This is a genomic window from Streptomyces sp. NPDC029139 (genome assembly GCF_055564335.1).
On sequence record NZ_JBVHWN010000010.1, the window covers coordinates 54,073 to 108,448 of the forward strand.

Here is a 54,376-nt window from a genome sequence, read left to right on the forward strand (position 1 = left end):
ATCGACATCCTGCGGGCCGAGCTGGCCCGGCGTACGGATCCGGAGGCGCCGGTCCTTGACCGGCTCTCGGAGATCCTGGCGGACGCGCCCTCGCGGCTGCGGACCTCGGCGCGGCACGTGACGCTGTCGACGCCCCGGAGCGAGGAGTACCGGCGGCTGGCGACGGAGATGCTCTCGGAGGTCGAGCTGTCCGACCTCGGGGCGCGGACGGACGACGAGCTGCACACGGCGATGGGGCGGCTCGCGGGGTACGAACAGCAGGTCTCGCGGCTGCGCCAGCGGTTGCAGCGGACGGCGGACGACTGCAGCGCGGAGATCGCCCGCCGCTATCGCGAGGGCGAGGCGCAGGTGGACGATCTGCTCACCTGACGGACGCCGGACGGGTGGTGCGACGGGGGCCCGGGCGGCCTGAGGCCCCGGGGAAACTCGGGTGCGCAGTGCGGTGGACCCGGCTTAGCCTCGGAAGATGAGTCTTGAGGTGCGCGCTGTCGTCGAGTCCGAGTACCCCGACTGGGTCCGCGCCGTCCACACCGGCTTCCTGCGCCCACCGGTCGTGGCGGACGAGGACGTCGCCGACCGGCTTCCGCACATCGATCTCTCCCGTGTGCTGGGTGTCTTCGACCGCGGGCGGGTCGTCGCCACCTTCCGTTCGTTCACGCAGGAGCTGAGCGCGGTCGGGGGCGGCACGCTCGTCGCCGACGCGGTCAGTGGCGTCACCGTCTCCGCGACCCATCGCCGGCAGGGGCTGCTCAGCCGGATGATGGCGCAGGATCTCGCCGCCGCGAAGGAGCGGGGCGACGCCGTCGCCACGCTCATCGCCGCCGAGTACCCGATCTACGGCCGGTTCGGTTACGGCCCCGCGACCTGGACGACCGAGTGGACCGTGGACGTCCGCCGCGCCGGGCTCGACCCGCGTCGTACCGGGCGGCCGGACGACGGCGGACGGATCGACCTCACCGACGGCGAGGAGATCCGCAAGATCGGCCCCGAGCTGCACCGCCGGCTCGCCGCCGTCCGGCCCGGCGTCGTCGGGCGGGACACCCGGGCCTGGGACGTCGCCACCGGCCGCTCCTTCCAGAGCTCCCCGTGGACCGAGCCGTTCTACGTCGTCTACCGCGACGAGGCGGACCAGCCGCAGGGCTTCGCCGCCTACACCTGCGACGACAGGTGGGAGGACGGCAAGCAGCCGCTCAACACGGCCAAGGTGAAGGACCTGATCGCCGTCACACCGGCGGCCGAGCGGGCCCTGTGGCACTTCCTCTGCTCGATCGACTGGGTCACCACGGTCACGTCCGGCCACCGCGCGCCCGACGACCTCCTCCCGTTGCTGCTGCCCGACCCGCGCGCCGCCCGCGTCACGACCCAGGCGGACATGCTGTGGGTGCGGGTGCTGGATGTCGCCAAGGTCCTGGAGGGCCGTACGTACGGAGCGTCCGGCACCCTCGTCCTGGATCTGCGGGACCGAGCGGGTCTGGCGGGCGGCCGCTACCGGATCGACGCCTCCCCGGAGGGCGCCGACTGCGTGCCGTCCACCGCGTCGGCCGATCTCGCCTTCGACATCGGCGAGTTGGGCACGCTGTCGCTCGGTGACGAGTCGGTGGTACGACTCGCCGCGCTCGGCCGGGTCGAGGAGTTCACGCCGGGGGCCGCCGCCCGCGCGGACGTGCTGCTGCGGACCTCGCGCCGGCCCTGGTGCCCGGACATCTTCTGAGCCGGGCGGTTCAGTGGCGCGGCCGGAGGGCGGGCGATCGCCGTCAGGCGGTGCGGCGGCGGAAGAGCGCTCCGGACGCGGCCACCGAGAGCGCCAGCAGCGCGGCGCACCAGCCGAGCGCGATCCACGGGGTGGTGCCGACCGGCTGGTCGAGGAGCAGTCCGCGCAGCGACTCGATGACGGGGGTGACCGGCTGGTGCTCGGCGAAGCCGTGCAGCCAGTCGGGCATGGTCTCGATCGGGACGAACGCGCTGCTCGGGTAGGGCAGGAACATCATGAAGAAGGTGACTCCGCCGGCCGCTTCGGGGGTGCGGGTGAGCAGTCCGACGGCCGCGGACAACCAGGAGATCGCCGTGATGTAGGCGACGAGCAGGCCGAGGGCGGCGAGCCAGCCGAGCGGGGTGGCCGAGGGGCGGAAGCCGATGAGGAAGGCGACGCCGAGGACGAGCGCGGTGGCGATGAGGTTGCGGGCCGCGCTGGCGGCGACATGGCCGGCGAGGATCGGGGTCCCGCCGATGTCGAGCGAGCGGAAGCGGTCGATGATGCCGCCCTTCATGTCCTCGCTGACGGCCACGGCGGTGCCGGCCGAGCCGAAGCCGGAGCAGAGGATGAGGACGCCGGGGACGACGTACGTCACGTACCGGGTCCCGGTGTCGATGGCTCCGCCGAAGAAGTAGACGAAGATCAGCATCAGCATGATCGGCAGCATCATCGAGGTGATGACGGCGTCGACGTTGCGGCGGCTGATGCGGATGCCCCGGCCGGTCAGCGTGCCGGTCACGGTGAGGACGTCAGACATGGGCGTGCTCCTGGTCGGTGAGGGCGAGGAAGACGTCGTCGAGCGTCGCGGTGTGGAGCGAGAAGCGGACGATGTCCGTGCGGTCCGGGTCGAGCGCGTCGAGCAGGGCCCGGACGTGGGCGGCGCTGCCGTCGGTGGGGATGCCGAGGCCGAGTGACTCGGGGGAGTGGTGGCTCGCCCGGTCCGCGAGCCGCAGATAGCTCTCGCGGTCGCGCAGGACGAGGTCGAGGCGGTGGCCGGCGACGCGTGCTTTGAGCGTGTCCGCGCTGCCCTCGGCGACGATCCGGCCGGCGTCCATGACGGCGATGCGGTCGGCGAGCCGGTCGGCCTCCTCCAGGTACTGGGTGGTGAGGAAGACGGTGATGCCGCTGTCGGAGAGGTCGCGGACCACCTGCCAGAGCTCCTGCCGGCTGCGCGGATCGAGGCCGGTGGTCGGTTCGTCGAGGAAGATCACCGCCGTCTCGTCGGGGTCGCGGACGAGACCGGCCGCGAGGTCGAGGCGGCGCCGCATGCCTCCGGAGTACGTGCGGGCGAGGCGGCCGCCGGCCGCGGTGAGGCCGAAGCGCTCCAGGAGTTCGGTGGCGCGCCGGTCGGCGGCGGCGCGGGAGAGGCCCGAGAGGCGGGCCATCATGCGCAGGTTCTCGGCTCCGGTCTGGGTGTCGTCGACGGCGGCGAACTGGCCGGTGAGGCTGATGGCGCGGCGCACCCGGGAGCGTTCGGAGACGACGTCGTGACCGGCCACGCGCGCCTGGCCGGCGTCGGGCGCGGTGAGGGTGGCGAGGATGCGGACGGTGGTGGTCTTGCCGGCGCCGTTGGGCCCGAGCAGGGCGAAGACGGTGCCCTGTTCGACGTGGAGGTCGAGGGAGTCGAGGACGGTGAGGTCTCCGTAGGCCTTGCGCAGGCCGGTGGCTTCGATGGCGGTGGGCATGGATGTCCCCCTGGGATCAGTACTGCGTATGCCATACGCGTTACTGTGTAAGGGTTACGCATTACTAGGATGGCGTCAAGCGAAGAAGGGCGGCCTGGTGATGGCGGACGGCAAGGGCGAGGGCGGCGGGGGCTTTCTGCCCGCGAGTGTCGAGGCCGCCTGGGGGCTGCGAGAGCGCCCCTCCAAGGGCCCCAAGCCCGGGCTCACCCTCGATCGGATCGTGGAGAAGGCCGTAGGCGTCGCCTCGTCGGAGGGGCTCGACGCGGTCTCCATGGGGCGGATCGCCAAGGAACTCGGCGTCTCGACGATGTCCCTCTACCGCTACGTGGACGCCAAGAGCGAGCTGTACATCCTGATGCAGGACGTGGCGATGGGTCCGCCGCCGCCCGGCCCCCCGCCCGGCACCGACTGGCGCACGGCCGTCGAGGAGTGGGCCTGGGACACCCGCGAGGTCTACCACCGCAACCTCTGGATGCTCCGCGTCCCCCTCTCCGGCCCGCCGGCCACGCCGAACGCCGTGGCCTGGTGGGAGCGGGCGATGGTGGCGCTGGAGGGCACCGGGCTCGCCGAGGGCGCCAAGGTCTCGGTGCTGATGCTGGTCGGCGGGTTCGTCCGCAACGAGGCGCTGATGATGGCCGACCTCGGCGCCGTCATCGGTGCGAGCGGGCAGAGCCCTGAGGAGGTGCTCTCCCGGTACGGCCGCACCCTGCGGCGCCTCGCGGATCCGGCCCGCTTCCCGGCGGTGGCGCGGATGCTGGACTCGGGCGTGATGGACCAGGCGGACGAGCCGGAGTACGAGTTCCGCTTCGGTCTGGAACGCATCCTCGACGGGGTCGCGCTGCTGGTGCAGAGGGAGGGCGGCGCCGCTCGGAGCTCCTGAAGGCCGCTCAGACCTCCTGAAGGGCGGTCAGCAGGACCCGTACGGCGGGCAGGGCGAGCGAGGAGTCCCGTACCGCCGCATGGATCGAACGGATCGGCCGCGGACCTTGCGGACGACGACGTTCGGGCGGCGGCTGTCGCGAAAGAGGGCCCGACGAGCGCGGCGACGGTCGGCTGTCTGCTGCCGGTGGTGTCGGTGACGCTCGGGGCCCTCGTGCTCGGCGAACCGCTGACGGTACGGATTGTGGCGGGGATGGCGGTCGTGCTGGTGGGCGTGGCGCTCACACGGCGGGGGCCGCGACCCGTTCCCGCTGCTTCCGCTTCGACTCCTCCCCTTCCGGCAGCTCGGACCGCTTCGGCTGGCGAAGGACGGTGAAGGCCACCGCGAAGGCGGCGAGGAGGAGGCCGGCGCCGACCCCGAAGGCCAGGTGGTAGCCGCTGGTCAGGGCCTCGGCGGCGGGGCGGCCGGCTTCGGTGAGGGACTCGGTGCGGGAGGCGGCCAGGGTGGACAGGACCGCGACGCCGAGGGCCATGCCGATCTGCTGGGTGGTGTTGAACAGGCCGGAGGCGAGGCCCGCGTCCTCCTCCTTCGCGCCGGACATGCCGAGCGAGGTGAGGGCCGGGAGCGCGAGGCCGAAGCCGGCGGCCAGCAGCATCACGGGCAGCAGGTCGGTGGCGTACGAGGCCCGTACGGGCAGGCGGGTCAGCAGCCCGAGGACGCCGACGAGGAGGACGATGCCGGTGAGCAGGACGTTGCGCTCGCCGAAGCGGGCGATCAGACGGGTCGAGACGCCCAGGGACACCGCGCCGATGACGGCCGCGGCCGGCAGCATCGCGAGACCGGTCTCGGCGGCGCCGTAACCGAGGACCTTCTGCAGGTAGAGCGCCACCAGGATCTGGAACGAGAAGAGCGCGGCGACCATCAGCATCTGGACCAGGTTGGCGCCCGAGACGTTGCGTGAGCGGAAGATCCGCAGCGGCATGAGGGGATTGGCGGTCCTGGCCTGGCGGACGACGAAGCCGGCGAGGAGGGCGAGCGAGAGGGCGCCGAGGCCGAGGGTGTGGGCCGACGAGACGCCGTACTCCTCGATCTTGACGACCGCGTAGATGCCGAGCATCAGACCGGCGGTGACGAGCAGCGCGCCCAGGACGTCGGCTCCGCCTCCGGCCTTCAGTCTCGGACCGCGGTCACCCGGCAGGGCGGACAGGGCGACGAGGATCGCCGCGATGCCGATGGGGAGGTTGATGAAGAAGATCCAGTTCCAGGTGAGCGCGTCGGTGAGGACACCGCCGAGGACCTGCCCGATCGAGGCGCCGGCCGCGCCGGTGAAGCTGAACACGGCGATGGCCTTGGCGCGTTCGCGTGGTGCGGTGAAGAGCGTGACGAGGATGCCGAGGCTGACGGCGGAGGCCATCGCGCTGCCGACGCCCTGGAGGAAGCGGGCGGCGATCAGGACGCCGGGCGAGGTGGCGAAGCCGGCGAGGAGCGAGGCGGCGGTGAACACCGCCGTTCCCGCGAGGAACATCCGCTTGCGGCCGATCAGGTCGCCGAGGCGGCCGGCGAGGAGCAGCAGCGAGCCGAAGGCGATGAGGTAGGCGTTGACGACCCAGCTGAGTCCGACCGGGCTGAAGCCGAGGTCGCTCTGGATGGCCGGCATGGCGACGGTCACGATGCTGCCGTCGAGGATCGTCATCAGCATCCCGGTGGCCAGGACGCCGAGGGCGACCCAGCGGGAGCGCGAGGGGGAGGCGGCGGGTGCCGGGGCGGGGGCGGAGGTGGTGGGCATTGCGGTCTCTCCTGTCGTTGGGAGCAACAGGAGAGACCGTAGCAGATAGTTTTGTTGCAGACTATCTTTCACGGATCGAGGTACGGGTTTCTGGGGTCGTCACCCCTTCTGGCGGGCCCGACGCGCCGGCCTCGCGCCCTCCATCGGCGTCTCCAGATGTCCCGTGACCAGGCGGTTCAGCGCCCGCAGCAGCACCTCGCGCTCCTCCTCGGGCAGCGAGGCCAAGGCCCTCTCGTGCACTCGGTCCACGATCTTCTGGCTCTCCGCGGCGACCTTCGCCCCCTCCTCGGTCACCGCGATGATCCGCGCCCGCCGGTCGGTGCTGGACGGCCTGCGCTCGGCGAGGCCGGCCTTCTCCAGGGCGTCGACGGTCACCACCATCGTGGTCTTGTCCATGTCCCCGATCTCGGCGAGCTGCGCCTGGGTGCGCTCCTCCTCGAGGGCGTGGACGAGGACGCAGTGCATCCGCGGGGTGAGCCCGATCTCGCCGAGTCGCGCGCTCATCTGCGTGCGCAGGACGTGGCTGGTGTGGTCCAGGAGGAAGGACAGGTCCGGTTCGGTGCGCGTGGGTGCCATGGCGGTCATGTCTGCCAGGGTAACGAAAGTCGATCCGTCGCGGATTATCAGGAAGTGGACGACGCGGGGGGCGTGTCGGCGCGTCCGCCGGTCAGGTCGTCGACCGTCGGGGCCACGACTCCGAAGACGTCCGCGATGGTGGTCAGGGCGCTTCGCTGGAGGGCGTCGGCGGGCACGGTGCCGCCCCCGGGCGCGGGCAGGGAGCGGGTGGCGGTGGCCTCGGCGACGACGGTGGGGCGGTAGCCGAGGTTGAAGGCGCCCTGGGCGGTGAAGGTGACGCACATGTGGGTCATGAACCCGGCCAGGATCAGGTCGGGTCCGGCGCCCAGGTCGCGCAGCGTCTTCTCCAGGTCGGTGGCGTGGAAGCCGTTCGGGAAGTGCTTGACCACGACCGGTTCGCCGTCCACGGGCGCCACTTCGGGGCTGATCGCGCCGAGCTCGGAGTCGATGTCGTAGCCGGCGTCGATGACGTGCACGACCGGCGTGCCCGCGGCGCGGGCGGCGGCGAGCAGGCGGGCTCCGGCGGCCAGGGCGGACTCGACGCCGTGGAGGGCCATGACGCCGGTGCGGTACGTGTTCTGGCAATCGATCATGACCAGTGTGGCGTCGTCGAGGCGGGGCAGGGTGTTGTCCAGGCCGATGACGTCGCGCAGGGTCGCGGAGGCATTCATGGATGAAGGGGTCCTTTCGGGCGTTGTGGGGCAGGGCAGGGGTACGGCAGGGCAGGGGTGAGGCAGGGCAGGGGTGCGGCAGGGCAGGGCGAGGCTGCCGTGGCGCGACGGCTCACCCGTGAGAAGGACGCGTGAGGGGGTGCGTGAGGGGGGTTTCGGGTGGTCAGGAAGCGGTGCGGAAGCGGCGGCGGTAGGAGGCCGGGGTGGTGTTGATCTGCTTGCGGAACGCGCGGTGCAGCGTCTCCACCGAACCCATCCCGACCGCCGTCGCGATCCGCTCCAGCGGCTGGTCGGTGGTCTCCAGCAGGCGGCGGGCCGCCTCCACCCGGGCCGCCTCCACGTACGAGGCCGGACTGGTGCCGGTCTCCTGCCGGAAGACCCGGGCGAAATGACGCTCGCTCAGGCACATGCGCTCGGCCAGCGCGGGCGCCGACAGGTCACCGTCGAGGTGCTCCGTGATGAACACGCGCAGCTCGTCGATGTCCCTGCGGGCGGCCGCCGGCCGGCTCAGCGGCACGCTGAACTGGCTCTGGCCGCCCTGCCGTCTGAGGTACATCACCAACTGCCGGGCCACCGAGAGCGCGACCTCCTCGCCGTGGTCCTCGGCCACCAGCGCCAGCGCAAGGTCCATGCAGGTACTGATGCCCGCCCCGGTCCACACCCGTCCGGATCTGACGAAGATCGGGTCCGCGTCGACCTTCACCTCCGGGTGCTCGGCCGCCAGCTGGGCCGCGGTCGACCAGTGCGTGGTCGCCCGCCGCCCGTCGAGGAGCCCGGCGGCCGCGAGCACGTGCGCGCCCACGCACACCGAGGCGATCCGCCGGGCGTGCGGCGCCGTGGTCCTCACCCACTCCACCACCGTGTCGTCGACCCGGGCCACCGGGCCGTCCGGGCCCGGGTCCACCGCGCCGGGCACCAGCAGGGTGTCCACCGCGGCCCCCACCTCGGCGAAGGTGAGGTCCGGCACCAGCCGTACGCCGGCCGAGGTGGGGACCGGCTCGGTCCCCGGGCTCGCCAGGCGGACCGCGTAGCCCGCGCGGCCCCCGGTCTCCCGGTTGGCCAGGGCGAAGACCTCGGCCGGGCCGGAGACGTCGAGCAGATCGACGTCGGGGAAGACCGCGATCACGACGCGGTGTGCAGAGGGCATGCGCCCATCGTCGCGACGGCGCCGGGTGACCGCAATGACGACTGTCTGTCAGATCCGGCCATCGGTGAGGCGCGACACTATTGCAAGCACCTGCTTGCAATAGTTAGCAAGCGATGGCATGGTCGGGGCATGGCATCGCTCAACGTCGGCAATCTTGGCGAGTACCTCCGCGAGCAGCGGCGCACCGCGCAGCTCTCGCTGCGGCAGCTCGCGGAGGCCGCCGGGGTGTCCAATCCGTATCTGAGTCAGATCGAGCGGGGACTGCGCAAGCCGAGCGCCGAGGTGCTGCAGCAGGTCGCCAAGGCCCTGCGGATCTCCGCCGAGACTCTCTACGTGCGGGCCGGGATTCTCGACGAGAAGGAGCGGGAGGAGCTGGAGACGCGGGCCGTCATCCTCGCCGATCCCTCGATCAACGAGCGGCAGAAGCAGGTGCTGCTCCAGATCTACGACTCCTTCCGCAAGGAGAACGCCGCCGAGGCGGCCGACGGCGACGGCGCCGGTCCCGATGCCGAACGATCCGTGAGCTAGTACGTACACATCCGGGAGGACCACACCCATGGCCATCATCGAAGAACTGCGTACCCCCCTCTACTTCGCCGCCGGCACCGCCGACCTCGCCGTCCAGCAGGCCAAGAAGGTCCCGGGCCTGATCGAGCAGATCGCCGCCGAGGCGCCCGCGCGGATCGACGCCGTGCGCAAGACCGACCCCAAGGCCGTGCAGGAGAAGGTGACCGACCGGGCCAAGGAGGCCCAGGCCACCGTGCAGTCGAAGCTGGCCGAGGTCGTCGGCAACCTCGACACGGACCTGAAGAAGCTCGGCGAGACCGCCCAGGACCTGGCCCTGCGGAGTGTCGGCGTCGCCGCCGAGTACGCCGTGAAGGCGCGCGAGAAGTACGAGGAGGTCGCCGCGCACGGCGAGGAGGCCGTCAAGGCCTGGCGCGGTGAGGCGGCCGAGGAGATCACCGAGATCGCCATCGTCGTCGAGCCCGACCCGGAGCCGAAGGCGGAGCCCAAGGCCGCGGTCGTGGTGGAGGCGTCGGAGGACTCCAAGTCCGCGCGCAGGACCACTGCCCGCAAGCCGGCCGCCAAGAAGACCGCCGCCGTCGAGAAGTAGGGCGACGGGGCCGAACGGTTCGTACGGGCCGGCAGACGGCCACCGGTTCCAGACCCGATCGGCGAGCGGTAAGGCGGGGACAGGCGGGGCACCAATCAGGGTGGACGGTGCGTTGTACCGGGTACCTTGGCCGCGAGGCGCTCCACTCACTCACGAGGCGGTTCACACATGTTGCGCGCGGGATTCGACTCCATCATCTGGCTGGTGATCGGCCTGGTCTTCATCGGCATGGCCGTCGCCGCGCTCGTCTTCGCGGTCATGGCGCGCGAGGACGCCTATCGCGCGGCCGAGAAGCAGACCAAGAAGTTCTGGCTGATCATTCTGGGCATCAACCTCGCCGTGAACCTGCTGCTGCCGATGCTCTTCCTGCAGATCGCCGGCGTCATCGCGGCCATCGTCTTCATGGTCGACGTCCGGCCGGCGCTCAAGCAGGTGTCCGGTGGAGGAGGCGGCGGCCGCCGTGGCGGCTCCAGCAGCGACGGGCCGTACGGTCCGTACAACGGCGGACGCTGACCGCCGGAGGATGTGGGGCACCGCACGACGGTGCCGACCGCCGCACGGCGCTGACCGGTGCACGCCGGTGCACGCCGGTGCGGGGAACGCGGAAACGGACCCGGGGCTCTCAGCCCCGGGTCCTTTCCAGTGCCAGGACCGCCACGTCGTCCGTCAGCTCCCCGCCGTTCAGCGAGCGCACCTCCGTCACCGCCGCGTCCAGGAGCTCCTCGCCGCGCAGGCCCTCCGCCAGCTGCCGGTTGATCATCTCGACCATGCCGTCCTGGCCGAGCCGCGGCGAGCCGGGGCCGGCCGAGCGGCCCTCGATCAGGCCGTCGGTGTACATCAGCAGGCTCCACGACCCGCCCAGCTCCACCTGGCGCCGCGGCCAGCGGGCGCGCGGCAGCAGGCCGAGGGCCGGTCCGCCGTCCTCGTACGGCAGCAGCCGCGCCGCCCGCCCCTGCCGGGCGATCAGCGGGGAGGGGTGCCCGGCCAGGCAGAGGCCCGCCCGGCGCCCGTCCGGGGCGATGTCGACCGTGCAGAGCGTCGCGAAGATCTCCTCGCTCTCCCGCTCGTGCTCCAGCACCTGCTGCATCGTGGAGAGCAGCTCGTCCCCGCACAGGCCGGCGAAGGTCAGCGCCCGCCACGCGATGCGCAGCTCCACGCCGAGCGCCGCCTCGTCGGGGCCGTGCCCGCAGACGTCGCCGATCATGGCGTGGACCGTGCCGTCGGGCGTGCGGACGGTGTCGTAGAAGTCCCCGCCGAGCAGGGCGCGGGAGCGGCCGGGCCGGTAGCGGGCCGCGAACCGCAGGTCGGAGCCCTCCAGCAGGGGGGTGGGGAGCAGTCCGCGTTCCAGGCGCGCGTTCTCCTGGGCCCGCAGCCGCGACTCGGTCAGCTTCACCTGGACCGCGTCGGCCCGCTTGCGCTCGACCGCGTACCGGATCGCCCGGCTCAGCAGCCTTCCGTCGAGCTCCTCGCGGAAGAGGTGGTCCTGGGCCCCGACCCGTACCGCCTCCGCCGCCAGCTCCGCGTCGGCCGAGGCCGCGAGGGCCAGCACGGCGTGGCGCGGGGCGAGCCGCAGGACGTGCCGCAGCGGCGCGAGGGGGTCGTCGCCGGCCGCCCGGGGTCCGGGCAGGGCCAGGTCGACCAGGACGCAGTGCACGTCGTCGGTGAGCAGCCGCTCGGCCTCGGTGAGGTTCCGGGCGGTGCGGATACGGACGCGCGTGCCGTCGGCGTCGAGCATTTCGGGTACGGCGAGGGCACCCGCCGGGTCGTCCTCGACGACCAGAAGGGTGAGATCGGTGCCGGTGGCGGCCGAAGCAGCCGGGGCAGCCGTGACAGTGCCTGGCGCCGCGGCGGAGTCGCTTCTCTGACGCGGTACGGGTACGGGCATCGGTCCTGTTTCCTTCCCTCCCCCCGAGGGCGCGGCAGGACGACGAACGACGTCCCGCCAGACGGGGACCATAGCGGTACCCCGCCGGGCAGCGGAATGGTGATCACGGTACGAGCACCGACGGGCCATTGGCATATGCCGCGCATAGGGAGGTTGTTGCCGCCGAGGCCATGACGAACATCACGCCGGGCGCTCTCGCGTCGCGGCTCATGGCGACCGTGAGCGGCCTCACTCCGGGCGGACGACTCCGAGGATCTCCATCGAGCCCGCCCCGGCGAGGGTGATGTTCCGCCCCGGCCTCGGCGCGTGCACGATCGCGCCGTTCCCGACATACATCCCGATATGACTCGCGTCCTTGTAGTAGACGATCAGGTCGCCGGGCCGCATGTCCTTGATGTCCACGCGCGGCAGCAGCCGCCACTGCTCCTGCGAGGTGCGGGGGATGGGCCGGCCGGCCGCGCCCCAGGCCCGCTGGGTCAGCCCCGAGCAGTCGAACGACCCCGGACCCTCCGCGCCCCAGACGTACGGCTTGCCGATCTGCGCGGTGGCGTACTCCACCGCGCGCTTGCCCCGCGCGGTCGCCTTGCCGTCCAGGCCCTTGAGGACGCCGGTGTCCAGCCAGGCGGTCTGCGCCCTGTACTGCTCCTGCTCCTCCAGGCGCAGCAGCCGCGCCCGCTCCTCGGCCTCCAGCTCGGACTCCAGCTTCTCGGCCGCGGCGATCTTCGCGTCGATCTCCTTCTTCGCCTCGGCCTGCTTGACGCGGTTGGCCTCCAGCTTGGTCCAGTTGGTGCCCGCGTCCTTGGCGTAGACGGTCAACTGGGCCTGGGTCCGGTTCATCTCGCCGAGCAGGTCCTTGGTGGCCTTCTGGCCCTGCTGCAGCCGGCCGGCGTTGTCGAGGAAGAGCTGCGGGTCGTCGGTGAGGACGAACTGGGCGCCCTCGGGCAGCCCGCCGTTGCGGTACTGCGCGCGGGCCGCCGCGCCCGCCTGTGCCTTGAGCGCCTCGATCTTCTCGCGGCCCGCCACGATCATCCTGGCCAGCTCCACGATCTCGGCCGACTGCTCCTTGGCCTTCTCCTCGGCGAGGTTGTACGCGTCGGTGGCGGCGGCGGCCTGGCGGTACAGGCCGTCGATCTCCTTGCGCACCTCTTCGAGCGACTTCTTCGGGAGGGCGGGCGGCAGCGGGGCCGAGGGCGCGGCGGGCGGGCGTGGCGCGGCGGCGGCCTGGAGGGTCAGCGCGGGTGAGGCCAGCACCGTCAGGGCGCAGACCACGGTGATCGCGGTGGTGGCGCGGCGGCGTCGGTTCACAAGCTCCCCCTCGGACGGCCCTGAGATCCCGTATCTGATTTACCGTCAGTAACTTGGTGGTGACCTTGGCGATAGTGCCATGCGAAACGTGAAAACGACAGGGGATACCGGGGCCTGTCGGTCACCTTCCCCCCGGGTGACGAGCGATCGGCGCGTCGCGTTCCCGACGTACCTCGAATTCACCACGAGTTGGCGCGTCGGGGCCGCCGATGCCGTGCGGTGGGTCAGCGCGGCGCGGGCGCCAGGGCCTCCCAGCGCACCGTCACCTCGCCCTGCCGCCAACGGCGGTGGCCGTCCGTCAGCGGCCAGTCCGCCGCCAGGTCGCGGACGGCCCGGATCCACCGCTGCCGCGCGCCGAGCGAGGCGTACGGAGCGGCCGCCGCCCACGCGCGGTCGAAGTCCCGCAGGAACGCGTGGACCGGCTCGCCCGGCACGTTGCGGTGAATCAGCGCCTTCGGCAGTCGCTCCGCGAGGTCCGAGGGCCGGTCCAGCGAGCCGAGCCGGGTGGCGAAGGTCACCGTGCGCGGCCCCGTCCGGTCGAGCGCCACCCATACATGGCGGCGCCCGATCTCGTCGCAGGTCCCCTCCACCAGCAGGCCCCCGGGCGCGAGCCGGGCGCACAGCCGCTCCCACACGGCGGCCACCTCGCCCTCGTCGTACTGACGCAGCACGTTCGCGGCCCGGATCAGCGCGACCGCGCCCGGCACCGGGACCTCGAAGCCGCCGTGCAGGAAGGACAGCCCCTCGCGGGCGTACGGCTCGGCGGCGGCGACCCGGGCCGGCTCGATCTCGATGCCGACGACCTCGGTGCGCGGGTCGGCGGTGCGCAGGCGGGTGAGCAGCTCGACGGCGGTCCAGGGAGCGGCGCCGTAACCCAGGTCGACGGCGAGGGGCGGCTCGGGGGACCGGCGCAGCGCCGGTCCGTGGACGGCGGCGATCCAGCGGTCCATACGACGCAGCCGGTTCGGGTTGGTGGTCCCGCGGGTGGCCGTGCCGACGGGCGAACCGGGGCGGGGGCGCCCCCGGTCGGAGCTCCGGGGGAGGGTGGTGCGCGGGGCCATGGGACGAGGGTACGCGCCGGGCCCCGGGGCAATGAATTGGCAAAACGGAAATGGATGGCCCCATTCCGGTGTTGTGCCGTTCGGAGGGCGTCACGCGCCGTCCCCCTTGCCGTGCCCGCTACGCCCCCACTCAGCGGAAGGATCGTCGACGTGAGCCAGTACGTGTCCCGGCTCGCCGGCTCCCTGGCGACACCGCCCAGGCTCCGGTTCCCCGGACGTCACAGGACCCCCCGCCGGGTGGCCATGCTCAGCGTCCACACCTCGCCCCTCCACCAGCCGGGCACCGGTGACGCCGGCGGCATGAACGTCTACATCGTGGAGCTGGCCAAGCGGCTGGCCGCGATCAACATCGAGGTCGAGATCTTCACCCGGGCCACCACCGGCGGCCTCGCCCCCGTCGTCGAGCTCGCCCCGGGCGTCCTCGTACGGCACGTGGACGCCGGCCCTTACGAGGGCCTGGCCAAGGAGGAGCTGCCGGCCCAGCTCTGCGCCTTCACCCACGGGGTGATGCAGGCATGGGCGGGCCACCGCCCCGGCCACTACGACCTGGTCCACTCCCACTACTGGCTCTCCGGCCACGTCGGCTGGCTCGCCGCCGAGCGGTGGGGCGTCCCGCTCGTCCACGCCATGCACACGATGGCCAAGGTCAAGAACGCGGCGCTCGCGGAGGGCGACACCCCCGAGCCCGCGGCCCGGGTGATCGGCGAGACCCAGATCGTCCGCGCCGCCGACCGGCTGATCGCCAACACCGCCGAGGAGGCCGACGAGCTCGTCCGCTTCTACGAGTCGGATCCCGGCAAGGTCGCCGTCGTGCACCCGGGGGTCAACCTCGACCACTTCCGCCCGGCCGACGGCCGGGCGGCCGCGAGGGCCCGCCTCGGGCTGCCCGCCGACGCCTTCATCCCCGTCTTCGCGGGCCGCATCCAGCCCCTGAAGGCCCCCGACATCCTGCTGAGGGCCGCGGCCCGCCTCCTGGAGGACGACCCGTCGCTGCGCTCACGCATGGTCGTGCCCGTCGTCGGCGGCCCCAGCGGCAGCGGGCTGGCCAAGCCGGAGGGGCTGCAGAAGCTTGCCGCCCGGCTTGGCATCGCGGACCTCGTCCGCTTCCACCCGCCGGTCGGCCAGGACCGCCTCGCGGACTGGTTCCGGGCGGCATCGGTGCTGGTCATGCCCTCGTACAGCGAGTCCTTCGGGCTCGTCGCCATCGAGGCGCAGGCGGCCGGCACGCCGGTCGTCGCGGCCGCGGTGGGCGGCCTTCCGGTCGCCGTACGGGACGACGTCACCGGCTTCCTGGTCCAGGGGCACGACCCGGCCGACTACGCCCGCGCGCTCGGGCGGTTCGTGGCCGCCCCGGCGCTGTCCGCCCGTATGGGCGCCGCGGCGGCCCGGCACGCGGAGTCCTTCGGCTGGGACACGGCCGCCTCGGGCACGGCGGACGTGTACACGGCCGCGATGCACGATCACCGCCGTCGCGTACGCTCGCACCATGGCTGACGTCACCCGTGCCCAGCAGGTCATCGAGGACACCTTCAAGGACGCCGAACTGGAGTGGGAGTCCCCCGAGCCAGGCTCGTACGTCGTCAAACTCCCCGGCACGCGCAAGCTGTTCACGACGCTGTCCCTCCGGGTCGGGCGCCACTCGCTCTCCCTCAACGCCTTCGTCATCCGCCATCCCGACGAGAACGAGACGGGCGTCCACCGCTGGCTGCTGGAGCGCAATCTCAAGCTGTACGGCGTGAGTTACGCGGTCGACGGCCTCGGCGACATCTACCTGACCGGCAAGCTGCCGCTGGCCGCCGTCAGCCCGGAGGAGCTGGACCGGCTCCTCGGCTCGGTCCTCGAAGCGGCCGACGGTTCCTTCAACACCCTTCTGGAGCTGGGCTTCGCGAGCGCCATCCGGCGCGAGTACGAGTGGCGGGTCTCGCGGGGCGAGTCGACGCGCAACCTCGACGCGTTCACGCATCTGACCCAGAAGCCCACGAACTGACCTTCGGTCACCCGCTGCACGACCCCTTCCGCCCTTGCCGGGGTCGTGCCATGCTCGCGGCCGTCGCACATCTGAATGGCGTTCACATCCATGAAAGGCGGGCTCATGGGAATCAGCCGAAGGCAGTTCGTGGGCGGTGCGGTGGCGGTCGGGGTGGCCGCCACGACGGGCTTCGCACCGGCCCCCGTCACCCCTCTCTGGGAGGAGTACGCGGACTCCCCGTACACCCATCCCCAGATTCCCTACGTCGGCCGCGCGGGAGCCCGCCGGGGCGCGACCCGGCTGCCCCACCCGCCCGTCGTCGCGAACGTCCTCTCCTACGGCGCCACCCCCGACGGATCGGCCGATTCGGCGACCGCGATCAACCGGGCCCTGGCCGAGGCGGGGGAGCGCGGCGGCGGCACGGTGCTCGTCCCGCCCGGCACGTACCGGATCGACGACCTCCTCCACATCGGCCACAGCGGCGTCGTCCTGCGCGGCGCCGGCTCCGCCCGCACGAGACTGCTGGCCACGAAGCACCTCACCGAACTGATCGGCCCCTACGGCTCCCGCTACGGCGGCGACAAGTCCTCCTGGTCCTGGGCCGGCGGTCTCATCTGGCTCGCCCCGCACGCCCGCCACGCCTCGCTCGTCGCAGCGATCCGGCAACGCGCCTGGCCCTTCGAGGGCTGGACCGGCAACCGCCGTGACGAGTGGCGCACGCTGACCACCGTCCGCCCCGCCCGGCGGGGCGACTGGTCCGTGACGGTCGAGGACCCGTCAGCCCTGCGCCGGGGCGCGGTCGTCCTCCTCCGCCTGGCCGACGACGCCGGCCACACGCTCCTGGAGCACATGGCGGGCGGGGGCCCGGGCGCGGAGGCGTACCACTGGGACGACAAGACCAAGCTGACGTCGTACGTCCCCTACGAGTGGCCGGTCCGCGTCACCTCGGTGCGGGGCCGCCGGGTCACCTTCGAACGCCCGCTGCCGCTCGACGCCCGCCCGGAGTGGGACCCGAGGCTCGTCACCCTCACCGAGCCGCTGACGGACGCGGGCGTCGTGGGCCTCACGCTCGAAGCGGTCGAGACCGCGCAGGCCCCGCACCTCCTCGACAAGGGCTACAACGGCGTCACCTTCCAGTGCGCTTACGACTGCTGGGCCGAGGACGTCGTCGTACGCCATGTCGACAACGGCTTCGGTCTCGTCGCCGCCTCCGCCTGCACACTGCGGCGCACCCGGGTGGAGGGGCGCGGTTCGCACCACCCGTACTTCTGCCGCGAGGGCGCGCACGACAACCTCGTGGAGGACTTCCGCATCGCGGCCCGTACGGCCCCGGCCCCGGCGGGCACCCAGCTCCACGGGATCAACGTGGAGGGGCTCTCCAGCCACAACGTCTGGTCGCGGGGCGTGATGGAGATGGGCACGTTCGACACCCACCGCGGGATGCCGTTCGCCAACGTACGGACGGAGATCACGGTCGAGAACAACGGACGGCACGGCGGGGACGCCTCGGCCGGCCCGCTGTACGGAGCCCGCTTCACCCACTGGAACGTGACGGTCACGAACGGGCGGGCGGGCCTGGTCAAGATCGACCGGGTCGCCCCGTACAGCGCGACGGTCGGCATCAGCGAGGTGCGGGAGTTCGACCAGATCGACGTGCCGGACTTCGTCGGCGAGCTCCACGCGCGCGTGGAGGCGTACGGGATTCCGGGGGCGGTCCGCCCCCGGAACCTGTACGAGGCACAGCGGACGCTCAGGCGCTGACGGCGCCGGGTGCCTTGTCGCCGGGTGCGTGGTCGGCGACGGGTGCCTTGCCGACGACGGTCCGGCCCTCGGGCAGGGGGTGGTCCTCGGCGGTCCGGTTCTGGGCGGTCCGGTTCCGGGGGAGGGGGTGGTCCTCGGCGAGGGCCTTGCGGAGGCGGGTGGTGTACCCGAGGGCGGCGACGGCGCCGACGACACCGCAGGCGATCCACAGCACGTCCGGTCCGGGGCCGCCCACGACCCAGCCCGCGAGGATCGGGGCGAGGAAACCGGACAGCGCCCAGGACATGCCCATGACGCCCTGGTAGCGGCCGCGGGCGTGCTCGGGGGCGAGCTTGGCGGTGGCGGCGGCGTTGGTCGGGACGTGGACCATCTCGCCGATGGTCCACACGACGACGGTCGCGGCGAAGACCAGCGGCGTGCCGGCCAGCGCGGTGGCACCCGTGCCGACGGCGAAGAGCAGCGCGGAGACGGTGAGCAGCATCGCCGGCGAGCGCTTCTCGGTCACCTTGTTGACCAGCAGCTGGAAGGCGACGATCAGGACACCGTTGACGGCGATGACGGCGCCGTACGCGGAGGGTTCGAGCCCCGCCGCCGCCATGGAGAGCGGCAGACCGACCCAGGGGGCGGTGAAGACGAGGCAGACGAGGAGGTTGAGGAGCACGAGCGTACGGAAGGGGGCGTCGCGCAGGACGACGAGGACGCTGACGCGGTCCTTCTCGACGAGTCCGCCGGTGGAGTTCGGCTTGGCCTCGGGGCGGGTCTCCGGCAGCCTCAGGAAGACGATCAGCGCGCACAGGGCGACCGCGACGGCCTCGAAGAGGAAGAGCGTGCGGTAGCCGAGGAAGACGGCGGCGCCACCGCCGAAGGCGGCGACGGCGAAGCCGAGGTTGAGGGCCCAGTAGTTGAGGGCGAAGGCCCGGCGGCGGTCGTGCTCGGGGACCATGTCGGCGATGGTGGCCTGGATGGAGGGGCGCACGGCCTGCATGGACAGGCCCATCAGCAGGACGACGGCGGCGATGCCCCAGGCGGTGGTCACCAGGGAGAGGGCGGCGGCGAGGGTGGCCGTCACCAGGTGCATCGTCACCATGGTGGGGCGCCGGCCCCACTTGTCGGCGAGCGTCCCGCCGAGCGGGGATCCGGCGACGCCGCCGAGACCGTGGAGGGCGATGACGAGCCCGGCGTACCAGGCCGAGTAGCCGAGCTCCTGGGTCAGGTACAGGGACAGGAAGGTGAGGACGAAGGCGCCGGTGCGGTTGACGAGCGTGGAGAGCCAGAGCCACCAGAATCCGCTCGGGAGACCGGAGACGGTCGCGCGGGCTGATCGTCTGAGCGAGTCGATGGACATGTGGGCCGGCCCCCTGCTGTGCGTAAGTCCCTCTAGCGGCCCTCGTAACTTACGCATCTCTCATGCTGGACGCCAGCGAATTGCTGGGGAGCGTCAGGCGTCGGGCGTCGATTAGGCTCGGGCGCATGGCCGACGCACCGTACAAGCTGATCCTCCTCCGCCACGGCGAGAGCGAGTGGAACGCGAAGAACCTGTTCACCGGCTGGGTGGACGTGAACCTCACCGAGAAGGGCGAGAAGGAGGCGGTCCGCGGCGGTGAGCTGCTGAAGGACGCCGGCCTGCTGCCCGACGTACTGCACACCTCCCTCCAGAAGCGCGCCATCCGCACGGCGCAGCTGGCGCTGGAGTCCGCCGACCGCCACTGGATCCCGGTCCACCGCTCCTGGCGCCTGAACGAGCGCCACTACGGTGCGCTCCAGGGCAAGGACAAGGCGCAGACGCTCGCGGAGTTCGGCGAGGAGCAGTTCATGCTCTGGCGCCGCTCGTACGACACCCCGCCGCCGGCGCTCGAGGACGGCACCGAGTTCTCGCAGTCCGACGACCCGCGCTACGCGACGATCCCGCCGGAGCTGCGCCCGCGGACGGAGTGCCTGAAGGACGTCGTCGACCGGATGCTGCCGTACTGGTACGACGGCATCGTCCCGGACCTCCTGACCGGCCGCACGGTCCTGATCGCGGCCCACGGCAACAGCCTGCGCGCCCTGGTCAAGCACCTGGACGACATCTCGGACGAGGACATCGCGGGCCTGAACATCCCGACGGGCATCCCGCTGACGTACGAGCTCGACGAGAACTTCAAGCCTCTCAAGCGCGGCGGCACGTACCTGGACCCGGACGCGGCGGCGGCGGCGATCGAGGCCGTGAAGAACCAGGGCAAGAAGTAGCCCTGACGCACGAGTGAGCCCCCTGCCTGCCGGTCTCCGGCGGGGAGGGGGCTTGTGCGTTTCCCCGAGCTCACCGCTTCAGCCGGATGTCCGTCAAAGCGTCGCTCCCCTGCCGTTCAGGGCGTTACTGATCTCCAGAAGGCGGCCCTCGGGCAGCGCGAAGGCGTTGCTGGGGTTTCGGTAGGAGTGCCCTCCGTCGTTGATCGAGACGCCGTCCACCTGGCTCCAGTACGCGCGAGCCCATTGGCCCTGGTTCTCAAGGAGCATGCTCGCCACCTCGGCGGGCTCCTCGATCACCGTGAGAGCGGCGAGCGCGGCGGTGAGGGCAGCGCTTGCGTCGTCGGGAAGCAGCGCGTCGCCGAGTGTGGGGAAGAGCAGCAGGAGACGGGCGTCGGCGTCCTGGACGCCGCTTGTTGCCGGCTGCCGGGCAGCGGACAGCAGTTCCAGCCAGGACATCCCGGGCCCCATGAAATGACCGTCATCCACCGCAACGGTCTCCGCTGCCGTCCACGCAGGGTGATGTATCAGGTAGTCCACCCCGCGTTCTCCGTCGATGTTGCGGTAGACGACGTGGATGGTGTGCCCGGATCCCAGAGGCACGCTGAACACCGGCCACTCCCCCTCGGCGTGCAGCGCGCGACACAACTCCTCGGCCGCGTCCCAGTCGGCACCGAACGCCGCTCGCTGCGCGTCCTCGCCGCGCAGGCAGGTGCCGAGGTGCACGGGCCAGAACAGCGGGTCGTCCAGGTAGGCGGAGCCCTGAACCAGAGGGCCGTCTTCGTATCCGGGGATCTTCAGCACGCGAGGATGATGGCATGAGAGACGGACGCCGCCTTCGGCGTCGGGGGCACCGCCGTCCCGTCTCAGGGGTGTGCGCCTTGCCGCCGCAACTGGCAACCGGTGTGCACTCTGGGGCGCGTGGGGCTGCTGTGACGTTTGGGATCGCCCCAGCGCTTGTACCGGTGAGGCTCGAAAGCCTCCGGACATGCGTCACGCGCAGTCCGCTCGCCCGTCGAGAGCACCGCTTCCGTGCGCTCGGCCGGCGAGACCGACACACTCCCTTGGGGGAAATCTTGGTGAGAAGTGGCATGCCACGTCGCGTCCTGGCCCGGGCCATGGGCGTCGTCGCGGCCATGGCGGTGGCCTTCGCGGCCGCACCGCTCGCAGGCACCGCCCAGGCCCACACGGCCGCGTCCGGGACGATGAGCTTCAGCGGTGAGCCCGGCGAGCCGATATCGGGTGGGCGGTCGTACGCGTACACCGTCGGCGCGGTCGACCTGTTCGACGTCCAGGGCAGCACGGACGGGAACGGCCTCTCCGTCGCGATCGACGCCGAAGAAGGCACCTTCTGGCGTCTCCACGTCGCCGCACCCGACGGCCAGAAGCTGACCGAGGGCACCACGTACACGGGCGCGAAGCAGTGGCCCGACGCCCAGCCCGCAGACGCGGAACTGCAGTTCAGCGGAACCGACCACGGGACCGACAAGTGGTGCGCGACGAACTCCGGCTCCTTCACCATCCAGCACATCGCGTTCGGCCCGTACGGATACGTGCGCGAACTCGACGCGACCTTCGAGCAGTACTGCAACGGATCGACGGTGCCGCTGCGCGGCGAGGTCCACGCGGTCATGGCCGAGCCGCCCGTCGAACTCGCCCTGGGCATGAGCGTCGACCCCACCGGCACCGTAGGCGTCCCTGACGGCACGGTCACCGTCGGCGGCACCGTGACGTGCAACAAGCCCGCCGACGTCTCGCTCGTCGGCCACGTCTTCCAGGTCCAGAAGAAGCAGACGCCCGGCGCCTCCTACGGAACCACCGTGGCCTGCACCCCGGGCGCGCCCGTCCCCTGGTCCGTCACGCTGACCAGCCAGGAACCCGCCACCTCGTTCCAGCCCGGCACCGCCACACTGCGCGGCAGCGCCCGTGCGAACGACCCGGACTACCCGGTGACCGTCAGCACCGAACAGCAGGAAGCGGCGGTCACGCTCTCGAAGGTCTGACCCCGGGTGGGGAGGCGCGCTCCGTGCGGGCCTCCTCCCACAGGGCCTTCTCCCGACCGCGTACCGCACCTGGCCGGGCGTCTCGACGGCCCAGCCGTCGGCCACACTGCCGGCGGCCATCGCCAGGGGCCAGACGGCCACATCCTGTAGTCCTGCCCAGGACGGTGGTCAGAGGCCGGGAGAAACCCGCGGGCGCAAGCTCACGAAGGGGCAGGGGCCTCCGTCGGGGAAAAACACCGCGACCACGGGTGCGACCCGTCGATAGGGTCCGCTGATGACCTCTGCGCTCCGCCTGGAAAAGATCACCCCTGAGAACGTGGACGCCGCCCTCGCGCTGCGCGTCCACCCGCACCAGGAGAAGAACGTCGAGCCGGTCGCCACCTCACTGGCCGAGGCGTACGCCTTCGGGGAGACCGCCTGGCCGCGGCTGATCCTCGACGGTGACGAGCTCGTGGGCTTCCTGATGGCCTTCCTGGACATCCAGTGGGCGCCGAAGAAGGACCCCGAGGACCGGCGCAGCGGGCTGTGGCGGCTCAACATCTCCGCCGACCACCAGGGCAAGGGCTATGGGCGCTTCGCCGTCGAAGCCGTCCGCGAGGAGATACGGCGGCGGGGCGGCAGCCTGATGTACGTGTCGTGGGAGGAGGGCGAGCACGGGCCCGGGGACTTCTACCTCAAGCACGGCTTCCGCACGACCGGCGAGACCACCGGCGGCCAGACCGTCGGCGTGCTCGACGTCTGACGCGCGTACGCCACGAGGTACGCACCCGCAATAAGCGCACCCGCAATACCGTGCCCCCGAGGTACGCGTACCCCCGCCGTAAGCACCACGAAGTGGCCCCGCCCGGAGAACCCGGCCGGGGCCACCTCGTCGTACGCGCCTATCCGGAGCAGCCCCCGCACTGGCACGGCCCGCCGGACTGGCAGCCGCAGCCGCAGCCGGAGCCGCACCCGCAGGCGCCGAGGACGGGCAGGAAGACCGCGTCGCGCGGCGTCTCCTGCTGGGGGTCGGTGGTGGCGGATTCGGCCATGGGGGTCCCTCCTCGAAGGCGTCCGTCGCCTTTCCCCATTGCATGCCCACCCCACCGGGCGCATCAACGGCGCACAGGAGTGCGAACCGCCGCACCCCGATGACGCCGCCCGGGCCTACGCGCCCTCGACCGGAACGTCCGCCTGCTGCAGCTCGTCCGCGTGCTCACCCGTCACCAGGTAGACGACGCGCTTCGCCACCGACACCGCGTGGTCCGCGAACCGCTCGTAGTAGCGGCCCAGCAGCGTCACGTCGACCGCCGTCTCGATGCCGTGCTTCCAGCGGTCGTCCATCAGGTGCTGGAACAGCGTCCGGTGCAGCAGGTCCATCTCGTCGTCGTCCTGCTCCAGCTGCAGCGCCAGATCGACGTCCTTCGTGATGATGACCTCCGCCGCCTTCGCCATCAGGCGCTGCGCCAGCTGACCCATCTCCAGGATCGTCGCGTGCAGATCACGCGGCACCGCCGTGTCCGGGAAGCGCAGCCGGGCCAGCTTCGCCACGTGCTGGGCCAGGTCACCCGACCGCTCCAGGTCAGCGCTCATCCGCAGCGAGGTGACCACGATCCGCAGATCCGTCGCCACCGGCTGCTGCCGCGCGAGCAGGGCTATCGCCCGGGCCTCCAGGCCGTGCTGCAGATCGTCGACCTTCTGGTCCGCCGCGATCACGCTCTCCGCGAGCTTCAGGTCGGCGTCGAGCATCGCCGTCGTGGCGCGCCCGATCGCCGACCCGACAAGACGGGCCATCTCGACCAGGCCCTCGCCGATCGAGTCAAGTTCCTCGTGGTACGCGTCCCGCATCGATGTCCCTCTCTCACAAGCGTCCGGGGTCCGGGTGGGGCTCGGACCCCCACGCTCCCACGTTCGGTCCCCTACAAGTCAGGCCCTGACACCCCACATGAATCAACCCTTTCCCCTCGGTGAACTCTGGGCGACGCACGCCACCGCCCCGAACGGTTCAAATGAACCACCACCGTCCCCACGGTGAACTCTGGGCGACGACTGTTCGAGCAGCCACTCGGACGGCTGGGAGAGTGTCCGTGACCACGCATAACCTGGATGGCATGGACGTGAACGCGGCGGTCGCCGCATTGGCCGCGATCGCCGGGGTGTGCACCGGCGTGATCGCCATGCTGGCGTTCCGCTGGAGCGAGCGCGACCAGGCGCGGCCCACCCGGACCTCCCTGCACACCGACGCCGTGCTCCCGCCCGGCGTCGACACCGTGCTGTCCGTGCTGCGGTCCTCCGCCGTCGTCCTCGACGAGAGCGACTCCGTCGTCAAGGCCAGCTCGGCGGCGTACGCCCTCGGACTGGTCCGCGGCGGGAAGCTGGCCGTCGAGCCCATGCTCAACATGGCCCGCGACACCCGCCGTGACGGAGAGATACGACAGGTCGAGCTCGACCTGCCCCGGCGCGGCACCGGCCGCGGCGAGGCCCTCGCCGTCTCCGCCCGGGTGGCACCGCTCGGCTCCCGCCTGGTGCTGCTCCTGGTCGAGGACCTGACGGAGGCCCGCCGTATCGAAGCGGTCCGGCGCGACTTCGTGGCCAATGTGAGTCATGAACTCAAGACTCCGACAGGTGCGCTCTCTCTGCTCTCCGAGGCTGTCATGGACGCCTCGGACGACCCCGAGGCGGTCACCCGGTTCGCCGGCCGTATGCAGATCGAGGCGACCCGGCTGACCAATCTCGTACAGGAACTCATCGACCTCTCCCGGGTGCAGAACGACGACCCGCTGGAGGACTCCGAGCCCGTACGGGTGGACGAACTGGTCGCCGAGGCCATCGACCGCTCCCGGCACACCGCCTCCACCAAGCAGATCACGATGGTCTCCGGAGGAACGGCCGATCTGCACGTCTGGGGCAGCCGCGGCCAGCTCGCCGCCGCTCTCGGCAACCTCGTCGAGAACGCCGTCAACTACTCACCGGCCCGGACGCGTGTGGGCATCGCCGCCCGCCGCGTGGCCGCCCCGGGCGGCGACCTGATCGAGATAGCCGTGACCGACCAGGGCATCGGCATCTCCGAGAAGGACCGCGAGCGGATCTTCGAGCGTTTCTACCGCGTCGACCCGGCCCGCTCCCGCGCCACCGGAGGTACGGGGCTCGGCCTGGCCATCGTCAAGCACGTGGCCGCCTCGCACGGCGGGGAGGTCACGGTCTGGAGCACCGAAGGCCAGGGCTCCACCTTCACCCTGCGGCTGCCCGAGGCGGGCGCCGTACGGGACCGCCGATCATCCGCCTCCGTGTCACCCACCCCCGATCTCATGACCGAACCGCTCCCTGCCCCGGAGGTCCTTCCGTGACCCGAGTGCTCGTCGTCGAGGATGAGGAATCCTTCAGCGACGCCCTGTCGTACATGCTCCGCAAGGAAGGCTTCGAGGTCGCGGTCGCCGCGACCGGGCCCGACGGCCTCGACGAGTTCGAGCGCAACGGAGCGGATCTCGTCCTCCTCGACCTGATGCTGCCCGGCCTGCCCGGCACCGAGGTGTGCCGCCAGCTGCGCGGCCGCTCGAACGTCCCGGTGATCATGGTGACCGCCAAGGACAGCGAGATCGACAAGGTGGTCGGCCTGGAAATAGGAGCCGACGACTACGTCACGAAGCCCTTCTCCTCGCGCGAGCTGGTCGCCCGCATCCGCGCGGTGCTGCGCCGCCGCGGGGAGCCGGAGGAGGTCACCCCGGCGGCCCTGGAGGCCGGCCCGGTCCGCATGGACGTGGACCGGCACGTCGTCACGGTCTCCGGCGGCAAGGTCGACCTCCCGCTGAAGGAGTTCGACCTCCTGGAGATGCTGCTGCGCAACGCGGGCCGCGTCCTGACCCGTATGCAGCTCATCGACCGGGTCTGGGGCGCGGACTACGTCGGCGACACCAAGACCCTCGACGTCCACGTCAAGCGCCTGCGGGCCAAGATCGAGCCGGACCCGGGCGCGCCGCGGTACCTGGTGACGGTCCGGGGCCTGGGCTACAAGTTCGAGCCGTAGACCGTACGTGTGCGAAAGGGCGCCCCCGCCGGAGTGATCCGGTGGCGGCGCCCCCTTTCGTACGTCTGCGCGGGTCCGCGGGTGCCCACGGTCCGCACGCGGACGTACGGAGTGTCGGCGGACCGACGGGCGTGTCAGTGGCCGGCCGCGTGGCTTGCCTCGCCCGACGGGCTGCTCCCGTCCGTCGGGTGGGCGGAGGCACCGGACCCGGCGCCGTGGTCACCCGTGGCGGTCGCCGACGCGGTCGGCGTGGGGGACGGCGGCTGGGGGATCTCGGTCGGGCCGAACTCCTTGAAGTAGCTGCTCGCCGGGACGACGAACGCCTGCAGGCTCACGTCGCCGGTCTGGCTCAGCTTGAAGACCAGCTTCTGGACCCCGCCGTCCTTCACGGCCTCGTGGCCGTTGTCGATCGTGGCGGTGGCGTTGCCCTTGCCGCCGATGACGACCGAGCCGCCCGCGGGAACGGTGATCGGACCCGTACCCTTGGCCGGCTTGAGCTTCACCGGCGAGGTGGACCCCGCCAGGGTGATCGAGTCGAGCGTCTGCGGCGCGGAGCCGTTGTTGAAGACCGTGGCCGAGACGACGGCCGGGCCCGGGGCGCCGACGGTCGGCTGGGTGATCACGATGGCGTTCTGGATCTTGACATCGTCCACGGCGACGGCGGCGTTGTCCGGCCGCACGCCGAGCGTCTGCGCGTCGTTGCCCGCGCCACAGGCGGACAGCGAGGCGATCGAGATCACGAGGGCGGTGGCGGCGAGGGCGCCGCGTCGAAGGCTGCGGCTCACGGCGGCGGCAACTCCTAGGACGTACGGACGGGCTAAGGGCGACCGGCTGGGGTGGAGCTCAGGACCAACCGGCTAAGGACGAGCTAAAGGTGCGTCAGCGCGCTTAGGTTACCGAGCCGCACTCTCCGTCCCGCACCCGACCCGCCCCTTCGCGCACCCGGGCCCTCCGCACACCCGCCGTGACGGCCGGATCACGACGCATTGACCCGCCGTTCACATAACGGCCTTGATCAATTCGGCGGGCGTCCGCGCATTCCTCCGTCCGCCCCGCGGAAAAACTCCGGTCCGGTCCCCGTTGATCAATTCGGGATTCGGTCCGGGAAGCATCCGTACGGGTCACCGATCCTCGAACGGAGTACGCGAAGATGCCCGACCTGAACCCGACATAACGGGACATCGTTCCTCCTTCGGAGCCCTCCGGGCGGGTGTGGCGTCCGTGTTTCTCTCCGTCCGCGCAGCCGCTCCGACCTGCGAATACCGCCTTCCGCGAGCCCTCCGCAGCACGTTCGCGTTGCTGTTGTCAAGCCCCGAGATATGCCCTGACCTGCGAAAACGCCATTCAGAAGAAGCCGTATCCGTGTTACCCTGGATAGCCACGGAAGGGGTACCTGTCACATGACGTTCAAGGTTGGCGACACCGTGGTCTATCCCCATCACGGGGCCGCGCTGATCGAGGCCATCGAAACTCGCCAGATCAAAGGCGTGGACAAGACCTACTTGGTGCTCAAGGTCGCCCAGGGCGACCTGACGGTTCGTGTGCCGGCGGACAATGCGGAGTTCGTCGGTGTGCGCGATGTGGTCGGTCAGGACGGGCTGGACCGGGTCTTCGAGGTGCTGCGCGCGCCGTACGCCGAAGAGCCGACGAACTGGTCCCGGCGCTACAAGGCAAATCTCGAGAAGCTCGCCTCCGGCGATGTCATCAAGGTCGCCGAAGTAGTCCGTGACCTGTGGCGCCGGGAGCGCGAGCGCGGACTTTCCGCAGGTGAGAAGCGCATGCTCGCCAAGGCTCGGCAGATTCTGGTGAGCGAGCTGGCCCTCGCGGAGAACACGAACGAGGACAAGGCCGAGGCTCTCCTCGACGAGGTCCTCGCGTCCTGAGTGAAGCGATGCCGCGGTGCCCGTTGACGTGCTGTGAGACTCACAGTGCTGTCGCCGGGCGCTGCGGCATGTTCGCGTCCTCACGACTGCGACACGCCCATCGGATCCACCAGATCGACCGGATCCCTCAGATCGACGCGGGCCGCATCACCCGCGCCCTCGACATCCGCCACCCGGACGTCCGCCGCCTCGCGGCCCAGCCGTCCACGGCGCTGCTACAACCGCCCCCCTCGCGTCTTCCCGTGCCACATCCCCTGTGCCGCGCGGCACGCTCCGACCGTCGTCACGGAAAGGGCCCGGTCAAGGCGTCGCGTCCAGCACGGTGAGGCCATACCCATGTCGGCCGAGGAAACAAACCTGCCGGAGTGCAACCGATGACAGACGAAACGCGTCCCGCGCGCACCGCCGCTGTGATCCCCGCGGCGGGCCGGGGCGTACGGCTCGGCCCGGGCGCCCCCAAGGCGCTCCGCGCGCTGAACGGCACCCCCATGCTCATCCACGCCGTCCGGGCGATGGCCGCTTCCCGCGCCGTCTCCCTCGTCGTCGTGGTCGCCCCCTCCGACGGCGCCGCCGAGGTCAAGAACCTCCTCGACGCCCACGCCCTCCCCGAGCGCACCGACTACCTGGTCGTCCCCGGCGGGGAGACCCGCCAGGAGTCCGTACGCCTCGGCCTCGCGGCGCTGCCCGAGGGCATCACCACCGTCCTCGTCCACGACGCGGCCCGCCCGCTCGTCCCCGTCGACACCGTCGACGCCGTCATCGAGGCGGTCCGGGACGGCGCCGTCGCCGTCGTCCCCGCCCTCCCGGTCGCCGACACGGTCAAGGAGGTCGAGCCCGCGGAGAAGAAGGGCGACCCCGAGAGCGTCGTCGCCACCCCCGAGCGCTCCCGCCTCCGCGCCGTCCAGACCCCGCAGGGCTTCGATTACGAGACCCTCGTCAACGCCCACGCGACCGTCGCCCTCACCGGCGACGGCGCCACCGACGACGCCGGCATGGTCGAACGGCTCGGCGCCCCCGTCGTGGTCGTCCCCGGTCACGAAGAGGCGTTCAAGGTGACCCGTCCCCTCGATCTCGTACTGGCCGAGGCCGTACTCGCCCGCAGGAGGGCCAACGATGGCTTCTGAGCCCGTACGACTTCCCCAGGTCGGCATCGGAACCGACGTCCACGCCTTCGAGCGGGGCCGCGCGCTCTGGTGCGCCGGCCTGCTGTGGCCGGAGGAGGAGTACGGCCTCGCCGGGCACTCCGACGGCGACGTCGCCGCCCACGCCGCCTGCGACGCCCTCTTCTCCGCCGCCGGCATCGGCGACCTCGGCGCCCACTTCGGCACCTCCCGCCCCGAGTGGTCCGGCGCCTCCGGCGTCAGCCTCCTCACCGAGGCCGCCCGCATCGTCCGCGCCGAGGGGTACGAGATCGGCAACGTCGCCGTCCAGGTCGTCGGCGTCCGCCCCAAGGTCGGCAAGCGCCGCGACGAGGCCCAGAAGGCACTGAGCGAGGCGGTCGGCGCCCCCGTCTCCGTGTCCGGCACGACGACGGACGGCCTCGGCCTCACCGGGCGCGCCGAGGGCCTCGCCGCCATCGCCACGGCACTGGTGATCCGTACCGCCTGACACGCCGTTCACGCCGCCGTGACCCGAACGGGCACCACCCCCGGGTGGTGCCCGCCTTCGCCCGCCTTCGTCCGCGCCCTCCCGCGCTCGCCCGGGCCGCCCCCACCCTCTCGCGCCCTCCCGAGCCCACAAACCTGCCACGCGTTGCCCCATCGTGCGCGGGGCACTACCACACGCCCACTACCCTGGAGTGGTGACTATTCGCCTGTACGACACCAGCGCCCGGCAGATCCGTGACTTCACCCCGCTCACACCGGGCGCCGTCTCGATCTACCTCTGTGGCGCCACCGTCCAGGCGGCCCCGCACATCGGCCACATCCGCTCGGGGCTGAACTTCGACATCATGCGCCGCTGGTTCGCGTACCGCGGCTACGACGTCACGTTCATCCGCAACGTCACCGACATCGACGACAAGATCATCACCAAGGGCGCCGACCAGGGCCGCCCCTGGTGGTCCATCGGCTACGAGAACGAGCGGGCCTTCAACTCCGGCTACGACGTCCTCGGTTGCCTCCCGCCCACCTACGAGCCCCGCGCCACCGGCCACGTCACCGAGATGGTCGAGATGATGCGCGGCCTCATCGAGCGCGGACACGCCTACGAGGCCGACGGCAGCGTCTACTTCGACGTCCGCTCCTTCCCCGGCTACCTGGCCCTCTCCAACCAGGACATCGACGACCTGCGCCAGCCCTCCGAGGACGGCATCACCGGCAAGCGCGACCCGCGCGACTTCGCCATGTGGAAGGCGTCCAAGCCCGGCGAGCCCGACTGGGAGACCCCGTGGGGCCGCGGCCGCCCCGGCTGGCACCTGGAGTGCTCCGCCATGGCGCACAAGTACCTCGGCACCGCCTTCGACATCCACGGCGGCGGCATCGACCTGATCTTCCCGCACCACGAGAACGAGATCGCCCAGGCCAAGGCCTTCGGCGACGACTTCGCCCAGTACTGGGTGCACAACGCCTGGGTCACCATGAGCGGCGAGAAGATGTCGAAGTCGCTCGGCAACTCGGTGCTCGTCTCCGAGATGGTCAAGAACTGGCGCCCCATCGTCCTGCGCTACTACCTGGGCACCCCGCACTACCGCTCCATGATCGAGTACAGCGAGGAGTCCCTGCGCGAGGCCGAGTCCGCGTTCGCGCGGATCGAGGGCTTCGTCCAGCGGGTCGGCGAAAAGGCAGGGAAGGTGGTCGAGCCCGCCCCCGACGTGCCGCCCGCCTTCGCCGAAGCCATGGACGACGACCTGGGCGTCCCGCAGGCGCTCGCGATCATCCACACCACCGTCCGCCAGGGCAACAGCGCCCTCGCGGCGGACGACAAGGACGAGGCCATCGCCCGCCTCGCCGAGGTCCGGGCCATGCTCGGCGTCCTCGGCCTGGACCCCCTCGACCCCCACTGGGCCGAGGAGACCGACCGCGGCGAGGAGCTCCACGGCGTCGTCGACACCCTCGTACGGCTCGTGCTCCAGCAGCGCGAGTCGGCACGCGAGCGCAAGGACTGGGCCACCGCGGACGCGATCCGCGACCAGCTGAGCCAGTCCGGCCTCGCCATCGAGGACAGCCCCGACGGCCCCCGCTGGACGCTGGGCAACCGCTGATGATGTGCCGCCCGGGCAGCCGGGCGGCACACTTCACTTACAGACCTACGTACGCAACACCGAGGATTAGGTAGTCATGGCCGGGAACAGCCAGCGCAGGAACCGCCGCACGTCCAACAAGAAGGGCGCGACGGTCGGCAGCGGTGGCCAGCGGCGCAAGGGCCTCGAGGGCAAGGGCCCCACGCCGCCCGCCTCCGCCCGCAAGGGTCACAAGAAGAACCGCATCGCCAACGCCCAGGCCAAGCACGCCGCCGCCCGCCGCCCCGCCCCCCGCCGCGGCGGCCCCAAGGGCACCTCGGAGATGGTCGTCGGCCGCAACCCGGTATACGAGGCGCTGCGCGACGGCGTCCCCGCCGTCACCCTCTACGTCCAGCAGTTCATCGACAACGACGAGCGCGTCCGCGACGTCCTCAAGCTCGCCGGCGACCGCGGCAACATCAACCTGATGGAAGCCCCGCGCCAGGAGCTCGACCGGATGACCAACGGCCTGAACCACCAGGGCCTCGTCCTCCAGGTCCCGCCGTACGAGTACGCGCACCCCGAGGACCTCACCGCGGCCGCCTACGACGCCCACGAGGACCCGCTGATCGTCGCCCTCGACGGCGTCACCGACCCCCGCAACCTCGGCGCCATCGTCCGCTCCGTCTCCGCCTTCGGCGGCCACGGCGTCGTCGTCCCCGAGCGCCGCGCCGCCGGCATGACCGCGGGCGCCTGGAAGTCCTCGGCCGGCACCGCCGCCCGTACCCCCGTCTCCCGTGTCACCAACCTGACCCGGGCGCTGGAGGGCTTCCAGAAGGAGGGCCTCACCGTCGTCGGCCTCGCCGCCGACGGCGAGCACACCGTCGAGGACCTCGAGGCGCTCGACGGCCCCGTCGTCATCGTCATCGGCAGCGAGGGCAAGGGCCTCGGCCGCCTCGTCGGCGAGACCTGTGACTACCGCGTCCGCATCTCCATGCCCGGTGGCGCCGAGTCGCTGAACGCCGGCGTCGCCGCCGGCATCGTCCTCTACGAGGTCGCCCGCCGCCGCCAGGGCTGAACCGCCACCACCGGCACCCGCACCCGCGCCCGCCTCAGGCCGTCAGGCCTGCCAGGCGGGCGCGCGTCATGGTGGCGATGGTGAAGCCGTCCGTGATCCGCCCGTCCGCGATCATGGACTCCGCCTCCGCGAACGACACCGTCAGCGAGCTGCGGATGCCCTCGCCCACCCCGAGACGCCCCACCGCGTCGATCCGGGCCGCGAACAGCAGCACCCGATCGCCCGTCACCCCCGAATCCGGGTGGAGCGACCCGAGCGGGATCAGCTCACGCACCCCCGCCCCGATCTCCTCCTCGAGCTCCTTCTCGGCGTTGGCCTCGCCCGTCAGACCCCGCGTGCCGAAGCCGCGCGGAATCTCCCACTGCCAGGACCGGGTGGCATGCCGGTAGTGCTCGATCAGCACCATCCCGTCGCCCAGGAGCGGCAGGATCACACAGCCCGGCTCGGCGTCGGGGCTCACCGAGCGGATGTACGTACCGGTGCGGCCGTCGGGGAAGCGCACGGCGTCCCGCAGGAACATCACGTACGGGTCCTGGTACACCACCCCGCCCGCAGCCTCGACGGCCGCCGGGTCCGTGAGGATCTCGATGCCGCCCGGGTCGTTGCGGAACAGCTCCGGCCGCTCGCTGCGCAGCAGCTCGTACCGTCGCACCGGCTCCCCGCTCATGGTCTCCCCCTCACACCCGGCCCCGATCGGCCGGCCACTTCCTAGCCGTGCCGCCCCTGCTGGTCGGCCTGCCCGTTCCCGCCGGGCGCCCGCCCCGTCTCGACGACACGACCGCCGTACGTCCCCAGGATGGCCTCCCAGTCCTTCTTCAGGTTGCCCAGCCGAAGCGTCGGCAATGTCAGCGAGTGCCCCAGGCCGGCGCGCCGGTCCCGGGCACCCCGGTCCCAGAACTCCAGACGGACGGTCAACGCCCCGCCCACCGCCGTCAGCATCTGCAGCGAACCGGCGAGCAGCGACACCTCCTCACCGCTCGCGACCTGAAGCGCCACCCCACCCGACTCGAGCACCAGCAACGTGGTGATCTCCCGGGCGAACCCCTGGCGCGAACTGCTGGCCGCCCGCGCCGCCTTCAGCATCCGCGCGTGGTTCCGGGCGATCGTCGCGGTCCGCTCGGAGAACTCCTCCGAATCCGGAATCCGACCGTCCCGGAAGCTGCCGTGGATGAACGCCTCCAACGACGCCACATACGCCTGCCACTCACCGGTGTCGCGCAGCCCGACGATGTCGGTGAGCGTCAGACCGGCGTACGAGTTCGGGCCGTCGACCGCCCGGTGCAGCGAATCCGCGACCAGATTCCGCACGAGCCGGCCCACCGCCTCCGGATCCTGCGCCTGGGCGTCGGGCGAGACCTCCTCCTGCAGTGTGCGACGCGGAGGAGAACCCGGCGGCGTCGCCGCCACCAGCCCGCTCGCGTCCGGCACCCCCAGGTTGTACATGAGGTCGATCAGCTGCTTCGTCGGCACGATCTCGTCGCCGTCCCGCAGCAGGTTCTCGTGCGGGGCCGTACCGGGGCGGGTGAGGAACCGCTCGTAGAGAGCGCTCCGGCTGATGTTGCTCGTCCGGTCCTGGGAGGCCGCCCAGACGAGGATCTCCTTCAGGATCCCCTCGCCCATCGCGTGGGCCAGCTCCTCCGGAATGCCGAGATCCTTCGCGAGCTGCGGGGCGCGCAGCCACCGCAGCCCTGCCAGCTGCCGCGTGAAGCGCTGGCCTATGCGGTCGGCGCCGGCCCGGTTCGCCTCCTCGTCCCAGTCCAGACGCACGAACGCCGGGTCGGACTCCTCCGAGACCAGCCGCCGCCAGGCACGGCCCGCGACCGGGTCGTGCGTGAAGGGAAAGTCCTCGGTGCCGTCCCGCTCCTTGTACAGGTACGGGACGATCACCCGGTCGTTCAGCAGCTGCGCGAACGCCCTGCGGTCACCCTCCTCCGCCTGCGGGACGAAGTTCGCGTACAGCGCCTCGTTGTTCACGAAGAAGGCCCGATTGACCACCAGCGTCCCGCTGTTGACGAGCGAGCGCCGCAGCTCGGCGGAGGCCGCCGCCACCCCTCCGGGCACCCTCCGCGGCGCGCCCGGCTCCTGACGGGCCGAGGCCAGCTCCGCCGGGAGCCACTGATCGTCCAGAGCCTGGGCCATGACCGGATAGTGCGTCAGATCGGAGAAGACGAGCTGGTTCGCCCGCCGCGCCGGCTCTGCCGCGACAGGCGTGTCCGGCGTGTCCGGGGCGGGCCCGGCTCCGGGCAGGGGCACCTCGTCGGATGTCCGCTGCTGCGGGACCTGCGGTGGTGCCGACGGATCGGGCTGACCGTTCCGACCGGACCGACCGTTCCTACCGTGCTGAATGGGACTGGCCATGATGTCGCTCCCCTCGACTGGCGTCCCGCGATTGTAAAGTCAACTGACGGCGCATCATGCGGTGTCGGACGCCCCGGCTGCCCACCCCGTGACATTGATCTTGACGGGTCTCGGACATTTCCCGCCCGTCAAGGCAGTGTCCTAATCCCGCGTCACTCGGTTAGATGAGTGTGGACACCAGAACGCCCCGGCCGGGGTTCGACGATCAGCCCGCGCTGAGCATGGTCAAAGTGGATTCCGACCCCGCGCAGGTCATCGTGAACCACGCCAGCTTCCGTGTGCGGCTCGCGCCGGCCCAGCAGCCGAAGTTCGCCGCCGCCCCCCGGCTCTCCGCCCTGGGGACACAGGCGGGAGCGGCCGCAGGCGCCGCCGGCCGCCGCCGCCCCGTCGTCTGGACCGGAAAGTCCGCGCCTGGCGCCACCGGGCTGCTCCAGGCCGTACGCGAGTCCTCCGTCTCGACGCTGGAACCGCCGGACACCGGAATCACCCAGGCCATCCCGCGCATCGACGACACCATGCCCACCCCCGTCGTCCCCGCCGACCAGACCCCCCTCCTGCCCCCCATGCGGCGGGCCGAAGGCGCGTACGACCTCCCCGAGGAGACGGCGCACGACGACCACACCGGTCAGGACGGCGACGACGCCTACCGCGACCGCGCACACCGCCACGGCGCCGACCCCGTCCGGCACGCCTACTACCCCGGGCGCCGGATGAACCTCGGCGTCGTACTCCTCCCGCTCCGCGTCTTCCTCGGCTTCATCTCCATCTACGCCGGCATGGGCAAGCTCTGCGACCCCGTCTACTTCGACGGCGGCGAACGCGGGTCCATGGTCAAGTGGCTCAACTCCCTGCACCCCTGGGCACTCGCCGAGCCGCTGCGCGACTTCGCCCTCCAGCACCCCGTCGGCGCCGGCCTGACCGTCGCCTTCCTCCAGGTCGTCGTCGGCGTCCTCACCGTCCTCGGCCTCTGGCAGCGCGTCGCCGCCGTCATCGGCGCGATGCTCTCCGCCGCCCTCATCCTGACCGTCAGCTGGAAGACCGTCCCGGTCTACGACTCCGCCGACATCATCTTCCTCGCCGCCTGGTCCCCGCTGATCATCGCCGGCGCCCCCGTCTACTCCATCGACAGCCGCCTCGCCGGCGAAGCCTGGCGCACCCTCGGACCCCGCTCCGAACTGTGGGAGCTCCGCCGCCGCGTCCTGCGCCGCGGCACCCTCGTCGCCTCCGTCGTCGTCGGCCTCACCCTCCTCGTCGGCTCGATGCTCGGCGGCGCCGTACGGTCCGCCGAGATGGTCACCGTCCCCGGACCCAACGACGACCCGATCAACCACCTGCCCGGCCAGCCCCTCCCGCAGGACCCCGGCACCGCAACGCCGTCCCGCACCGCCCCCAAGAGCCCCAAGCCGTCCGCGACGGCCGGCGCGAGCGGAACCCCCGAGGACGACAAGAAGGCCGAACCGAGCGAGACCGTACGGGAGACCGGCCGGATCTCGGAGAGCCGCCCGACCGCCACCCGCGGCACCGACAGCTCCCCGACCCAGACCCGGCCCGCACCCCCGCCGTCCACCAGCTCCGGCCCGACCAGCTCGGGCGGCACGAGCAGCGGCGGCACCGGCACCACCGACCCCACCAGCGGCTCGACCTCCGGCGGCAACCGCAACCCCATCGGCGGTCTGCTGGGCTGACACGGCAACCCCGACACGGGAAGGGCGGCACCACTCGCGAGTGGTGCCGCCCTTCCCGTACGTACGAACCGCCGAACCGCTCTCAGACCCCCTGAGCGGCCAGCTCCTTCGCCGCCTCGGTCAGGTCCTTCGCCGTGTCGATCGCCCGCCAGTAGGCCCCCTGGGGCAGCGGGAAGCCCGCCAGGCGGCGCTCACGCGCCAGCCGGGGGAACGTGGTGCGCTCGTGGTCGCCCCGATCGGGGAGCAGCTCGGTGAACTCCGGGGAGAACACGTACACCCCCGCGTTGATGAGGAACGGCGAGGGCGGCGACTCGATGAAGTCGGTGATGTGCCCGAACGTGTCCGTCTCCACGGCGCCCCACGGGATCCGGGGACGGGCAAGGGCGAGCGTGGCGGTGGCATCGCGCTCCGCATGGAACTCGGCCATCTCGCGCAGGGAGAAACGGGTCCAGATGTCGCCGTTCGTGGCGTACCAGGGATTCCCGGGCTCAGGAAGATGCGCGGCGGCGTACTTGAGGCCGCCGCCACGGCCCAGCGGCTCCGACTCGACGACAGTCGTCACACGGAGCGGCAGATCGGCGCCCTGTAGCCACTCCTGGAGCACCTCGGCGAGATGGCCGCAGGACACGACGGCGTCCGTCACGCCCTCGGCGGCGAGCCAGGACAGCTGATGGCCGATGATCGGGGTCCCGGTGCCCGGGATCTCGACCATCGGCTTGGGGCGGTCGTCGGTGTACGGGCGCAGGCGCGAGCCCTGGCCGCCCGCCAGGACCACGGCCTGCGTCGGAGAGGTTTCCATACCGGGAACGATATGCGTACCTCTCGAGGCTGCTGTTCAGCGTCGTGGCGCGGAGTGGGGAAAGGGCGGCCGGCTCAGCTCGCGTACATCACGCCGGTCGCGAACGAGGTGTCGCAGACCGGGCGGGAGTAGGACTGGGCGCGGGTGGGGCCGTAGTACCGCACGGCCGCCTTGCCGAGGGCGCGGGCGATGGACATGCAGTGCTTGGCGAGCGACGGGCTGTTCTCGACCTCGCGCTGGAGGTGCGTCAACGCCGTGCCCGGGTCCTTCTCCTGAAGCTCGGCGAGCAGGCGGTCGCGCAGAATATCCTGGGGCGCACGGGACTTGGCGGGGACGGAGACGTCCTCCGAGGACGCGGTGAGCATCTGGGTCCCGGAGGCCTGACCGGCCCACGGAACGGCGGACACCGCGAGCGTCCCGGAGAGCACCAGGACGACGGGCAGGACGAGAGCGAGAGAGCGGCCGATACGGCGGGCAGTATGCGTCACGCAGGCGAGCGTAGCGGGCGGTAGTGATATGGCGACATTTAGTCACTCTCGCGGGGGATGGTTCGAGGAGTCTTTTCGAATCCCGTGTTGACGCCGCTGTCCGAATTGGCGGCTCTGCCGGGGTATTTGTCGACACGCCCGCCGTGCCCCCGCGTACGTGAAAGGCCCCGCATCTGCAACAGATGCGGGGCCTTTCAGCGGTTCGCGGCGTCAGTCGGAGAGACGCTCACCCGTCGAGGTGGAGAAGACGTGCAGCTCGTCGGCGCGCGGCACCACGTGCAGCGTGGAGCCCTTCTCCGGCACGGCGCGGCCACCGACGCGGACGACCAGGTCCTTGTCCTCGCCACCCACGCGCGCGGAGCCGTAGACGTAACCGTCGGCGCCGAGCTCCTCGACGACGTTCACGGAGACCGCCAGGCCCTCCTTGCTGGTGGCACCCGACACGTCGAAGTGTTCGGGACGGATGCCGACCGTGACGGTCGTGTCGCCCTTGGCGGAGGCGGCGGACAGCGCGTCACGAGAGACCGGCACGACGCTGTTGCCGAACTTCACACCACCCTCGATGATCGGCACCTCGACCAGGTTCATGGCCGGGGAGCCGATGAAGCCGGCGACGAAGAGGTTGGCGGGCCGGTCGTACATGTTCCGCGGCGAGTCGACCTGCTGCAGCAGACCGTCCTTCAGCACGGCGACCCGGTCGCCCATGGTGAGGGCCTCGACCTGGTCGTGGGTGACGTACACCGTGGTGATGCCGAGCCGGCGCTGGAGGCTGGCGATCTGCGTACGGGTCGACACACGGAGCTTGGCGTCGAGGTTCGACAGCGGCTCGTCCATGAGGAACACCTGCGGCTCACGCACGATCGCGCGACCCATGGCGACACGCTGCCGCTGACCACCGGAGAGCGCCTTCGGCTTGCGGTCCAGGTACGGCGTGAGGTCGAGGATCTTCGCGGCCTCCTCGACCTTGGCACGGATCTCGGCCTTGTTGACGCCGGCGATCTTGAGCGCGAAGCCCATGTTGTCGGCGACGGTCATGTGCGGGTACAGCGCGTAGTTCTGGAACACCATGGCGATGTCCCGGTCCTTCGGCGGCAGGTGCGTGACGTCGCGGTCACCGATCCGGATGGAACCGCCGTTGACGTCCTCCAGACCGGCGAGCATGCGCAGGGAGGTGGACTTGCCGCAGCCGGACGGGCCGACGAGGACGAGGAACTCGCCGTCCTCGATCTCGATCTCGAGCTGGTCGACGGCGGGCTTGTCGGACCCCGGGTAGAGCCGGGTCGCCTTGTCGAACGTGACAGAAGCCATGGTGATGTGTCCCTTCACCGGCAGGAACGTGCCGGACGATCCGTTGTGGAAGGAAGGATGGGTCTAGTCCACCGGAGTGAACTTCCCGTGACGCTACCTTGGCGATGTCCGATCTGTCAGCAGTCGGAGGGGGAGAGATTTTCGAGGCGGGCTCGGCGGAGGCAGAGCACCAATCTTTTGACCCGTGTGCCGAGAGGGGCAGAGCGGTTACCTTTTGGCCCTGCCGTGTACGCGGCGCTTCCTGCTTCAAGGCCCATTGCCGACCCAGCAGGGCCCTGAGGACCATGCTGGGTCGGGCTCACGCGGGCTCCACAGGCATTCCGGCCGACGGCCCGTCGGTCCGTACCGCACTTGCGTCCTAAGCAGCCAGGACGGCGTCCGACAGCTCCGACGCTCGGATCACCGAAGGCGTGGCCTTCCCCGGCGGTAGCGCAGCCGCCACCAGCCAATACAGGCGCATCCCCTCGTCGCGAAGGTTCACCGCCGCGTTCTTGTCCCTGCTGTGCACGACACCACACGCACCGCAGGCCCACTCCCGGACCGACACGTCCAGCCGCGGCCCCTTCGTGTGACAGGTCGAGCAGCGGCGCGTCGACGGAAAGAACCGGTCCACGATCACCAGGGTTCGGCCGTACCACTCGCACTTGTAGCGCAGCTGCCGCAGCAGCTCACCCCAGGCCGCATCCCTGATCGTCTGATTCAGCTTCGCCTTACGGCGCCGTCCCTTACCGACGGCCGGACGCATCAGATTGCCGATGGGCAGGTCCTCCACCACGAGCACTTGGTTCTCGCGCACGAGGCGGGTGGTGAACTGATCCAACAGATCCCTGCGCACATCGCCGATGGACGCGTACAAGCGCGCGATGCGCTCCCTGGCCTTCCCCCGGTTCTTCGACCCCTTCTTTTTTCGATGCAGCGCTCGCTGGCGGCGAGCGAGCTCCTCCCCGTACTTCTTCAGCAGACGCGGATGCTCAAGCACCGAAGCGTCATCCAACGTCACCAAACTCGCCAGACCAAGATCCAGCCCCATCGCCTTCGGCTCGCACCCACCCGGAAGGAACACCGGCGGCAGCGGCTCGATCCGCTCCTCGACCAGCACCGAGAGGAAGAAGCGCCCGGCGCGATCCCGCGTCACGTTCACCCGCACCGGCACCTGACCCGCCGGCAAGGGACGTGACCAGCGAATGTCCAGTGGCGCAGACTGCTTCGCCAACGTCACCAGACCCGTACCGGGCCGCTCCGGATCCTCCTCCCAACGAAAACCGGTCCGGACGTACGTCGCCGCATCCCGCGACCGGCCCTTCTTCTTTCGCTTGGGGTACGTGGCCGACTTCTTGAAGAACCGCGAAAACGCCCCGTCCAGATGCCGCAGCGCCTGCTGCAACACCGTCGACGACACCTCCCGTAACCACTCCCGCCCCTCCTCCCGCTTCCAGCCCGTCAACGCCCGGCATGTCTCGGCGAACCCCACCGACACGCGGTGCTGCTCCCAGGCGCCGGAACGCAGGGCCAGCCCTTCGTTGTAGACCCACCTGCAGGCGCCGAAGGTCTGGAGCAGCTGCTCGGCCTGGTCGGGAGAGGGATAGAAGCGGAAGCGGTAGACCCGCTGCTGCGTGCCCGGTTCCTTGGTCCGCTGCTTCATCCGCCCCGATGCGCGGCCGTGCAGTTCGTGTGGGTCCGCGATGCCGAGGGCCTCTCGCTTCACGCGCTTGGCCGCGGCGCCGACCACACGTACGGGCTCCGCCATGGCCCCTCCCTGCCCTACTGTCCGATAGTCGGAACTGCACTCCAGTCCAGTCAACGAACGGGTGGGCGGGTGGTCACGGCGGTCGTGGATTTCTTGGCTGGTCCTTCGCGGTGCTGTGTAGAGTGGTGGAGCCTCGCGCGCGTGAAGCGGGTGAGGGGTGCCCCCTTAGCTCAGCTGGTTTAGAGCGCGTGATTTGTAATCTCGAGGTCGTCGGTTCGAATCCGACAGGGGGCTCCACCCTCTCGTGTCCCGGACCACTCAGGTCCGGGACACTTGTGCGTTTCGGGGCCCTCAGCGGCCCGAGAGGCGGTCCGCGAGGGTGGCGAGGCGGTGGGTCGTGGCCGTGTGGGTCGTCGATTCCTGGCGGTCGGCCGTGCGGTAGGCCGCGTACATCGTCTGGACGCCGAGCCAGCGCAGGGGTTCCGGTTCCCATGTGCGGACCTTGTGGTTGACCCAGGGGAGGGTCGTCAGGTCCGTGGGGCCCGACTGGCCGGAGTCCTGTTGGATCAGGTCGCGGAGCGTGCGGGCGGCGAGGTTCGTGGTGGTGACGCCCGAGCCGACGTAGCCGCCGGCCCAGCCGAGGCCGGTGGAGCGGTCGAGGGTGACGGTGGCGCACCAGTCGCGGGGGACGCCGAGGACGCCGGACCAGGCGTGGGCGATGCCGAGGCCGGCGAGGGAGGGGAAGAAGCGGATGAGGATCTCGCGGAGGGCCTCGATGGTCTGGGGTTGGGTGCGGCCGTCGTTGTCGGTCTTGCTGCCGTAGCGGTAGGGGACTCCGCGGCCGCCGAGGGCGATGCGGCCGTCGGCGGTGCGCTGGGCGTACATGTAGGCGTGGGCCATGTCGCCGAGGGTTTCGAGGCCGTTCCAGCCGATGGTTTCCCATTGGGCGTCGGTGAGGGGCTCGGTGGCGATCATGGAGGAGTTCATGGGGAGCCAGGTGCGGCGCTGGCCGGTGAGGGAGGCGGTGAAGCCTTCGGTGCAGCGCAGGACGTAGGGGGCGCGGACGGTGCCGTAGGGGGTGATGGCGTGTTTGGGCTTGATCTCGGTGACGGGTGTGGATTCGTGGATGGTGACGCCGAGTGCTTCGACGGCGGCGGCGAGGCCCTTGACGAGTTTCACGGGGTGGAGGCGGGCGCCGTGGGGGGTCCAGGTGGAGCCGACGGCGCCGGTGACGCGGATGCGGTCGGCGGTTTCGCGGGCGCCGTAGAGTTGGCGGTCTTTTTCGCCGAAGGCGATCTCGGCGGCGTGGAAGTTCTTGAGGCGGGCGAGTTGGGCGGGGGTGTGGGCGATTTCGAGGACGCCGCCCCGGTGGATGTCGGCGTCGATGCCTTCCTCGTCGGCGGCGCGGATGACTTCGGTGACTGACTGGTTCATGGCCTGCTGGAGGCGTACGGCTGCTTCGTGGCCGTGGAGTGTGGCGTAGCGGTCGCGGCCGGCGATGCCGTTGTAGAGCCAGCCGCCGTTGCGTCCGGAGGCTCCGTAGCCGCAGAACTTGGCTTCGAGGAGGGTGATGTTGAGGAAGGGGACGGCCTTCTTGAGGTAGTAGGCGGTCCAGAGGCCGGTGTAGCCGCCGCCGACGATGCAGACGTCGGCGGTGGTGTCGCCGGGCAGCGGTTCGCGGGGGGCGGGGGTGCCTTCTTGGGCGTACCAGAACGAGATGCCGCCGTTGACCGTGCTGCTCATGTGTTCCTCGATGCGTCATGCGTACGGAGAGGTGTGGGCGGGAGGTTACTGGATGCGCACGGGGTGTTTGGAGAGTGCGGGGTGTCTAGCATCGGCGTGTGATTCATGTTCCTGAGGAACTTGCGGCGTCACAGGTCCGGTTCAACGGTGAGGTGGGTCGGGCGTTCATCGCGGCGCTGCCGGGGCGGGCGGCGCGTTTTCTGGATGCGTGGGGGCTGCGGCCGACGGGGCCTTCGATGTATGGGGTGGCGTCGCTGGTGCTGCCGGTGGTGCGGGTGGCGGATGGTGTGCCGGCCGCGTTGAAGTTGCAGTTGCTGGACGAGGAGAGCGCGGGCGAGGCGGTCGCGTTGCGGGTGTGGGGTGGCCGCGGGGCGGTGCGTCTTCTGGCGGATGATCCGGAGACGGGGACGTTGTTGCTGGAGCGGCTGGATGAGGGCCGGCATCTGTCGGTGCTGGGGGACTCGCGGGAGGCGATGAGGGTCCTGGCGGGTGTGCTGGCGCGGCTGGTGGCGGTTCCGGCGCCGGAGGGGTTGCGGGGCTTGGGGGAGGTCGCGGCCCGGATGCTGGAGGAGGTGCCGGGGGCGGTGGGGAGGCTGGGGGAGGGGGACGCGCGGTTGTTGCGGGATTGCGCGGCGGCGGTGCGGGAGGTGGTGGGGGAGCCGGGGGACCGGTTGTTGCACTGGGATCTGCATACGGACAACGTTCTGGCGGCGGAGCGGGAGCCGTGGTTGGCGATCGATCCGAAGCCGTTGGCGGGGGATCCGGGGTTCGATCTGTTGCCGGCGTTGACGAGTGCGTTCGATCCGGATCCGGCGGAGACGTTGTGGCGTTTCGATCTGCTGACGGAGGTGCTGGGGCTGGACCGGGGGCGGGCGGCGGCCTGGACGTGGGGGCGGGTGTTGCAGAACGGGTTGTGGGATGTGGAGGACGGGGAGTCCGCGCTGGACGAGGAGCAGGTGGTGATCGCCGGGGCGCTGTTCGCGCGCATGGCGTGATCGGTGCAGGCTGGACGCATGATTCGTACCGCCACTCCTGCTGATGTCCCTGTGATCCACGCGATGGTCCGTGAGCTCGCCGCGTACGAGAAGGCGCTGGACGAGGTCCGTGCGACGGAGGAGCAGGTGCGGGAGGCGTTGTTCGGGGAGCGGCCGGCGGCGTTCGCGCACATCGCGGAGACGGACGGGGGCGAGGTGGTGGGCTTCGCGCTCTGGTTTCTGAGTTTCTCGACGTGGCGTGGGGTGCACGGGATCTATCTGGAGGACTTGTACGTCCGGCCGTCGAGCCGTGGTGGCGGGTATGGGAAGGCGTTGTTGCGGGAGTTGGCGCGGATCTGTGGGGAGCGGGGGTACGAGCGTCTGGAGTGGTCGGTCCTGAGCTGGAACACGCCGTCGATCGACTTCTACGAGTCGTTGGGGGCGCGGCGTCAGTCGGAGTGGTCGGTGTACCGGCTGACGGACGCGGCGTTGGCGGAGTTCGGCGCGCGGGGGTGAGGTGGGCCGGCCGCGGTGGGTGGGGTCAGGGGATGAGGACGACCTTGCCGATCGTGCCGCGGGTTTCCAGGGCGCGGTGGGCGGTTGCCGCTTCGGCGAGGGGGAAGCGGTGGACGGCGGGGCGGAGGGTGCCGTCGGCGGCTGCGGCGAGTGAGGCGAGTTCGAGGGTGCGGACGTCTCCGCCGGCCTTCTGGATCATGACGGGGCCGAGGACGTTCTCGGAGGTGATGCCTCGGGTGGCGAGTTCCTCGGCGGTGAAGGTGAGGGGTTCGCCGTCGTGGGGGCCTTTCGAGGACCAGCCGAAGACGATGTGCCGGCCGCCCTTGCCGAGGAGGTCGACCGTGGCGCGGCCGGTGTCGCCGCCGACCGAGTCGTAGACGACTGTGGCGGTGCGGGGGCCGAGGAAGGCGCGGACCTGCTCGGGCCAGTCGGGGTGGGTGTAGTCGAGGGCCAGGTCGGCGCCGTTCTCGCGGACGAGGGCGGTTTTGCGGGGGCCGCCGGCGAGGCCGATGACGGTCGCGCCGGCGTTCTTGGCGTACTGGACGAGGAGGGTGCCGATGCCTCCGGCGGCGGCCGGGACGACGGCGATGGATTCGGGGCCGAGGTCGGTGAACTGGAGGATGCCGAAGGTGGTGCGGCCGGTGCCGATCATGGCGACGGCTTCGGCGTCGTCGAGGGTGTCGGGCAGGGCGTGGAGTCGGGTGGCGTCGGTGACGGCGAGTTCGGCGTAGCCCCCGGGGGCGAGGCCGAGGTGGGCGACGACTCGCTTGCCGAGCCAGTTGGGGTCGGTGCCCTCGCCGAGCGCGTCCACGGTGCCGGCGACTTCGCGGCCGGGGATGGTGGGGAGCTCGGCGGGGGCGGGGAAGGGGCCGGTCCGCCCTTGGCGCAGGGCGGTGTCGAGGAGGTGGACGCCGGCCGCGGTGACCGCGATCCGGACCTGGCCGGGGCCGGGGACGGGGTCCTCGGTCTGCTCGTAGGTGAGGTTCTCGGCCGGTCCGAAGGCGTGGAGGCGGATGGCGTGCATGGCGGGCTCCCCTGGTGGTGTTCTCCTGTGGACGTACGCCAGCTTTCAACCTCGAGCGTGCTTGAGGTCAAGCGTCTTGGTGCGCAGGGCCAGGGAGACCGCTTCGACGGCGCTGGTGAACGACACCTCGGACAGGACGCCGGGCGCCGCGACCTGGTCGCCCGCGAGGTAGACGTCGTCGCCGCGGTCGATCGCGGGGCGGTCGCGCCAGGTGGTGCCGGGGCGGTCGACGGCTCCCGTGCGGCCGCTGCAGAGGGCTGCGCGGCGCCAGACGGTCCGTTCGCGCCAGCGGGGGAAGCCGAGGTCGAGGAGGCGTTCCGCGTGGGCGATGCCGTCGGCCTTGGTCTGGTCGGGGCCGATGGGGAGCTGGGCCTGGATGAGTTGTTCGCCGGCTGGGGCGAGGGAGGGGTCCTGGGCGGTGAAGCGTTCGATCCAGCCGGGGGTGTCGAGGTCCGAGATGACGTACGGGTCGCCCTTTCGGGTGCGTAGCGCCAGGTCGAGCAGGACGGTGCGGCCGCTCTCCCAGGTGAGGCCGGGGTCGTCGAGGAGGCGGGCGGCGGCGGCGAGGGAGGTGGCGACGACGACGGGGCCGTCGGTGAGCGGCGGTGTGTCGAGGCGGGAGGAGGTCTCGATCCGTACGCCCAGGTCCCAGGCGTGGGTGGCCATGCGGTCGATCAGCTGTCCCCAGCCGCCGCGGATGAAGTGGGCTTCGGGCGGCAGGGCGGCGGCCCGGTGGAGTCGTTCCTGGACGAAGCGGGCGGCGAGGGCGCCGGGGTCGTGGTGGAAGAGGGCGACTCCGCTGTACGCGGCGGCCTGGCGGGCTGCCTGGGGGCCGGCGACGCGGGTGGCCCAGGTGAGGAAGTCGGTGTCGACGGGTGCCTGTTCGGCCGTGCGGAGGGAGTGGCGGAGGAAGCCGAGGGGCGGGGTGCGGCGCAGGGTGCCGGCCTGGTGGAAGCGGAAGCGGGCGGCTTCGGACAGGGGTACGGGGGCGAGCGGGCCGAGGAGGTCGCGCTGTGTGAGCCAGGCCCAGTGGGGGCCGTTGCGGTAGATCGCGTGGGGGCCCTCGTTGGTGAGGTAGGGGCCTTCGGCGGTGCGGGCGCGCCCGCCGAGGGTGTGGTGGGCTTCGTGGAGGGTGACCTTGGCCCCGGCCTCGGCGGCGGTGATCGCCGCGGTGAGTCCGGCGAATCCGCCGCCGATGACGGTGATGTGCTTCCTGTTCCGCTGCATGTCGTGCTCCCTCGTGTCGGTCGTACGCATGGGACGGCGCGGGGGGTGCGGGATGTGACATCGGGGGCGTTGTCAGTGGCGCACGTCACGATGGGGGCATGGCGACAGGGAAGAAGAAGGTGGCGGTCGTGCGTCGGCCCGAGGTGCGGTTGCCGCCGCTGGAGGCGTTCGGCGGGGGGCTGGAGCCGGACGGGGACTATGACGGTCTGGAGTTCGTGGGGCGGGATCTGTCGGGGCAGGACGGGGGCGGGGCGCGGTTTCTGGACTGTGCGCTGCGGGACTGCGCGGTGGACGGGACGCGGCTGGCCGGGGCGCGGGTGCTGGACTCCGTGCTGCACGGGGTGCGGGGGGTGGGCACGGACCTGGCGGGGGCGTCGCTGCGGGACGTGGAGGTCGTGGACGCGCGGCTCGGAGGGACGCAGCTGCACGGGGCGGTCCTGGAGAGGGTGCTCGTGCGCGGAGGGAAGATCGACTGTCTGAATCTGCGGACGGCGAAGCTGAAGGACGTCGTCTTCGAGGGCTGTGTGCTCGACGAGCCGGACTTCGGGGGCGCGGTGCTCGAGAGGGTCGAGTTCCGGGAGTGTGTGCTGAGGGGGGTGGACTTCAGCGGGGCCCGGATGAAGGACGTGGATCTGCGGACGGTGGACCGTCTGGAGATCGCGCGGGGGGTGGAGGCCCTGGCGGGGGCGGTGATCAGTACGGCGCAGCTGCTGGACCTGGCGCCGGTGTTCGCGGCGCGGATGGGGGTGCGGGTGGAGGACTGACGTACGGGCGGCTTGGGGGCGGGGGCTCTACGGGGGACGGGGTGGCCGGGTCACGGGGTGGCCGGGCGGCGCGTGGCCGGGTGACGAGGTGACCGGGTAACGCGTGGCCGGGTCACGGGAGTCGGGGGAAGCGGGCCTGGAGGTCCCAGATGGCCGGGTTGTCGCCGAGGCCCTCGTGCATGTCGGTGAGGTCGGCGATCAGGTCGTGCAGGAAGTCGCGGGCCTCGCGGCGCAGTTCGCGGTGGCTGAAGGTGAGTGGGGGTTCGTCGCCCGGCATCCAGTCGGCCTCCACGTCCACCCAGCCGAAGCGGCGCTCGAAGAGCATCCGGTCCGTGGACTCGGTGAAGTCGAGCTCGGCGTACTGGGGCTTGGAGGCCCGGCTGCCGCGGGGGTCGCGGTCGAGCTGCTCGACGATGTCGCAGAGCGCCCAGGCGAAGTCGAGCACCGGCACCCATCCCCAGGCTGTGGACACCTCGCGGTCGGCCTTGGGGTCGGCGAGGTACACGTCCCCGCAGAACAGGTCGTGGCGCAGGGCGTGGACGTCCGCGCGGCGGTAGTCGGTCTGCGGTGGGTCGGGGAAGCGACGGGAGAGGGAGTAGCCGATGTCGAGCACGGAGACGATGGTCCCACGTGCCCGGGGCCCCACCGCCCGCACGGCAGCGGGGGCGGCGGTCGGGAGCGGGCGCCGGGGCGCGGGCGCCGGGCGTCCTCGCCGCCCTGCCGGTCCCGGCCGCCTCGCCGCGCCCGCTCGCGCCGGCGGTCGGGTCAGGCGTGGGTGCGGGCGTGGAGGGCGCGGGCCATGCGGGGGCCCAGCCAGCGCTTGAGGCGCCGCAGGGGCTCCAGCTGCTCGGCCGCCCGGTCGACGCGGTAGTAGAGCTGCGGCGGGACGTGCGGGAGCAGGGGCGAGTGGCGCTGGCCGAGGAGCGCGAACATCTGGCGCGGCTCCAGGCCCATGTAGCGGGGGAGGTTCTCGTACCACTGGGCGCTGTAGCGGGCCGCGCTCTGGGCCGAGAGCAGCTCCGCGCGCCGCCGCTTGCCGTACCGGGTGAGCGCCGCGTGCAGGTCGCCGCCGTCCCGCAGGGCGTCCGCGAGGGCGAGGGCGTCCTCGAGGGCCAGGGTGGTGCCGGCGCCGATCGAGTAGTGCGTGGTGTGGGCGGCGTCGCCGAGCAGGACCAGGTTGCCGTGGTGCCAGGTGCGGGTGGTCAGGGTGCGGAAGTTCAGCCACTGGGCGGCGCCGTCGGCGTGCTGTGCCCGGCCGATCAGTTCCTGGCCGTCGAGGAGGTCGGCGAAGATCTTCTCCAGGACGTTCAGGGTGTCGGCCTCGGGCATGACGTCCAGACCGAGCCCCGTCCAGGTCTCCGGGGAGCACTCGACGACACACGTGGACCGCTCGCCGCTGAAGCCGTACGCGTAGCACCAGATCCAGCCGTGGTCGGTCTCCTTGAAGGCGAAGCTGAAGGAGTCGAAGACCTTGGTGGTGCCCAGCCAGATGTAGTGGTTGCGGCCGGTGGTGAGGGCGGCGCCGAAGTGGGCCGCGTGGGCCTCGCGCAGGACACTGTTGACCCCGTCGGCCGCGACGACCAGGTCGGCGTCCGCGAGCTCGGGGGCGTCCGGTCCGGTGATCTCGTTCTCGAACGAGACGTGGACGCCGAGTGATGCGGCCCGCTCGGCGAGGAGGGTGAGCATCCGGCGCCGGCCGATGCCGAAGCCCTCGTCGCCGCGGTGGACCGTCCGCTCGTCGCGGACGATGGCGACGCCGTCGGTCCAGCGGACGGACGCCTCGTCGATGGCGCGCGCGGACTCCGGGTCGCCGGCCCGCAGCTTGTCCAGGAGCGCGGCCCAGTAGGTGACGCCCCAGCCGTAGGTGGAGCCGGCCGGGTTCCGTTCGTGGACGGTGATGTCGTGGGACGGGTCCTGCCGCTTCATCAGGATCGAGAAGTACAGACCGGCCGGCCCGCCGCCGACGCAGGCGATCTTCACACGCGCTCCCACTCCATGAACGAAACTGACACTTTGTGAAGGAATCGCCACGCAGAGTAGCAGCGTCAAGGAAGCAGGCGGCGTTCCTTCGCGACGGCGACGGCACCCGCACGTGTGTCCACGCCGAGCTTGGCGTAGATCCGGCCGAGATGGGTCTTCACGGTCGCCTCGCTGATGAAGAGCGCGCGGGCGATCTCGCGGTTGCCGAGGCCGTGGGCGAGCTGGCCGAGGATGTCGCGTTCGCGGTCGGTGAGGGTGGGTCCGGCGGCTCCGCGCATCCGGTCCATGACCCGGCTGGCGACCGGCGGGGAGAGGGTCGTACGGCCCTGGGCGGCGGAGTGGATCGCGGCGAACAGCTCCTCGGGGCGCTCGGCCTTCAGGAGGTAGCCGGTGGCGCCGGCCTCGATGGCGCGGGTGATGTCGGCGTCCGTGTCGTAGGTGGTGAGGACCAGGACGTGCACGCCGGAGGCGGCTCCCGAGATCCGGCGGGTCGCCTCGACGCCGTCGATGCCGGGGCCGAGCTGGAGGTCCATGAGGACGACGTCCGGTCGCAGTTTGGCGGCCATCGCGACGGCCTCCTCGCCGCTGCCGGCCTCGCCGACGACCTCGATGTCGGGGGCGCTGCCGAGCAGGGCGAGCAGCCCGGCGCGTACGACGGCGTGGTCGTCGCAGAGCAGGATCCGTACGGTCATGCACCGGCCTCCGGGGGCGTGGACAGGGGGATCGCGACGGAGAGCACCGTGCCCTCGCCGGGGGCGGACTCCACGGTGAGTGTGCCGCCGAGCTGCTGGGCCCGCACCCGCATGGCGGGCAGGCCGTGGCCGCGTACGCCGCTCTGCCGGGCGGCCGAGGCGTCGAAGCCGCGGCCGTCGTCGGCGATGTCGAGGACGATCTGGTCGTCGAGGTAGGTGAGGGTCAGGGCGGCGGAGTCGGCGGCGGCGTGCTCGCGGATGTTGGCGAGGGCGCCCTGGGCGATGCGCAGCAGCGCCGACTGGACGCGCTCCGGAAGCGGTACGGGGACGCCGTCGACGCGGAAGGCGGCCTGCTCGCGTCCCGCGAGGGTGCGCAGCGCCTCTTCGAGGCCGCCGCCCTCGGCGAGGTCGGCCGGGGCGAGGTCGTGGACGAAGCGGCGGGCCTCGGCGAGGTTGCGTTCGGCGATCGACTCGGCCGTACGGACGTGGCGGCGGGCGGTCGAGGGGTCGGCGTCCCAGGTGCGTTCGGCCGCCTGGAGCAGCATCTGCTGGCTGGACAGGCCCTGGGCCAGGGTGTCGTGGATCTCCATGGAGAGCCGCTGGCGTTCGGCGAGGGTGCCTTCGCGGCGCTCGATGGCGGCGAGTTCGCGCCGGGTGCGGATCAGGTCGTCGATCAGGGCCCGCTGGCGGTCGGCCTGACGCTGGGCGTGGACGAAGACGGCGGTGGCGATCGCGGCGACGGCCGGCGGGGCGACGAGCAGGTTCGGGTCGAAACCGCCGTGCGAGAGCTGGACCTGGGCCGTGACGACGAAGGCGGTGAGGAGAGCGACGAGGGCGAGGGCGGCGCGCGGCGGGAGGGTGCGCAGCCCGGTGTAGAAGAGCGGCACGGCGCACCAGGCGAAGCTCGGCGCGAGGACCACGAGGAGCACCCAGACGGCGACGACGGTGCAGAGCCAGGCGATCCGGCGCGGGGTGGCGCGGGTGCCGAGGACGGGGCCGAGGAGGTACAGGGAGGCGAGGGCTCCGGAGAGGGCGACGATCCAGGGGCTGCGGTCCTCCCACGGGTGGCGCAGCAGGAAGCGGACGAGGGACGCGCCGAGGAGGAGGAAGAAGGCGATGTGCATGACCCGCGCCAGCCAGCGGGCGTCCGGATCCTGCTCCCTCGCGTGCTTCTCCATCGGTCCTCTCTCGGTCGTGGCTCTGACCTGGGTCTACGTGTCCATGCTGGCCCGGGAGGACCACGGGGGCATCAACCGATCGGCTGACACCCCCGTCGTCCATCATGCGCGCCGGGGGGAGCCGGTCCGTGGACCGTACGGGCCCGGAACCGGCCGGAGGATCGATGGCAGAGCGAACGAGCCGCCCGGCTCGCCCACCCGGCTCGACGACCACTCGGTTCGACCCCCTGGTTCCACCACCTCGTCCGGCCACCCGGCTCGACCACGCCACAGCCTCAAGGAGACCTCCCATGAAGAAGAAGATCGTCTTCGGTGCCGCCACCGCCGCCATCGTCGCCGCCGGTACCTTCGGCGCCGTCTCCGCGAACGCCTCCGCCCCGGCCGCCGCGCCCGCCGTCGCCGCCAAGGCCGACGCGTCGGACAAGAACCTGCAGCAGACCACCCACCTGACGATCGAGGCCGCCACCAGGGCCGCGCAGGCCACGCTGGACGCCGCCGAGGACGAGAACCAGCGCGTGACGGTCGCCGTCGTGGACCGCAACGGCAACACCATCGTCACCCTGCGGGGCGACGGCGCAGGCCCGCAGTCCTACGAGTCGGCCGAGCGCAAGGCCTTCACCGCGGTCTCCTGGAACGCCCCGACCTCGGTGCTCGCGGGCCGTCTCGCCCAGGCCCCGAACCTCAAGGACATCCCCGGCACCCTGTTCCTCGCCGGCGGCGTCCCGGTGACCGCCGAGGGCGCGCCGGTCGCCGGCATCGGTGTCGCCGGTGCGCCCAGCGGCGACCTGGACGAGAAGTTCGCCCGGGCGGGTGTCGCGGCGCTCGGCAAGTAGGCCGGGCGGGCAGGACGCGTACGCCCCCGCCGGCCGGTTCCGCCGGCGGCGCCCGGACCCCCGCCGGCCGGTTCCGCCGGCGGCGCCCGGACCCCCGCCGGGCGCCGCCGACGCCGTGCGCCGGACCCCCGCCGTGCGCCCGCCCTGCGTGCCGCCGCGCCCCCGCCTAAGATCGGTGAGTGGAATCACGTACCCGCGCCGTCCTGGGAGCCGCCGCCGCGCTGCTGCTCCTCGCGGGCGGCGCCGGCTGCACCGGTACCGCCGACGGGAGCGGCGTGAACATCGGCGGGGTGCGGGGCACGCCCGGCGCGGCGGGGCTGCGCGACCCGTACTTCCCCAAGCTCGGCAACGGCGGCTACGACGTATCCCACTACGCGCTCGACCTCGTCTACGACCCGAGAAGCGGCCGGCTCGACGCCACCGCCATGATCACGGCCCGCGCCGGACAGGACCTCAGCGCCTTCAACCTGGACCTGGCCGGCCTCACCGTCGGCTCCGCCGCGGTCGACGGCGCCCCGGCCGCCGCCAGCCGGGCGGGGAACGAGCTGACGCTGCGGCCGCGCGAGGACATCGACGAGGGCGCGGTCTTCCGTACGACGATCGAGTACTCGGGCGTACCGGAGACGATCACCGACCCGGACGGCTCGAAGGAGGGCTGGCTGCGGACCGCGGACGGGGCGCTGGCCCTCGGCCAGCCGACCGGCTCGATGGCCTGGTTCCCGGGCAACCACCATCCGTCCGACAAGGCGACGTACGACATCACCGTCACCCTGCCGCAGGGGACGCAGGCGATCTCCAACGGCGTACGGACGTCCGAGCGGACCGCGAACGGCCGCACCACCTCCGTCTGGCACTCCGCCGAACCGATGGCGAGCTACCTCGCGACCGTGGCCGTCGGGCGGTACGCGACGAAGGTCTCGGCCACCCCGACCGGGCTGCCCGTGCTCACCGCCGCCGACCCGGCCGTCGCCGCGAAGAGCGCCCCGCTGCTCGCCCGGATCCCCGAACTCCTCGCCTGGCAGGAGAGGATGTTCGGGCCGTACCCCTTCTCCGCCACCGGCGCGATCGTCGAGCGGACCGGCGACGCCGGCTACGCGCTGGAGACGCAGACCCGGCCCGTCTTCCCGCAGGACTCCCTCACCGTCGAGGTCCTCGTGCACGAGCTGGCGCACCAGTGGTTCGGCAACTCGGTCACGCCCGCCACCTGGCGGGACATGTGGCTGAACGAGGGCTTCGCGGTCTACGCGGAGTGGCTGTACGCGGAGGACTTCGAGAACACCCCGGCGCAGACGAACTTCGAGGCGGCCTTCGCCGCCGACGCCAACTGGGCCTTCCCGCCGGGACGTCCGCCCGCGGCGCAGGACCTCTTCGACCCGCCGGTGTACCAGCGGGGTGCGATGGTGCTGCACAAGATCCGGCAGCGGGTCGGCGACGACACCTTCCGCGAGCTCCTGGCCGGCTGGGCGGCGAGACACCGTCACGGGAACGCCTCCACGGCTGACTTCACCGCGTACGCGGAGGAGGTGGCGGGGGAGGACCTCGGCGAGGTGTGGGACGTGTGGCTGTACGGGGACGAGAGGCCGCGTAGCCCGGACTAGGCCGTGTCGGCCGGTCCAGCCGGTCCAGCCGGTCCCGCCGGTCCCGCCGGGCCCGCCGGTCCCGCCGCGGTGCGGCACGGCCGAAGAGGGAGGAGCCCCGGCGCGGTCCTCGCGCCGGGGCTCCCGCGTCCCGCGTGCTGTCGTTACGTCAGAGGGCGACGCCGAAGTCGCGGGCGATGCCCTCGAGGCCGGAGGCGTAACCCTGGCCGACCGCGCGGAACTTCCACTCCGCGCCGTTGCGGTACAGCTCGCCGAAGACCATGGCGGTCTCGACGGCGGCGTCCTCGGAGAGGTCGTAGCGGGCGATCTCGGCGCCGCCGGCCTGGTTGAGGATGCGGATGTACGCGTTGCGGACCTGGCCGAAGTTCTGCGAGCGGTTCACCGCGTCGTAGATGGAGACCGGGAAGACGATCTTGTCGACGTTCGGGGGCAGCGCGGCGAGGTTGACGTTGATCTGCTCGTCGTCACCGCCGCCCTCGCCGGTGCGGTTGTCACCGGTGTGGACGATGGTCTGGTCCGGGGTGGACTTGTTGTTGAAGAAGACGAAGTGCGCGTCGGAGGCGACCTTGCCGGCCGGGTCGACGCCGATGGCGGAGGCGTCGAGGTCGAAGTCGGTGCCGGTGGTCGTCCGGACGTCCCAGCCGAGGCCCACGGTGACGGCGGTGAGGCCCGGGGCCTCCTTGGTCAGGGAGACGTTGCCGCCCTTGGAGAGGCTTACAGCCATGGGGAAGTGCCTTTCTTCGTGACCTTCGTGATGTCGTCGCAGGGGATAACGCGTGCGGAGGCACGGCGGTTCCATCGCGGAAAACAGGATGACGTGCGGGAGCCGTTCCGGGGAACATGGATGACATGTCCGGTCCCTATCCGATCCGCGGCTCCGTCTCCCTGCCCGAGGCCGAGCTCATGTGGCGTTTCTCGCGGTCGTCGGGGCCGGGCGGGCAGCACGTCAACACCAGCGACTCGCAGGTGGAGCTCCGTTTCGACCTGGCGTCGACGGAGGCGCTGCCGGAGGTCTGGAAGGCGCGCGCGCTCGAACGGCTCGCCGCGCGCCTGGTGAACGGGGTGGTGACGGTCCGCGCCTCCGAGCACCGCTCGCAGTGGCGCAACCGCGAGACGGCCGCCGTCCGCCTCGCGGCGCTCCTCGCGGAGGCGACGGCGCCGCCGCCGAAGCCCCGCCGTGCGACGAAGATCCCCCGGGGGATCAACGAGCGCCGGCTGCGGGTGAAGAAGCAGCGGTCCGAGACGAAGCGGGGACGCCAGAGGCGCGACTGGGGCTGACGGGGCAGCGCGCCGCAGGCCACTCAAGACCGCTCAAGACCGCACGAGACAGCGCGGGACCGGAGACCGGGAGCCGGCCCGGGGCGGGAGCCGGGTGCTCCGGTCGGGCCAGGTCGGCGGTACGTGCCTCAGGCCAGACGGCGGTACTTGCCGCGGAAGTACGCCAGCGGGCCGCCCTCCGCGGACGGGAACGCGGCCGTCAGGACGCGGCCGACGACCAGGGTGTGGTCACCGGCGACCACGCGGCTCTCCGTGCGGCACTCCAGGGTCGCCAGCGCGCCGCCCACGAGCGGGGCGC

55 protein-coding genes and 1 tRNA gene (2 of these 56 running past the window's edge) are annotated in these 54,376 nt (G+C 71.6%); 27 read left to right on the forward strand and 29 right to left on the reverse strand.

Annotated features, from left to right (window positions below):
* Positions 1–369, forward strand: partial view of an RsiG family protein gene (locus ACZ4VW_RS22100; protein ID WP_467964936.1) — the 3' portion only. Its footprint begins 237 nt before the window's first position; 369 of the gene's 606 nt are visible here — the last part of the coding sequence; its start codon lies beyond the left edge, outside the window; the stop codon is at positions 367–369.
* A gap of 97 nt (positions 370–466) precedes the next feature.
* Positions 467–1,711, forward strand: coding sequence for a GNAT family N-acetyltransferase (locus tag ACZ4VW_RS22105; protein WP_467964938.1), 1,245 nt, complete (start codon positions 467–469; stop codon positions 1,709–1,711).
* Between the two features lie 43 nt (positions 1,712–1,754).
* Here ACZ4VW_RS22105 and ACZ4VW_RS22110 read toward each other — a convergent pair whose 3' ends face one another.
* Positions 1,755–2,510: an ABC transporter permease gene (locus ACZ4VW_RS22110; protein ID WP_467964940.1), complete on the reverse strand. Its 756-nt coding sequence runs from the start codon at positions 2,508–2,510 to the stop codon at positions 1,755–1,757.
* A complete protein-coding gene (locus ACZ4VW_RS22115; protein ID WP_467964942.1) occupies positions 2,503–3,438 on the reverse strand; it encodes an ATP-binding cassette domain-containing protein in 936 nt (311 codons plus the stop codon). The genes ACZ4VW_RS22110 and ACZ4VW_RS22115 overlap by 8 nt, the downstream gene beginning before the upstream one ends.
* 100 nt (positions 3,439–3,538) lie before the next feature.
* Here ACZ4VW_RS22115 and ACZ4VW_RS22120 point away from each other — a divergent pair, with 100 nt between their 5' ends.
* Entirely contained in the window at positions 3,539–4,318 is a 780-nt protein-coding gene (locus tag ACZ4VW_RS22120; RefSeq protein WP_467964944.1) for a TetR/AcrR family transcriptional regulator, read from the forward strand.
* Between the two features lie 280 nt (positions 4,319–4,598).
* Here ACZ4VW_RS22120 and ACZ4VW_RS22125 read toward each other — a convergent pair whose 3' ends face one another.
* From ACZ4VW_RS22125 to ACZ4VW_RS22140, 4 genes are all read right to left on the reverse strand, one after another.
* The gene (locus ACZ4VW_RS22125) at positions 4,599–6,104 is read right to left on the reverse strand and encodes an MFS transporter (RefSeq protein WP_467964946.1); all 1,506 of its coding nucleotides are present in this window, start codon (positions 6,102–6,104) and stop codon (positions 4,599–4,601) included.
* Positions 6,105–6,203: 99 nt separating this feature from the next.
* On the reverse strand, positions 6,204–6,689 hold the full coding sequence (locus ACZ4VW_RS22130; RefSeq protein WP_467964948.1) for a MarR family winged helix-turn-helix transcriptional regulator: 486 nt from the start codon (positions 6,687–6,689) through the stop codon (positions 6,204–6,206).
* Positions 6,690–6,727: 38 nt separating this feature from the next.
* Positions 6,728–7,351 (reverse strand): isochorismatase family protein, encoded by a 624-nt coding sequence (locus ACZ4VW_RS22135; RefSeq protein WP_467964950.1) that lies wholly within the window; start codon positions 7,349–7,351, stop codon positions 6,728–6,730.
* A 163-nt stretch (positions 7,352–7,514) separates the two neighbouring features.
* The gene (locus tag ACZ4VW_RS22140; protein ID WP_467964952.1) at positions 7,515–8,498 is read right to left on the reverse strand and encodes a GlxA family transcriptional regulator; all 984 of its coding nucleotides are present in this window, start codon (positions 8,496–8,498) and stop codon (positions 7,515–7,517) included.
* A gap of 129 nt (positions 8,499–8,627) precedes the next feature.
* On the opposite strand from ACZ4VW_RS22140, the gene ACZ4VW_RS22145 reads away from it, so the two are divergent.
* The 3 genes from ACZ4VW_RS22145 to ACZ4VW_RS22155 all read left to right on the forward strand — a co-directional run bounded on the left by ACZ4VW_RS22145 (position 8,628) and on the right by ACZ4VW_RS22155 (position 10,125).
* Positions 8,628–9,026 (forward strand): helix-turn-helix domain-containing protein, encoded by a 399-nt coding sequence (locus ACZ4VW_RS22145; protein ID WP_467964954.1) that lies wholly within the window; start codon positions 8,628–8,630, stop codon positions 9,024–9,026.
* Between the two features lie 28 nt (positions 9,027–9,054).
* Positions 9,055–9,612 (forward strand): hypothetical protein, encoded by a 558-nt coding sequence (locus ACZ4VW_RS22150; protein WP_467964956.1) that lies wholly within the window; start codon positions 9,055–9,057, stop codon positions 9,610–9,612.
* Positions 9,613–9,780: 168 nt separating this feature from the next.
* Positions 9,781–10,125 (forward strand): DUF2516 family protein, encoded by a 345-nt coding sequence (locus tag ACZ4VW_RS22155; protein WP_467964958.1) that lies wholly within the window; start codon positions 9,781–9,783, stop codon positions 10,123–10,125.
* Between the two features lie 109 nt (positions 10,126–10,234).
* Here the strand turns inward: ACZ4VW_RS22155 and ACZ4VW_RS22160 are convergent, their stop codons facing one another.
* The 3 genes from ACZ4VW_RS22160 to ACZ4VW_RS22170 all read right to left on the reverse strand — a co-directional run bounded on the left by ACZ4VW_RS22160 (position 10,235) and on the right by ACZ4VW_RS22170 (position 13,863).
* A complete protein-coding gene (locus ACZ4VW_RS22160) occupies positions 10,235–11,497 on the reverse strand; it encodes a PP2C family protein-serine/threonine phosphatase (protein WP_467964960.1) in 1,263 nt (420 codons plus the stop codon).
* Positions 11,498–11,725: 228 nt separating this feature from the next.
* Entirely contained in the window at positions 11,726–12,802 is a 1,077-nt protein-coding gene (locus ACZ4VW_RS22165; RefSeq protein WP_467964962.1) for a C40 family peptidase, read from the reverse strand.
* Positions 12,803–13,026: 224 nt separating this feature from the next.
* Positions 13,027–13,863 (reverse strand): class I SAM-dependent methyltransferase, encoded by an 837-nt coding sequence (locus tag ACZ4VW_RS22170; RefSeq protein WP_467964964.1) that lies wholly within the window; start codon positions 13,861–13,863, stop codon positions 13,027–13,029.
* 150 nt (positions 13,864–14,013) lie between these two features.
* On the opposite strand from ACZ4VW_RS22170, the gene mshA reads away from it, so the two are divergent.
* The 3 genes from mshA to ACZ4VW_RS22185 all read left to right on the forward strand — a co-directional run bounded on the left by mshA (position 14,014) and on the right by ACZ4VW_RS22185 (position 17,593).
* Positions 14,014–15,357 (forward strand): D-inositol-3-phosphate glycosyltransferase, encoded by a 1,344-nt coding sequence (gene mshA, locus ACZ4VW_RS22175; RefSeq protein ID WP_467964966.1) that lies wholly within the window; start codon positions 14,014–14,016, stop codon positions 15,355–15,357.
* Complete coding sequence (locus ACZ4VW_RS22180) at positions 15,350–15,850, forward strand: type III secretion system chaperone family protein (protein ID WP_467964968.1); 501 nt, start codon at positions 15,350–15,352, stop codon at positions 15,848–15,850. Before mshA ends, ACZ4VW_RS22180 begins: the two co-directional genes overlap by 8 nt.
* Before the next feature lie 105 nt (positions 15,851–15,955).
* Positions 15,956–17,593 (forward strand): glycosyl hydrolase family 28-related protein, encoded by a 1,638-nt coding sequence (locus ACZ4VW_RS22185; RefSeq protein WP_467964970.1) that lies wholly within the window; start codon positions 15,956–15,958, stop codon positions 17,591–17,593.
* On the opposite strand, the gene ACZ4VW_RS22190 is transcribed toward ACZ4VW_RS22185, so the two are convergent.
* Positions 17,583–18,938 (reverse strand): MDR family MFS transporter, encoded by a 1,356-nt coding sequence (locus ACZ4VW_RS22190; RefSeq protein WP_467964972.1) that lies wholly within the window; start codon positions 18,936–18,938, stop codon positions 17,583–17,585. The two genes, ACZ4VW_RS22185 and ACZ4VW_RS22190, sit on opposite strands and share 11 nt — an antisense overlap.
* Before the next feature lie 125 nt (positions 18,939–19,063).
* On the opposite strand from ACZ4VW_RS22190, the gene ACZ4VW_RS22195 reads away from it, so the two are divergent.
* A complete protein-coding gene (locus ACZ4VW_RS22195) occupies positions 19,064–19,822 on the forward strand; it encodes a phosphoglyceromutase (protein WP_467964974.1) in 759 nt (252 codons plus the stop codon).
* Positions 19,823–19,915: 93 nt separating this feature from the next.
* On the opposite strand, the gene ACZ4VW_RS22200 is transcribed toward ACZ4VW_RS22195, so the two are convergent.
* Positions 19,916–20,623: a hypothetical protein gene (locus ACZ4VW_RS22200; protein ID WP_467964976.1), complete on the reverse strand. Its 708-nt coding sequence runs from the start codon at positions 20,621–20,623 to the stop codon at positions 19,916–19,918.
* A 287-nt stretch (positions 20,624–20,910) separates the two neighbouring features.
* Here ACZ4VW_RS22200 and ACZ4VW_RS22205 point away from each other — a divergent pair, with 287 nt between their 5' ends.
* Together ACZ4VW_RS22205 and ACZ4VW_RS22210 are read left to right on the forward strand one after the other, a co-directional pair.
* Positions 20,911–21,822: a hypothetical protein gene (locus tag ACZ4VW_RS22205; protein WP_467964978.1), complete on the forward strand. Its 912-nt coding sequence runs from the start codon at positions 20,911–20,913 to the stop codon at positions 21,820–21,822.
* 274 nt (positions 21,823–22,096) lie between these two features.
* On the forward strand, positions 22,097–22,564 hold the full coding sequence (locus tag ACZ4VW_RS22210) for a GNAT family N-acetyltransferase (protein ID WP_467964980.1): 468 nt from the start codon (positions 22,097–22,099) through the stop codon (positions 22,562–22,564).
* A 139-nt stretch (positions 22,565–22,703) separates the two neighbouring features.
* On the opposite strand, the gene ACZ4VW_RS22215 is transcribed toward ACZ4VW_RS22210, so the two are convergent.
* Both ACZ4VW_RS22215 and phoU read right to left on the reverse strand, forming a co-directional pair.
* The gene (locus ACZ4VW_RS22215; RefSeq protein WP_355104402.1) at positions 22,704–22,853 is read right to left on the reverse strand and encodes a hypothetical protein; all 150 of its coding nucleotides are present in this window, start codon (positions 22,851–22,853) and stop codon (positions 22,704–22,706) included.
* A gap of 115 nt (positions 22,854–22,968) precedes the next feature.
* On the reverse strand, positions 22,969–23,649 hold the full coding sequence (gene phoU, locus ACZ4VW_RS22220) for a phosphate signaling complex protein PhoU (RefSeq protein ID WP_467964982.1): 681 nt from the start codon (positions 23,647–23,649) through the stop codon (positions 22,969–22,971).
* Between the two features lie 263 nt (positions 23,650–23,912).
* Between phoU and phoR the strand changes: the two genes are divergently transcribed.
* Together phoR and phoP are read left to right on the forward strand one after the other, a co-directional pair.
* Positions 23,913–25,148, forward strand: a complete 1,236-nt coding sequence (phoR, locus tag ACZ4VW_RS22225; protein WP_467964984.1) for a two-component system sensor histidine kinase PhoR — start codon at positions 23,913–23,915, stop codon at positions 25,146–25,148.
* A gap of 5 nt (positions 25,149–25,153) precedes the next feature.
* A complete protein-coding gene (gene phoP, locus ACZ4VW_RS22230) occupies positions 25,154–25,825 on the forward strand; it encodes a two-component system response regulator PhoP (protein WP_465270246.1) in 672 nt (223 codons plus the stop codon).
* Between the two features lie 134 nt (positions 25,826–25,959).
* On the opposite strand, the gene ACZ4VW_RS22235 is transcribed toward phoP, so the two are convergent.
* Positions 25,960–26,610: a DUF461 domain-containing protein gene (locus ACZ4VW_RS22235; RefSeq protein ID WP_467964986.1), complete on the reverse strand. Its 651-nt coding sequence runs from the start codon at positions 26,608–26,610 to the stop codon at positions 25,960–25,962.
* Positions 26,611–27,225: 615 nt separating this feature from the next.
* Here ACZ4VW_RS22235 and ACZ4VW_RS22240 point away from each other — a divergent pair.
* The 5 genes from ACZ4VW_RS22240 (at position 27,226) to rlmB (ending at position 31,946) form a co-directional block, all read left to right on the forward strand.
* Positions 27,226–27,708: a CarD family transcriptional regulator gene (locus ACZ4VW_RS22240; RefSeq protein WP_003953493.1), complete on the forward strand. Its 483-nt coding sequence runs from the start codon at positions 27,226–27,228 to the stop codon at positions 27,706–27,708.
* Between the two features lie 374 nt (positions 27,709–28,082).
* On the forward strand, positions 28,083–28,832 hold the full coding sequence (gene ispD, locus ACZ4VW_RS22245; protein WP_467964988.1) for a 2-C-methyl-D-erythritol 4-phosphate cytidylyltransferase: 750 nt from the start codon (positions 28,083–28,085) through the stop codon (positions 28,830–28,832).
* Positions 28,822–29,316, forward strand: coding sequence for a 2-C-methyl-D-erythritol 2,4-cyclodiphosphate synthase (gene ispF / locus ACZ4VW_RS22250; RefSeq protein ID WP_467964990.1), 495 nt, complete (start codon positions 28,822–28,824; stop codon positions 29,314–29,316). The genes ispD and ispF overlap by 11 nt, the downstream gene beginning before the upstream one ends.
* A gap of 193 nt (positions 29,317–29,509) precedes the next feature.
* The gene (gene cysS, locus ACZ4VW_RS22255) at positions 29,510–30,910 is read left to right on the forward strand and encodes a cysteine--tRNA ligase (protein WP_467964992.1); all 1,401 of its coding nucleotides are present in this window, start codon (positions 29,510–29,512) and stop codon (positions 30,908–30,910) included.
* A 76-nt stretch (positions 30,911–30,986) separates the two neighbouring features.
* The gene (gene rlmB / locus ACZ4VW_RS22260; RefSeq protein WP_467964994.1) at positions 30,987–31,946 is read left to right on the forward strand and encodes a 23S rRNA (guanosine(2251)-2'-O)-methyltransferase RlmB; all 960 of its coding nucleotides are present in this window, start codon (positions 30,987–30,989) and stop codon (positions 31,944–31,946) included.
* A 34-nt stretch (positions 31,947–31,980) separates the two neighbouring features.
* Here the strand turns inward: rlmB and ACZ4VW_RS22265 are convergent, their stop codons facing one another.
* Together ACZ4VW_RS22265 and ACZ4VW_RS22270 are read right to left on the reverse strand one after the other, a co-directional pair.
* Positions 31,981–32,613 carry an NUDIX hydrolase gene (locus tag ACZ4VW_RS22265; RefSeq protein ID WP_467964996.1) on the reverse strand — a complete coding sequence of 211 codons (633 nt, stop codon included), beginning with the start codon at positions 32,611–32,613 and terminating at the stop codon, positions 31,981–31,983.
* Positions 32,614–32,654: 41 nt separating this feature from the next.
* Positions 32,655–34,199: a hypothetical protein gene (locus ACZ4VW_RS22270; protein WP_467964998.1), complete on the reverse strand. Its 1,545-nt coding sequence runs from the start codon at positions 34,197–34,199 to the stop codon at positions 32,655–32,657.
* A 269-nt stretch (positions 34,200–34,468) separates the two neighbouring features.
* Here ACZ4VW_RS22270 and ACZ4VW_RS22275 point away from each other — a divergent pair, with 269 nt between their 5' ends.
* Positions 34,469–35,989, forward strand: a complete 1,521-nt coding sequence (locus ACZ4VW_RS22275; protein ID WP_467965000.1) for a DoxX family membrane protein — start codon at positions 34,469–34,471, stop codon at positions 35,987–35,989.
* Positions 35,990–36,071: 82 nt separating this feature from the next.
* On the opposite strand, the gene ACZ4VW_RS22280 is transcribed toward ACZ4VW_RS22275, so the two are convergent.
* From ACZ4VW_RS22280 to ACZ4VW_RS22295, 4 genes are all read right to left on the reverse strand, one after another.
* Positions 36,072–36,788, reverse strand: a complete 717-nt coding sequence (locus ACZ4VW_RS22280; RefSeq protein WP_467965002.1) for a nucleotidyltransferase family protein — start codon at positions 36,786–36,788, stop codon at positions 36,072–36,074.
* 74 nt (positions 36,789–36,862) lie between these two features.
* On the reverse strand, positions 36,863–37,276 hold the full coding sequence (locus tag ACZ4VW_RS22285) for a hypothetical protein (RefSeq protein WP_329117893.1): 414 nt from the start codon (positions 37,274–37,276) through the stop codon (positions 36,863–36,865).
* A 210-nt stretch (positions 37,277–37,486) separates the two neighbouring features.
* Positions 37,487–38,584: an ABC transporter ATP-binding protein gene (locus ACZ4VW_RS22290; protein ID WP_467965004.1), complete on the reverse strand. Its 1,098-nt coding sequence runs from the start codon at positions 38,582–38,584 to the stop codon at positions 37,487–37,489.
* Positions 38,585–38,942: 358 nt separating this feature from the next.
* Positions 38,943–40,331 carry an RNA-guided endonuclease InsQ/TnpB family protein gene (locus ACZ4VW_RS22295; protein WP_467965006.1) on the reverse strand — a complete coding sequence of 463 codons (1,389 nt, stop codon included), beginning with the start codon at positions 40,329–40,331 and terminating at the stop codon, positions 38,943–38,945.
* Positions 40,332–40,490: 159 nt separating this feature from the next.
* Between ACZ4VW_RS22295 and ACZ4VW_RS22300 the strand changes: the two genes are divergently transcribed.
* Positions 40,491–40,568 (forward strand) — tRNA-Thr (locus ACZ4VW_RS22300).
* A 54-nt stretch (positions 40,569–40,622) separates the two neighbouring features.
* Here ACZ4VW_RS22300 and ACZ4VW_RS22305 read toward each other — a convergent pair.
* Positions 40,623–42,014 carry an NAD(P)/FAD-dependent oxidoreductase gene (locus ACZ4VW_RS22305; protein WP_467965008.1) on the reverse strand — a complete coding sequence of 464 codons (1,392 nt, stop codon included), beginning with the start codon at positions 42,012–42,014 and terminating at the stop codon, positions 40,623–40,625.
* Between the two features lie 98 nt (positions 42,015–42,112).
* Here ACZ4VW_RS22305 and ACZ4VW_RS22310 point away from each other — a divergent pair, with 98 nt between their 5' ends.
* Together ACZ4VW_RS22310 and ACZ4VW_RS22315 are read left to right on the forward strand one after the other, a co-directional pair.
* Complete coding sequence (locus tag ACZ4VW_RS22310; RefSeq protein WP_467965010.1) at positions 42,113–43,009, forward strand: aminoglycoside phosphotransferase family protein; 897 nt, start codon at positions 42,113–42,115, stop codon at positions 43,007–43,009.
* Positions 43,010–43,027: 18 nt separating this feature from the next.
* Positions 43,028–43,504: a GNAT family N-acetyltransferase gene (locus ACZ4VW_RS22315; RefSeq protein WP_467965012.1), complete on the forward strand. Its 477-nt coding sequence runs from the start codon at positions 43,028–43,030 to the stop codon at positions 43,502–43,504.
* 25 nt (positions 43,505–43,529) lie between these two features.
* Here ACZ4VW_RS22315 and ACZ4VW_RS22320 read toward each other — a convergent pair whose 3' ends face one another.
* Entirely contained in the window at positions 43,530–44,528 is a 999-nt protein-coding gene (locus tag ACZ4VW_RS22320) for a zinc-binding dehydrogenase (RefSeq protein WP_467965014.1), read from the reverse strand.
* A 45-nt stretch (positions 44,529–44,573) separates the two neighbouring features.
* On the reverse strand, positions 44,574–45,755 hold the full coding sequence (locus ACZ4VW_RS22325) for an NAD(P)-binding protein (protein WP_467965016.1): 1,182 nt from the start codon (positions 45,753–45,755) through the stop codon (positions 44,574–44,576).
* Between the two features lie 98 nt (positions 45,756–45,853).
* Here ACZ4VW_RS22325 and ACZ4VW_RS22330 point away from each other — a divergent pair, with 98 nt between their 5' ends.
* Positions 45,854–46,519 (forward strand): pentapeptide repeat-containing protein, encoded by a 666-nt coding sequence (locus ACZ4VW_RS22330; RefSeq protein WP_467965018.1) that lies wholly within the window; start codon positions 45,854–45,856, stop codon positions 46,517–46,519.
* Between the two features lie 112 nt (positions 46,520–46,631).
* On the opposite strand, the gene ACZ4VW_RS22335 is transcribed toward ACZ4VW_RS22330, so the two are convergent.
* From ACZ4VW_RS22335 to ACZ4VW_RS22350, 4 genes are all read right to left on the reverse strand, one after another.
* Positions 46,632–47,132, reverse strand: coding sequence for a hypothetical protein (locus ACZ4VW_RS22335; protein WP_467965020.1), 501 nt, complete (start codon positions 47,130–47,132; stop codon positions 46,632–46,634).
* Positions 47,133–47,284: 152 nt separating this feature from the next.
* Positions 47,285–48,499 (reverse strand): FAD-dependent monooxygenase, encoded by a 1,215-nt coding sequence (locus ACZ4VW_RS22340; RefSeq protein WP_467965022.1) that lies wholly within the window; start codon positions 48,497–48,499, stop codon positions 47,285–47,287.
* Between the two features lie 65 nt (positions 48,500–48,564).
* Positions 48,565–49,191, reverse strand: coding sequence for a response regulator (locus ACZ4VW_RS22345; protein ID WP_467965024.1), 627 nt, complete (start codon positions 49,189–49,191; stop codon positions 48,565–48,567).
* Positions 49,188–50,369 (reverse strand): sensor histidine kinase, encoded by a 1,182-nt coding sequence (locus ACZ4VW_RS22350; protein ID WP_467965026.1) that lies wholly within the window; start codon positions 50,367–50,369, stop codon positions 49,188–49,190. The genes ACZ4VW_RS22345 and ACZ4VW_RS22350 overlap by 4 nt, the downstream gene beginning before the upstream one ends.
* Positions 50,370–50,659: 290 nt before the next feature.
* Between ACZ4VW_RS22350 and ACZ4VW_RS22355 the strand changes: the two genes are divergently transcribed.
* Both ACZ4VW_RS22355 and ACZ4VW_RS22360 read left to right on the forward strand, forming a co-directional pair.
* Positions 50,660–51,202: a GlcG/HbpS family heme-binding protein gene (locus ACZ4VW_RS22355; protein WP_467965028.1), complete on the forward strand. Its 543-nt coding sequence runs from the start codon at positions 50,660–50,662 to the stop codon at positions 51,200–51,202.
* Positions 51,203–51,381: 179 nt separating this feature from the next.
* Positions 51,382–52,800, forward strand: a complete 1,419-nt coding sequence (locus ACZ4VW_RS22360) for a M1 family metallopeptidase (protein WP_467965030.1) — start codon at positions 51,382–51,384, stop codon at positions 52,798–52,800.
* A 148-nt stretch (positions 52,801–52,948) separates the two neighbouring features.
* Here the strand turns inward: ACZ4VW_RS22360 and ACZ4VW_RS22365 are convergent, their stop codons facing one another.
* Entirely contained in the window at positions 52,949–53,524 is a 576-nt protein-coding gene (locus ACZ4VW_RS22365; protein WP_467965032.1) for a TerD family protein, read from the reverse strand.
* Between the two features lie 116 nt (positions 53,525–53,640).
* On the opposite strand from ACZ4VW_RS22365, the gene arfB reads away from it, so the two are divergent.
* Positions 53,641–54,078 carry an alternative ribosome rescue aminoacyl-tRNA hydrolase ArfB gene (gene arfB / locus ACZ4VW_RS22370; protein WP_467965034.1) on the forward strand — a complete coding sequence of 146 codons (438 nt, stop codon included), beginning with the start codon at positions 53,641–53,643 and terminating at the stop codon, positions 54,076–54,078.
* A 128-nt stretch (positions 54,079–54,206) separates the two neighbouring features.
* On the opposite strand, the gene ACZ4VW_RS22375 is transcribed toward arfB, so the two are convergent.
* A protein-coding gene (locus ACZ4VW_RS22375; RefSeq protein ID WP_467965036.1) for a flavin reductase family protein crosses the window boundary here: on the reverse strand, positions 54,207–54,376 show its final stretch. The gene runs 394 nt beyond the window's last position; only the last 170 of its 564 coding nucleotides appear in the window; its start codon lies off the right edge, out of view; the stop codon is at positions 54,207–54,209.

Coding starts and splice junctions, on each gene's coding strand:
- ACZ4VW_RS22105 (WP_467964938.1), top strand. CDS start 467: ATGAGTCTTGAGGTGCGCGCTGTCGTCGAGTCCGAGTACCCCGACTGG.
- ACZ4VW_RS22110 (WP_467964940.1), bottom strand. CDS start 2,510: ATGTCTGACGTCCTCACCGTGACCGGCACGCTGACCGGCCGGGGCATC.
- ACZ4VW_RS22115 (WP_467964942.1), bottom strand. CDS start 3,438: ATGCCCACCGCCATCGAAGCCACCGGCCTGCGCAAGGCCTACGGAGAC.
- ACZ4VW_RS22120 (WP_467964944.1), top strand. CDS start 3,539: ATGGCGGACGGCAAGGGCGAGGGCGGCGGGGGCTTTCTGCCCGCGAGT.
- ACZ4VW_RS22125 (WP_467964946.1), bottom strand. CDS start 6,104: ATGCCCACCACCTCCGCCCCCGCCCCGGCACCCGCCGCCTCCCCCTCG.
- ACZ4VW_RS22130 (WP_467964948.1), bottom strand. CDS start 6,689: ATGACCGCCATGGCACCCACGCGCACCGAACCGGACCTGTCCTTCCTC.
- ACZ4VW_RS22135 (WP_467964950.1), bottom strand. CDS start 7,351: ATGAATGCCTCCGCGACCCTGCGCGACGTCATCGGCCTGGACAACACC.
- ACZ4VW_RS22140 (WP_467964952.1), bottom strand. CDS start 8,498: ATGCCCTCTGCACACCGCGTCGTGATCGCGGTCTTCCCCGACGTCGAT.
- ACZ4VW_RS22145 (WP_467964954.1), top strand. CDS start 8,628: ATGGCATCGCTCAACGTCGGCAATCTTGGCGAGTACCTCCGCGAGCAG.
- ACZ4VW_RS22150 (WP_467964956.1), top strand. CDS start 9,055: ATGGCCATCATCGAAGAACTGCGTACCCCCCTCTACTTCGCCGCCGGC.
- ACZ4VW_RS22155 (WP_467964958.1), top strand. CDS start 9,781: ATGTTGCGCGCGGGATTCGACTCCATCATCTGGCTGGTGATCGGCCTG.
- ACZ4VW_RS22160 (WP_467964960.1), bottom strand. CDS start 11,497: ATGCCCGTACCCGTACCGCGTCAGAGAAGCGACTCCGCCGCGGCGCCA.
- ACZ4VW_RS22170 (WP_467964964.1), bottom strand. CDS start 13,863: ATGGCCCCGCGCACCACCCTCCCCCGGAGCTCCGACCGGGGGCGCCCC.
- ACZ4VW_RS22180 (WP_467964968.1), top strand. CDS start 15,350: ATGGCTGACGTCACCCGTGCCCAGCAGGTCATCGAGGACACCTTCAAG.
- ACZ4VW_RS22185 (WP_467964970.1), top strand. CDS start 15,956: ATGGGAATCAGCCGAAGGCAGTTCGTGGGCGGTGCGGTGGCGGTCGGG.
- ACZ4VW_RS22190 (WP_467964972.1), bottom strand. CDS start 18,938: ATGTCCATCGACTCGCTCAGACGATCAGCCCGCGCGACCGTCTCCGGT.
- ACZ4VW_RS22195 (WP_467964974.1), top strand. CDS start 19,064: ATGGCCGACGCACCGTACAAGCTGATCCTCCTCCGCCACGGCGAGAGC.
- ACZ4VW_RS22205 (WP_467964978.1), top strand. CDS start 20,911: ATGCCACGTCGCGTCCTGGCCCGGGCCATGGGCGTCGTCGCGGCCATG.
- ACZ4VW_RS22210 (WP_467964980.1), top strand. CDS start 22,097: ATGACCTCTGCGCTCCGCCTGGAAAAGATCACCCCTGAGAACGTGGAC.
- ACZ4VW_RS22215 (WP_355104402.1), bottom strand. CDS start 22,853: ATGGCCGAATCCGCCACCACCGACCCCCAGCAGGAGACGCCGCGCGAC.
- phoU (WP_467964982.1), bottom strand. CDS start 23,649: ATGCGGGACGCGTACCACGAGGAACTTGACTCGATCGGCGAGGGCCTG.
- phoR (WP_467964984.1), top strand. CDS start 23,913: ATGGACGTGAACGCGGCGGTCGCCGCATTGGCCGCGATCGCCGGGGTG.
- ACZ4VW_RS22240 (WP_003953493.1), top strand. CDS start 27,226: ATGACGTTCAAGGTTGGCGACACCGTGGTCTATCCCCATCACGGGGCC.
- ispD (WP_467964988.1), top strand. CDS start 28,083: ATGACAGACGAAACGCGTCCCGCGCGCACCGCCGCTGTGATCCCCGCG.
- ispF (WP_467964990.1), top strand. CDS start 28,822: ATGGCTTCTGAGCCCGTACGACTTCCCCAGGTCGGCATCGGAACCGAC.
- rlmB (WP_467964994.1), top strand. CDS start 30,987: ATGGCCGGGAACAGCCAGCGCAGGAACCGCCGCACGTCCAACAAGAAG.
- ACZ4VW_RS22265 (WP_467964996.1), bottom strand. CDS start 32,613: ATGAGCGGGGAGCCGGTGCGACGGTACGAGCTGCTGCGCAGCGAGCGG.
- ACZ4VW_RS22275 (WP_467965000.1), top strand. CDS start 34,469: ATGAGTGTGGACACCAGAACGCCCCGGCCGGGGTTCGACGATCAGCCC.
- ACZ4VW_RS22280 (WP_467965002.1), bottom strand. CDS start 36,788: ATGGAAACCTCTCCGACGCAGGCCGTGGTCCTGGCGGGCGGCCAGGGC.
- ACZ4VW_RS22290 (WP_467965004.1), bottom strand. CDS start 38,584: ATGGCTTCTGTCACGTTCGACAAGGCGACCCGGCTCTACCCGGGGTCC.
- ACZ4VW_RS22295 (WP_467965006.1), bottom strand. CDS start 40,331: ATGGCGGAGCCCGTACGTGTGGTCGGCGCCGCGGCCAAGCGCGTGAAG.
- ACZ4VW_RS22305 (WP_467965008.1), bottom strand. CDS start 42,014: ATGAGCAGCACGGTCAACGGCGGCATCTCGTTCTGGTACGCCCAAGAA.
- ACZ4VW_RS22315 (WP_467965012.1), top strand. CDS start 43,028: ATGATTCGTACCGCCACTCCTGCTGATGTCCCTGTGATCCACGCGATG.
- ACZ4VW_RS22320 (WP_467965014.1), bottom strand. CDS start 44,528: ATGCACGCCATCCGCCTCCACGCCTTCGGACCGGCCGAGAACCTCACC.
- ACZ4VW_RS22325 (WP_467965016.1), bottom strand. CDS start 45,755: ATGCAGCGGAACAGGAAGCACATCACCGTCATCGGCGGCGGATTCGCC.
- ACZ4VW_RS22330 (WP_467965018.1), top strand. CDS start 45,854: ATGGCGACAGGGAAGAAGAAGGTGGCGGTCGTGCGTCGGCCCGAGGTG.
- ACZ4VW_RS22345 (WP_467965024.1), bottom strand. CDS start 49,191: ATGACCGTACGGATCCTGCTCTGCGACGACCACGCCGTCGTACGCGCC.
- ACZ4VW_RS22350 (WP_467965026.1), bottom strand. CDS start 50,369: ATGGAGAAGCACGCGAGGGAGCAGGATCCGGACGCCCGCTGGCTGGCG.
- ACZ4VW_RS22355 (WP_467965028.1), top strand. CDS start 50,660: ATGAAGAAGAAGATCGTCTTCGGTGCCGCCACCGCCGCCATCGTCGCC.
- ACZ4VW_RS22365 (WP_467965032.1), bottom strand. CDS start 53,524: ATGGCTGTAAGCCTCTCCAAGGGCGGCAACGTCTCCCTGACCAAGGAG.
- arfB (WP_467965034.1), top strand. CDS start 53,641: ATGGATGACATGTCCGGTCCCTATCCGATCCGCGGCTCCGTCTCCCTG.